Source organism: Tropicibacter oceani, assembly GCF_029958925.1.
Lineage (GTDB): Bacteria > Pseudomonadota > Alphaproteobacteria > Rhodobacterales > Rhodobacteraceae > Pacificoceanicola > Pacificoceanicola oceani.
The window spans coordinates 504,233-561,903 of sequence record NZ_CP124616.1 but is presented as its reverse complement, the minus strand read 5'-3'; the positions used below and the strand labels follow the sequence as shown (position 1 = coordinate 561,903).

Here is a 57,671-nt window from a genome sequence, read left to right as displayed (position 1 = left end):
GGCCGAAGGCCGCACCGAAATGGGTGAAAAGGTCATCATCAACATCAAGACCTTTGCCGATGGTCACCGCCCGCCGGATCAGGTTGTTCCGGCGATGCAGTGATCTGATCTTGTGGCGATGATCCGGGTCCTGACGGTTCTTCTGCTGTTCCAACTGGCCGGAGAAAGCCTGTCGCGGGGCCTTGGGATGTCTGTACCGGGTCCTGTCCTTGGTCTGGCTGGCCTATTCCTGACGCTTGTCATGGTCCCGCGGCTGGCCGAGTACATGCGCGCGACGGTGACCGGCCTGTTGGGGCATTTATCGTTGCTGTTCGTTCCGGCCGGGGTCGGCGTGGTTGCCCATCTGGACACCTTTGGTCGGGACGGCGCCGGGCTGATCGTCGCGCTGATCGCCAGCACGGTTCTGGCGATCCTTGCAGGGGTCGGGGCCTTTTTGCTGGTGGCGCGTCTGACCGGAGGCCGCGATGTCTGAGGCCGTGGCGCTTTGGAGCTATCTCGCGCAAGAGCCGCTGCTGTGGCTGACCCTGACGCTTGCCGCCTATGTCATCGCAGACTGCCTGTCCGAGGCCTTGGGGCGGCATGCCCTGGCCAATCCCGTCCTGATTTCCGTCATCCTTCTGGCCTTGATCCTCAAGGTGACGTCGACGCCCTATGCGGCCTATTTCAACGGTGCCAAGTTCGTGCACTTCATGTTGGGGCCGGCTACGGTCGCGCTGGCCTTGCCGCTCTATTTCAACCTGGGCCGGGTCAGGCAAAGCCTGCTTCCGATGATCGCGGCGCTTTTTGCGGGATCGTTGACCGCGATCCTGTCGGCGCTGGGCATCGCATGGGCGCTGGGGGTGCGGGGCGGGGCGCTGCTGTCGCTGGCCCCCAAATCGGCGACCGCACCCGTGGCGCTGGGTGTTTCCGAGGCCATCGGCGGCCAGCCCAGCCTGACCGCCGTGCTGGTGATCCTGACCGGGATCACAGGGGCCATCGTCGCAACGCCCATGCTCAACCTGCTTGGGATCACGGACTGGCGGGCGCGGGGGTTTGCGGTGGGCGTCGCGGCGCATGGCATCGGCACGGCCCATGCTTTTCGCGTCAATGAAACTGCGGGGGCGTTTTCCGGGATCGGCATGGGGCTGAACGCGGTTCTGACCGCGCTTGTGGCCCCCTTGGTGGTCAGACTGCTTTTTTGAAGGGCGGGCGCCAATGGACGCATGGACACCGGCGGCGTGAAACGGTTTACCGGGCACAGGTCTGTCAGGGGGTTTGAAACATGACTTGTTGTGCGCTGTGCAAAGCCGATGATGCCACGGATGTCGCCGTCACTCCCAGGGATGAAACCGTTGCGCTTTGCGCTGTCTGCGCCGATGGTCTGGCAAACGGCCCGACAGATGGTCCCCACTGGCAATGCCTGAACGACGCGATCTGGAGCACGGTTCCCGCGGAACAAGTCGTCGCATGGCGGCTTTTGAAGCGGCTGGACGCCCTTTGGGCGAATGATCTGCTCGACATCGCCTATCTTGAACCGGAGGTTCTGGACTGGGCGATATCGGGTCTGCCTTCGGGCAACGATCTGGTGCACCGGGATGTGAACGGAACGGTGCTGAGCAATGGCGATACCGTGACCCTGATCAAGGCGCTACCGGTCAAGGGGGCCGGGTTCACCGCAAAGCAGGGCACGGCGGTCCGCAAGATATCGCTTGAGCCGGACAACGCCGAGCATATCTCGGGCCGGGTCGAGGGGCAAAAGATCGTGATCCTGACGAAGTTCGTCAAAAAATCCTGAGACCGGGGGACGGGGCGCGGCCCATCCCGCCATCGGCAACCTTGGTGGTCTGTCTTTGCGGGATGACGGCCTGTCGCCGGTCTGGACAGGCATCTGCCCGGTTGCTGGCGGTTCTGGTTCGGCGCGGACTGGTGGTGCGCGCCGAGGACTGGCCACAATCTTCGCTGCAAAGGGATCTGGACACCGGTTCGATTGCTGCGTTGCAATTTCAACCGGTGCCGGATGGCAGGTATGGAGGGTAGGATGAGTCCAGACCCGTCCTACCTTAACCGTCAGGTATCCTTGTAGCTGATCTCGCGCGCATCGGCGCCAGGACCCACCTTGGACCGGCGGACGATCAGCCGGTTCAGCGCCTGGATATAGGCCAGAACCGAGGCAACCACCGTGTCCGTATCGGCCGATTGCCCGGTTGCGATCACGCCATCTTCCTCCAGCCGGACAGACACGGTTGCCTGCGCATCCGTCCCCGCGGTCACGGCGTTCACCTGGTACAGCTGAAGCCGGGCCTTGTTCGGGTGCAATTCGCGCACCGCCTTGAAGGCCGCATCCACCGGCCCGTCCCCTTCGCATTCCGCGCTCAGGTCCTTGCCGTCGATTTCAAGCTCGATCTCGGCCTTGGCGGGACCGCCGGTGCCGCAAACCACGCGCAGGTTGACCAGTTGGATCGCATCCGCGCTTTCCGTGGTGGCCGAGACAAGCGCAAGGATGTCGTCGTCGAACACCTCTTTCTTGCGGTCGGCCAGGTCCTTGAATCGGACAAAGATGTCCTTGAGCTGGTTGTCCCCCACCTCGACCCCAAGGTCCTTGAGCTTGGCGCGCAAGGCCGCCCGGCCCGAGTGTTTGCCCAACGGCAAAGAAGTTCCGGCAAGGCCGACGTCTTCGGGGCGCATGATTTCAAAGGTTTCGGCGTTCTTCAGCATGCCGTCCTGGTGGATGCCGCTTTCGTGGGCAAAGGCGTTCTTGCCGACGATCGCCTTGTTGAACTGCACGGGAAAGCCCGACACCGTCGAAACCCGGCGCGAGATGTGCATGATCTTTTTCGTGTCGATGCGCGTCGAGAACGGCATGATGTCGCCGCGCACCTTCAGGGCCATCACGACCTCTTCCAGCGCGGTATTGCCGGCGCGTTCGCCAAGGCCATTGATCGTGCATTCGATCTGGCGCGCGCCGCCTTCGACGGCGGCAAGGGCGTTGGCCGTCGCCATGCCAAGGTCGTTGTGACAATGGGTGGCAAACACGACGTCATCGGCCCCCGGCACGGTTTCGATCAACCGGCGGATCAGGTCGGCGCTTTCGCGCGGGGCGGTATAGCCAACGGTGTCGGGAATGTTGATCGTGCTGGCGCCCGCCTTGATGGCGATCTCGATCACCCGGCACAGGTAATCCCATTCGGTCCGCGTCGCATCCATCGGTGACCACTGCACGTTGTCGCACAGGTTGCGGGCGTGGGTCACCGTTTCGTGGATGCGATCGGCCATTTCGTCCATGGTCAGGTTCGGAATGGCGCGGTGCAGCGGCGAGGTGCCGATAAAGGTGTGGATGCGCGGCTGCCTGGCATGTTTGACTGCCTCATAGCAGCGGTCGATGTCGGGCAATTGCGCGCGGGCAAGGCCGCAGATCACGGCATCCTTCGACCGTTCTGCAATCTCTTTCACCGCACGGAAATCGCCCTCTGAGGCGATGGGAAAACCGGCCTCGATGATATCCACGCCCATGTCATCCAGCAGCTCGGCAATCTCGAGCTTTTCGTCATGGGTCATGGTGGCGCCGGGGCTTTGTTCGCCGTCGCGCAGGGTCGTGTCGAAAATCAACACGCGGTCTTTGTTCGCCTTGGGGGATGCGTCTTTTTCAGTCGTGGTCATGTCAGGAACTCTCTTGTCTTCTCCGTTGCACGTGGCGCGATACACAACTCCTCTGAGCGGACGCGCCGTGACGGCACGCTCAGAGGCGTGTTAGGAGAAGAGCCAGGCCAAGCGCAAGCGGCGCGCGAAAAAGCGCAGGTGCGGATATGTGGCCATTCATCATCATGAGCGTCACTATACGGCGCAATTCCTAAAAGAAAACCCGCAATTTTCGGCCTGTTTTCAAGGCGGGGCTTTGCCCGATCCCCGGCTTGCTGCATATTGCGCAAAAGGCAGGAAACAGGGCAAAGATATGTTGCGCAGGATGCTATGGGCGGCAACGCTGGCTTTGATGCCAATGCTGGCCGCCGCTCAGGATGACAGAACCGGCGAGGCAGGCACACGCCTGTATGTCTTTGGAAATTCGCTGGTCAATCACCTCAGCGAACAATCCGATCACACCAACATCGCGCATTGGCTGAACGAAATGGCCAAGGCGGATGGGCGCAGCTTTGCCGTGGATGGGCAGTGGGGGTTTCTGCGCAACTTTGCCGACGGTTTGCCGCCTACGGCGAACTGGTCCTTTCCCGGGGTCAAGGGCGCCTGGTCGCCAGACACTGACTTTGCCGCCGGACGGTTCGATGCGGTGATGATCACCCCGGCCAATTTCATCCAGTACCAGCTGCCCGACGTGCCCTATGACGGCGACAACCCGACCGGCGAAAGCCCCCTGGGGGCGATGCTGCGCCTGACCGACTGGATTGCCGGTCAAAGTCCCGGATCGCGGATTTTCCTTTATGAAGGCTGGGCCGAGATGGCCGGCGTGACCGGTGGTTTCCCCCCGGATGCCGATGCGCTGGACCGCTATCACGCCTTCAATCAGGGCGATTATCACCGCTGGTATCAGGATCTTGTTCAGGGCCTTTCCCAGGCGCGGCCCGACACGACGGTGACGCTGATCCCGGTTGCGGCGATCCTTTCAGGGCTGATGGGCGAAGGGGGTCTTTTGCACGGGCTGCCGGCCCGCGCCTTTTATGTCGATGATGCGCCCCACGGCACCGAGGCGCTGTATCTTCTGGCGGCGATGGTCAGCTATGCCGCCCTGTATGACGCGCCGCCCCCGTCGGACTGGCGCCCGCCCGCACGCTTGCATCCCGAAGTGGTGGCCCAGTATCCGCAGATCGCCGCCGCGATCTGGCAGGCCATGCCGGAAACAAAAGCCCGCGCCGCCGCCCCTCAGCCCGCGCCCGAGGCGGTCGCGCAGGCCGCCGTGGCGGCAGATCTACCCGCCCGTCAGCCCGTCGTGTTGCCGCCTAGCGGCATCAGGCCCGATGGCAACCCCGCCTTGGGTATGGGGCTGAACGGCATTGCCGACTGGTCCACGCAACATCCCTTTGTCGACTTGATGAAAACTGCCCGGGACTGGGTGGGCCATGCCGATGGCACCTGGGGGGCCTTCACCTCCGAAGCGCTGCGGGCCGAAGGGCACATCGGCCCCGACGGATGGCCGCTCAGCCTGCCCGAGGGCGCCGAGGCGCTCGAAGCGGTGCTGTTGACCGATCAGCCCGAACAGGCACAGCACCTGCGCGGCGACTATGTTCTGCTGTACAAGGGCAAAGGCGCGATCAAGCTGACCGGGCGGGCCAAGCGGGTGCGCTATGACGACGGTCAAATCGGCTTTTTCTACGAGCCGGGCGAAGGGCTGGTGGGCATTTCGATCACCCAGATCGACCCGTCCGATCCGATCCGCGACATCCATATCGTGAAACAAGGCAACCTGCCGCTGTTCGAGGCGGGCGTGATCTTCAACCCCGATTGGATCGCCCGGATCGAAGACCTGCGTTCGATCCGCTTCATGGACTGGATGATGACCAACGGGTCGACCATCACGTCATGGCAGGACCGCCCGCAGATGACCGACGCCAGCTGGAGCGTCTGGGGCGTTCCCGCCGAAGTGATGATCCGCCTGGCCAACCAGATCGGCGCCGACCCCTGGTTCACCATGCCCCACATGGCCGACGACGACTACGTCCGCAACTTTGCCGCGTTGGTCAAGGCACAGCTTGACCCGGAATTGAAGGCGCATGTGGAATACTCGAACGAGGTCTGGAACTTCATCTTTCCGCAGGCCGGATGGTCCGCCGCCCAGGCCGAGGCGCTTTGGGGTCCGTCCGAATCCGGCTGGATGCAGTTCTACGGCCTGCGCGCCGCGCAGGTCATGGACATCTGGTCCGATGTCTTTGCGGACGAGGCCGCCGACCGGCTGGTGCGGGTCGTGTCCACGCACACCGGATGGCCAGGGCTTGAGGAAAGCATCCTGATGGCGCCGCTGGCGTTCCTGCAACTGGGCCGCCCGCCGCAGGACAGTTTCGACGCCTACGCCGTGACCGGCTATTTCGGGTATGAAATGGGCGGGCCGGAAATGGCGCAACGCATGAACGAATGGCTCGACGCCTCGGAACAGATCGCCACCAAGGCCGGCGAGGCCCAGGGCCTGCGCCGCGTTGCCCTGCGCGAATTCGTCAAACAGGCCCGGTTCGAGGCGGCGATTGCCCCGGTCACCCTGGCCCTGGAAGAAGGGTCGCTGCGCGAGCTGATCGACGAGGTGTTCCCCTATCACGCCGGTTCGGCGCGCAAGGCCGGGCTGAGGCTGGTCATGTACGAGGGCGGCAGCCACGTCACCGCGCATGGCGACCAGGTGAACGACGACCGCCTGACCGACTTTTTCACCGCGTTCAGCTATACCCCGGAAATGGCCAAGCTGTATGAACTGTTGCTGAGCGGCTGGGTGAATGCCGGCGGCACCCTGTTCAATGCCTTTGTCGACGTGGCGCCGGCCACCAAATGGGGCAGCTGGGGCGCGTTGCGGCACCTTGATGACCAGAACCCGCGCTGGGACATGCTGATGGCCTTCAACGCCTCGGCGCCCAGCGATTGGGACCCGCGCCCGCCTTCGGTCTTTGCCAATGGCATCACGCGGATCGCGGACACCGGCAACCAACGCCTGCAAGGCACCAGCCAGGACGATATCCTGATTGCGGGGCCGGGGGACGATACGCTGGTGGTGTCTGGCGGGGCGGACGTGCTGAACGGTGGAACCGGCCGGGACCGCGCTGTGCTGCCTGGTGCGCGCGGCGATTACCGCTTTGACCGCGCGGGCCGCCAGCTTTTGGCGACGGGGCCTGACGGGGTGATCCGCATGACCGGCATCGAAGAGCTGGTCTTTGAAGATGCGATCACATCGGTCTTTCCCGAGGCAGAGTTCTAACGCTGGATTTCGTCGATCAGGGTTTCGGCGCCCAGGGCAGCGCGAAAGTTTTCTTCGACATGGGCGCGGCCGGTTTCCGACAGGCGCAACAGGGCGTCTGGGTCGGTGGCCAGCCCCCGGATGGTGCGTGCCAATGCGCCTGGGTTCTTGGGCGGCACCAGATAGCCATGCGTGCCGTCCCGGATCAGTTCCGGCACACCGCCCGCATCAGTACCGATGACCGGCACCCCCATCGACATCGCCTCCATATAGGCGACGCCCAGCGGTTCGTGCCAGGATGCCAGCGCAAAGATATGCGCCTCTTTGAGCTTTTCGCGCACCGCCCCAGCGTCGATCGCGCCCAGCAGTTTGACATGATCCTGAAGCCGCAGCTTTTTCAGATGCGCCTCAAGTTCCTGGCGATAGCCTGATCCACCGGCGTCATCCTCTCCGGCGATTTCAAGCCGCACGTCGACGCCCTGATCGATCAACTGGCGCACCGCGCTCATCAGGTCCTGGTGGCCCTTGACGATGTTCAGACGCCCACAGGAAAACAGCCGCACCGGACGGCCCTTTTCCGGTGGGACATAAGGGGTGTCGCGGGACAGCATTTTCGTGTCCACACCCATCGGCCGCACCACCAGCCGTTCGGGAAGCGCGCCTTCCAAGGCCTCCTGCACCTCGTGCAGCAGCTTGTGGGTGATGATGGTCGCGAATTTCGCGCCCGACCATTTGAAACGTTGCCCGGTGCCATAGTCCGACAGCGGCCCGTGCAGGGTGATCGAATAGGGCGGCCCGCCAAGATGATGGGCAAAGGCCGCGACCAATGCGGCGCGGCCACAGGAATGCGCGTGAACGTGATCCAGCTGGTGCTTTTTGGCATAGGCAACAAGGTGCTGCGCAGCGCCCAGCGAAACGGCGGCATCGCGGGCAAATCCCGCGCCTTCCTGCGCGATCCAGCGCGGCAACCCGGCTGAAATCAGCCGGACCAACCCCACGACCGTGGCAACCGGGTCGATCGATCCCAGGTAGGTCGTCCGCAGGATCGCATCATCGGACCAGTCATGCGCGATCAACCCGGACGGAGGCTTGCGCGTGGACAGCACATGCACTTCGTGCCCCATCGCCTCCAGCGCGAGGATCTCGCGCCAGAAGAAGATGTGGGTTTGCCCCGGGAATTGGGGCACCAGATAACCGATACGCAGCTTTTGCGACACCTTGCGTTTGTCCTGTGGTAGGGCAGCGTGGACCGGCTTTCCCCCGAAAGCAGATGCCCTTGACTATTCCAGCCCGGACCATGCTTTGGCCATAGTCAACTGGCAAACAGCTTGGCAGGGGGGCTTGTATTTTTTGCATGTGTGGCCCCAAAGGTACGGGACATGGTTAATGGCATCGCGGCACAGGCGGGACTTGTGTCGATAATTCTTCCCGCAAACAACGAGGCGGCGCTGATCGGCGGCTGCCTTGAATCGATTCTGGCCTCGGTCTGGGACCGCCCGGAAACCGTCGAGGTCGTGCTGGTCGCCAATGGTTGCAGCGATGATACGGCGCAGATCGGCCTGAAGTATGTTCCTGAATTTGAAAGAAAAAGCTGGTGTCTGACGGTGCTGGACCTTGCCGCCGGTGGCAAGCTGGGTGCGCTGAACGCAGGCGATGCCGCGGCCTCGGGGGCCATTCGGATCTATCTGGATGCGGATGTGACCGTCACGCCCGGCCTGCTGTCCGAACTGACGCAGGCGCTGTCAACAGACCAGCCGCGCTATGCCAGCGGCCAGGTCCGGATCACTGCGCAAGGGGGCATCAGCCGGGCCTATGCCCGCATCTGGCAACAGGTGCCTTTCATGGCCGATTGCGTTCCGGGATGTGGCGTCTTTGCGGTCAATGCCGCCGGGCGCGCCCGTTGGGGCGCCTTTCCGGATATCATCTCGGACGACACTTTTGTGCGGCTCAGCTTTGCGCCGGACGAACGGATCGGCGTTCGCGCGCCCTACTGTTGGCCGATCGCCGAGGGGCTGGGCAACCTGGTCCGGGTGCGGCGCCGCCAGGACGTGGGCGTCGACCAGATCGCGGAACAATACCCCGCTCTGTTGGCAAACGATGACAAGCCCGCGTTCCCGCTGTCGCGCAAGCTGGCCATCGCGCTGCGTGATCCCATCGGCTTTGCCATCTATTCCGGGGTGGCCCTGTTCGTCCGCCTGACCAAGCGCCAATCCTCGGGTTGGAGCCGCGGACGATGAGGGGCGCAATCACAAGGCTGCGCGGTGGATCGCTGTCGGCGCGGGTCATGCGCTCGTCGCTTCTGACGGTGGGGGGCTTTGGCTTTAGCCAGGTGATCCGGCTGGTCTCGAACCTGATCCTGACGCGGCTTCTGTTCCCCGAGGCCTTTGGCCTGATGGCGCTGGTCATGGTCTTCCTGATGGGGCTTGGCCAGTTCTCGGACGTCGGCGTGACGCCCGCGATCCTGCAAAGCAAGCGCGGCGATGACCGTGATTTCCTGAACACCGCCTGGACCATCCAGGTGATGCGCGGTTTCGGGCTTTGGGCCGTGGCCTGCGTGGCGGCCTGGCCGATGGCCTGGATTTATCAGGAACCGATCCTGACCCAGCTGTTGCCGGTCGCGGCCCTGACCTTGCTGATTGCCGGATTCAAACCGACCCGCATGGACACCGCCAATCGCCACCTGTTGCTGGGCCGTGTGACCGTGATTGACATGGCCGTGCAACTGGTCGGAATTCTGGTCGCCATCCTGGCGGCGTGGCTAACCGGATCGGTCTGGGCGCTGGTGATTTCTGGCGTGGTTGGCGGCATCGCCGAAGTCACGATCAACAGCCGCTTCCTGCCCGGCGAAAGGAACCGCTTTCGCTGGGAAAAGGCGGCCGCGGACGAATTGATCAACTTTGGCAAATGGGTCTTTCTGGCGACCATAGCCGGGTTCCTGTTTTCCCAGGCCGACAAGATCCTGATCGGCAAATACCTTAGCCTCGACACCTTTGGCGTCTACAATATCGGCTACTTTCTGGCCGCCTTCCCCATGCTGCTGGGCGGGGTCGTGACCCGCAAGATCCTGATCCCGATCTACCGCGAAACACCGCCAACCGAGTCGCCCGAAAACTTTGCCCGGCTGCGCAAGATGCGCTTTGCCGTGACCACGATGCTGATGGCCATGGTGACGGTTCTTGCGGCGGTGGGCGTCTGGCTGGTCGATCTGATGTATGATCCCCGCTATACCATGGCGGGGGCGGTTGTGGTGCTTCTGGCCTGTGCGCAGATGCCGATGCTGATCGTGCAGACCTATGACCAGGCGGCGCTGGCGGCGGGCGATTCCCGGAGATTTTTCGTTCTGGCAGCGGCGCGCGCGGTTCTGATGATCGCCTGCCTGATTGTCGGCCTGGAAACGGCGGGCCTGCTGGGGGCGCTGATCGGGCAGGGGGTGGCCTTTGTCCTTGCCTATCCCGTGGTGGTCTGGCTGGCCCGGCGCATGGGCGCCTGGGACGGGCTGCATGATGCCATTTTTGCCGCGCTCGGGGTGGCCTGCGCCGCCTTTGCGCTATGGGTGAACTGGGCGCAGATCGCTGCCATGGCGGGATCGGGGCTTTGATTGCTATTGGTTCCTATTCGGAAACAAACGCTGTAAACCTTGCCATTGTCGATCAAACCGGCCCGATTTGATGAGAATCCCCTCTCAGCGGGTCGATTCCGGGGCGGATACCTAAAAATCGCCCCATTTTTCGCGCAATCCCCAAGCAGGGTGTCGGCGCAAGTGTGTGGCGGGGTAGTGAATCATGGCGGGTGACGCTGAACAGGTTTATGGCGAAAACGATATCGCCATCGTTGGCATCGCCGCGCATCTTCCCGGTGCGCAGGACATCAACGCCTATTGGCGCAACCTGCGCGATGGCGTCACCTCGATCCGCCGCCTGAGCGAGGACGAGCTGCGCGAGGCAGGCGAAGACCCTGGCCTGATCCGGCACCGCGACTATGTCCCCTTTGCCGCCCCTCTGGACGATTTCGAACAGTTCGACGCCGAGTTTTTCGGGTTCAGCCCCAAAGAGGCGGCGATCATGGACCCCCAGCATCGCCAATTCCTTGAAACCGCCTGGGAGGCGCTGGAAACCGCCGGGCACGTGCCGGAAAACTTCCCCGGTCAGGTGGGGGTTTTCGCGGGGTGCGGCATGGGCAGCTATTTCTATTTCAACGTCTGTTCGAACCCCGATCTGGTGGAAAACACCGGCATGTTCCTGTTGCGCCATACCGGCAACGACAAGGACTTCATGACCACGCGTCTGTCCCATGTGCTGGACCTGCACGGCCCCTCGATCAACCTGCAAACCGCTTGCTCGACCTCGCTGGTCGCCACCCACTACGCCGCGCAGGCGCTGTTGAACGGCGAATGCGACATGGCCATCGCGGGCGGCGTGACGATCGAACTGCCGCAGGGGCGCGGCTATCTTTACAAGGAAAACGAAATCCTGTCGCCGGACGGCCAATGCCACGCCTTTGACCACCGCGCACAGGGCACGGTCTTTGGGTCCGGCGCGGGGGTTGTCGTGCTGCGCCGCATGGCCGATGCCGTGGCCGACGGCGATCACATCTGGGCCGTGATCAAGGGCACCGCCGTCAACAACGACGGGGCGCAAAAGGCCGGCTATCTGGCGCCTTCGGTCGACGGTCAGGCCGAGGCGATCGCCGAGGCGCAGGCGATTTCCGGCGTGACCAGCGACACCATCGACTATGTCGAATGCCACGGCACCGGCACCTATCTGGGTGACCCGATCGAAGTCGCCGCCCTGACGCAGGCCTTTCGCGAAACCTCTGACGCCGTGGGTCATTGCCGCATTGGGTCGGTTAAAACCAACATCGGCCATCTGGACACAGCGGCGGGCGTCGCCAGCCTGATCAAGACCTCGCTGGCCCTGCATCACAAACAGATGCCGCCCTCGTTGGGCTTCGAGGCCCCGAACCCCGCCATCGACTTTGACCATTCGCCTTTTCGGGTGAATGACCGGCTGACCGACTGGCCCAGCCAAGGCCACCCGCGCCGCGCCGGGGTGAATTCGCTGGGCGTCGGTGGCACCAATGCCCATGCGGTTTTGGAAGAGGCCCCGCAGCGCGCCGCCTCCGAGGCCAGCGACTTCCCGTTCCAGATCCTGACGCTGTCGGGGCGCTCCAAATCCGCGCTCGAAGGCAACGCCCAGCGTCTGGCCCAACATCTGCGCAGCCATCCCGAACAATCGCTGGCCGATGTGGCCTGGACGCTGAAGGAAGGCCGCCGCGCCTTTGAAAAGCGTCTGGTCATCGTCGCCGAAACCCATGCCGAGGCCGCGCAACTGCTGACCGAAGGCAACCCGCGCCGCGTTCACCAGCACAGCGCGCTGGACCGCCCCGACACGGTCTTCATGTTCCCCGGCGGCGGTGCGCAATACGCAGGCATGGCGCGTGACCTGTACGAGGTCGAGCCTGTCTTTGCCGAATGGATGGACCGCGGGCTGGATCATCTTGCGACACTGACGGACGTGGACATGCGCGCGCTTTGGTTGCCCGATGGTGATGCAGCCGATGCCGACAAGGCGCTGCAAAAACCCAGCCTGCAATTGCCGCTGATCATGATCGTCGAATACGCGCTGGCCCAGCTGTGGATCAGCTGGGGCGTGACGCCAAAGGCGCTGGTCGGGCATTCGATGGGCGAAAACACCGCCGCCTGCGTGGCAGGCGTCATGTCGTTCGAGGATTGCATCGGATTGGTGCACCTGCGTGGCCGTCTGTTCGACACTGTCCCGGCTGGCGGGATGCTGTCGGTGAACCTGCCCGCCGAAAAACTGCGCCCGATGCTGGGCGACGATCTGGACCTAGGCGCCGAAAACGCGCCGGAATTGTCGGTTGCCTCCGGCCCGCAGGCCGCTTTGGATACGCTCGAGGCCAAACTGAAAGCGCAGGACATCGACTGCCAGCGCATCGGCATCGACATCGCCGCGCACAGCCGGATGCTGGAACCCATTCTGGCCGATTTCCGCGCCTATCTGGCTTCGATCCGGCTGAGCCCGCCGCAAATCCCGCTGACGTCCAACCGCACCGGCCAGATGATGACCGACGAACAGGCGACCAGCCCCGATTACTGGACGGAACACCTGCGCGGCACCGTGCATTTCGCCGATTGCATCGGTACCCTTGCCGAACCCAACCGCATCTTTCTTGAGGTCGGCCCCGGCAAAGCCTTGTCCGCCCTTGCGCGTCAGCATGGCAACGTGAGTGCCAATCAGGTGCTGTCCTCGCTGCGCCATCCCGAAGACCGGATCGCCGACGACAAACACATGTTCGAGGTGCTGGGCCGTCTCTGGGCGCTGGGCGCACAGATTGACTGGGATCAGATCTGGGGCGAGGCGCGGCGCAACCGCGTGCCCCTGCCTACCTATGCCTTTCAACGCGCGCCCTATTTCATCGCCCCCGGCGAGGCGGCTAGCGACGCCGCGCCGCAATACCTGATGCGCAGCGATGACGTGGCCAAGTGGGGCTACAAACCCGTCTGGCGGCCCCGGTCGGCGCAGGTCGAGGTTGATATCGACGACCTGCACGAGGCTGATCCGCAGACCTGGCTGGTCTTTGCGGATGACGCGGGTCTTGCGGCTGGTGCGATTGAAAAACTGCGCCGCGCACGCCACCACGTTGTCGAAGTGCGCGTCGGCGACACCTTTTCGCGCCTGTCGGGCGACCTTTACATCCTGTCGCCGGAACGCGGCCGCGAAGGTTATGACCTGCTATTGCAGGACATGGCGGCGCAGGGCGTGATCCCCACCCGCATCGCGCATTTCTGGTTGGTTACGGCGGATGAAACCCACCGCCCGGGATCGTCCTTCTTCCACCGCGTGCAGGAACAGGGCTTTTATTCGCTGATGTTCCTTGCCCAGGCCCTGGCCGAGGAAGGCACCGCCAAGCCCCACATCACAGTCGTCAGCAACGGCGCGGCCAAGCTGCGCGACGAAGCCCTGCGCTATCCCGGGAAATCCACCATCGCCGGCCCCGCCCGGGTGATCCCGCGCGAATTGCCCGGGGTGACGGTCTCGACCCTGGACATCCAGCTGCCCCAACCGGTTCAGGCCAGCCTTTGGACCCGGGCCAAGGCCGAGGCGGCGCATCAACAGGCGATGAATGCCCTGACCGCCCGCGTTCTCGAAGAACTGACTTCCGAACCGGCCAACCTGATTGCCGCCCTGCGCGGCGACCGGCGTTTTGAATGCGCGATGAAGCCTGTCGCCCTTGCCCCGGAACCGCCCGCAGCCCAAACCGGCGGCACCTACCTGCTGACCGGCGGCTTTGGCGGGATAGGTCTGACGCTGGCGCAGGATTTTGCCGCCAAGGGGGCCAACCTTGTGCTGATCGCGCGCAAGGCCCTGCCGGATCGCGGGCAATGGGCCGACTACCTGAACCGCCACGCGCCAAACGATCGAACCGCGCGTCGCATCCGCGCCGTTCAGGCGCTGGAACAGGCCGGCGCGCAGGTCATGGTCGCCGCCGCCGATGTCTGCAACCTGACCCAGATGACACGGGTGCGGGATCAGGCGCAGGACCGCTTTGGCAAAATCACCGGGGTGATCCACGGCGCGGGCGTCATTGCCGATGCCCCGCTGATGACCAAATCCCCCGCCAGTGTCGAAGACGTCTTTACCCCGAAAATCCACGGAACCGAGGTGCTGGGCCAGCTGTTCCCCGATGGCAGCGTCGACTGGATGGTGCTGTTCAGCTCGTCCTCGACTGTCACGGCCCCCGCCGGGCAGGTTGATTACGTCGCCGCCAATGAATTCCTGAACGCCTTTGCTGCCGCCCGCGCAGGAGGCAAGACCAAGGTCGTCGCCATCAACTGGGGCATCTGGAACGAGGTCGGCATGGCCGCCGAGGCCGTGGCCGCCCGCTCCGGTGATCTGCCCAAGGCCCCGGTCGAACCGGTCGCCCTTCCGCTGCTGGATCAGGCGAGCTTTGACAGCCATGGCAACCGCATCTTCCACGCGGAATACTCCGCCAAGGACTGGTTCATCGACGAACACCGCACCAAGGCGGGTGATGCGCTTTTGCCCGGCACCGGCTATCTGACGCTGGCCGCCCATGCCCTGCGCGCCCACCACGAAGAGGGGGCCTTTGAAATCCGCGATCTGGATTTCCTGCGCCCCCTGCGGGTGGCCGATGGCGCGGCCCGCGACGTGCAGGTCCGCCTGACCCGCAACGACCGTGGCTATGGCTTTGACGTGCTGGCGGATGCCACGCTGAACGGCCGCCACGGCCACGCCCTGACCGCGCAGGGCAGTCTGATCCTGCTGCCGATCAAACGCCCCGAACCGATCGACCTGAAGGCCATCCGCGCCCGTTGCGGCGCGCCTGTCGCCGCCGGGAACGGTCAGAAACTGGCCGCCGCACAAGAGGTCATGCTGGCCTTTGGTCCGCGCTGGAAAGTGCTGGACACCCGCGCGCTGGGCACCGGCGAAGGCATCGCCGATCTGTCCCTGCCTGCCGCTGCGGCGCATGACGATTGCCTGTTGCACCCCGCCTTGATGGACATTGCCACCGGCTGGGCGATGGAGCTGATCGAAGGCTGGCAGCCCACGCATCTTTGGGCCCCGGTCCGCTATGGCCGCGTCCGTGTGCATGGCCCCCTGCCGGATCGCGTGGTGTCCTGGGTGCGCAACGCCGCCGACAACAAGGCCAGCGGCGAAACCGCCAGCTTTGATGTGACCCTCTGCGACGAGGCGGGCCATGTGGTGGTCGAGGTCACCGGCTTTACGATCCGCAAGCTGGACAACCTTGATATTCTGAAAACCGCCCCGCGCCTGACCGCTGCCGAGGTCGAATTCGACGACGCGGGCAGCGCCCAACCCCTGTCCCCGGCCGAGGAACGACTGGCTCACAACCTGTCTCAGGGCATCCTGCCCGCCGAAGGGGTGCGGGCCTTTCACGCCGCTCTGGCGCTGGGTGCGTCGCAGGTGGTCATTTCCTCGATGGATCTGGACGCCCTGACCCGGCAGACCGCCGCCAGCACGTCCGAGGCGGCAAGCGGTCAGAAATTCGACCGACCCCAGCTGGAGGGGGATTACGTTGCCCCCGAGGGCGAGATCGAAAAGACGCTGGCAGGCTTCTGGGAAGACCTGCTTGGCGTGCAGAACGTCGGCGCCGAGGACAGCTTTTTCGATCTTGGCGGCCACAGCCTGATCGCGGTGCGTCTGTTCGCCAAGGTCAAAAAGGCCTTCCGCGTCGATTTCCCGATCTCGGTCCTGTTCGAGGCCCCGACCATCCGCACATGCGCCGCCCTGATCGCGCAGCAGACCGGCCATGTCGACAGCACCACCAGCGACGCGCCCCAGGCCGCCCCCGAACGCCGCTTCAAACACCTTGTCGCCATGCACGACGGTGACGGCGGCCCGCGCCAGCCCTTCTTTCTTGTCGCGGGGATGTTCGGCAACGTGCTGAACCTGCGCCATCTGGCCCACCTGCTGGGGGCCGACCGGCCGTTCTATGGTCTTCAGGCCAAGGGGCTGTACGGTGGTGAGGCCCCGCACGACAGCATTCAGGACGCCGCGCGCGACTACATCGCGGAAATGCGGCAGGTTCAGCCCGAAGGCCCCTATATGCTGGGCGGCTTTTCCGGCGGCGGCATCACCGCCTACGAAATCGCCCACCAGCTGGAGGCGATGGGCGAACAGGTGTCGGTGGTCATCATGCTGGACACGCCGCTGCCCCAACGCCGCCCCTTGTCGCGCAAGGACCGGTTGATCATCCAGTGGCACAAGGCCCGCGAAATGGGGCCCTTGTATCCCTTTGTCTGGGCCAGAAACCGCATCGCCTGGGAATTCGAAAAGCGTCGTCAAAAGGACCAAACCGGCGCCGAACACGCCTTTCACAACGCCGAGATCGAGGCCGCCTTTTATCGCGCCATCGCCAGCTACACGGTCAAGCCATGGACAGGCCGCGTCGTGCTGTATCGCCCGCCCTTGCAGGGCAAATGGACGGTTTCGGGCGGCAAGCTGGTGAATTCGGAACGCAGCTATGTCCTGCACGACAACGACTGGGGTGAAACCCTGCCGCAGATCGAGGTGCACGAGGTCCCCGGTGATCACGACAGCATGGTGCTGGAACCCAACGTGCGCGTTCTGGCCAGCCTGATGCGCGAGGCCATCGAAGGCGCCGAGGCGCAGGCCGCAGGGCATGGCGAAATCGTCCGTTTTCCCACGCAGGCGGCAGAGTAATCCATGCCCAGGCTTCTTGTCGTTTCGCTCAACTACCGCACCGCGCCGATGACACTGCGCTCAGTTCAGGCCGCGCTGCGCGCCATGCAAGGGCTGGATGCCGAACTGCTGATCGTCGACAACGATTCCGGTGACGGATCGTTCGAGGTGCTGCGCGATACCGTCGCCAGTGCCGACTGGGCGCAGGGGCACAACATCCGGGTGATCCAGTCGGGCCACAATGGCGGCTTTGGCGCGGGCAACAACGTCGGGATCCGGGCCGGAATGTCGGACGGCTCGAAACCCGATTACGTCTATATCCTGAACTCCGATGCCTTTCCGGCCCCGGATGCGATCCGCAAACTGTACGATCATCTTGAAACCCACCCCAAGGCGGGCTTTGCCGGAAGCTATATCCATGGCGAAGACGGTAGCCCCCATATGACCGCCTTCCGCTTCCCCTCGGCCCTGTCGGAACTGGAAGGGGCGGCGCGCTTTGGCCCGATCTCGCGTCTTTTGAAGGCCCGTAAAGTCCCGATCGACATGCCGGATCAGACGCAGCGCGTCGATTGGCTGGCCGGGGCGTCGATGATGATGCGGCAATCGGTGTTGGATCAGATCGGGCTGTTTGACGAAACCTTTTTCCTGTATTTCGAGGAAACCGACCTGTGCCTGCGCGCCGCCCGCGCCGGGCATGAAACCCACTACGTCCGCGACAGCGAAGTGATGCACATCGGATCGGTTTCGACGGGCATGAAGGTCTGGACCCGCATTCCCAGCTTCTGGCTGGACAGCCGATGGCACTATTTCACCAAGAACCATGGCCGCGCCTATGCCTTGCTGGCCACGCTGATGCACGCCTTGGGCGGTATCCTCTGGCGCGTCCGGCGTGCGGTTCAACGCAAAACCCCCGCAGATCCGCCGCATTTCCTGCGCGATCTGGTGTTACACGATCTCAGGGCGATGGTCCGGCCCCTGCCGGGCAAACCCCGCGTGCCCCGGCCAGCCATGGCCGCCGCCGCAAGGACAAAAGTGGAGTAAAGCAGATGGCCCGGTTTTCCTGTGTCGTGATCGGCAACGAATCCCTCTTGGTGCAATGCAGCCAGCGGCTTTTGGACCGTGGCAACACCATCCGTGCCGTAATCACCGGCAATGCAGAAATCGCGGATTGGGCCGCCGCGCAGGGGTTGGCCGTGGTCGCCGATGCCCGCGATCTGGCCGGCGCGCTGGCGGGCCAGTCCTTTGACTGGCTTTTGTCCATCGCCAACCTGAAAATCATCCCTTCGGACGTGCTGGCCATGCCGGCGAAGGGGGCGATCAATTTCCACGATGGCCCCTTGCCCAAACACGCCGGTCTGAACGCCCCGGTTTGGGCGATGGTCCAAGGCGAAAAGACCCACGGCATCACCTGGCACCTGATCGAGGGCGGCGTGGACGAAGGTGACATGCTTGTCCAGCGCCCCTTTGACATCACCGACAATGACACCGCCCTGACCCTGAACACCAAGGCCTATGAGGCCGCGATCGACAGCTTTCCGGCGCTGTTGGACCAGCTTGAAAGCGGCACACTGCAACGCCAGAAGCAGGACCTGACCCAGCGCAGCTATCACGCGCTTGCAGATCGCCCCACCGGTCACGGCATGCTGGATTTCAACCGTCCCGCCGCTGACCTGGAACGCCTCGTCCGCGCGCTGGATCACGGCCCCTACTGGAACCCGCTTTGCGCCGCCAAGATCCGTGCCAAGGATGCGCTGTGGCTGATACGTCACGCACGCGTGACAGCGGGGCGCGGCGCACCGGGCACCGTGTTGGAGGTGACCGCCGATCACATGACGGTCGCCTGCGGCACGCAGGCCCTGCTGCTGGACGGCGTGACACGGATTTGCGGCGCTCCGGTGAACCTGTTCCAGCTGGCTGCGGCCGGGGACAGCCTGCCGTTGCCCAGCGTTGACGACCTGGCGCAGATTGATGCCGCCGTGGCGCGGATCGCCCCCCGCGACGGCGTCTGGCGCGTCGCGCTGGCTGATCTGAAACCCGTTCAGGTCCTTGGCGCCTGCGACGGTCAGGGCAGCGTTGAAACCCGCGCTTTGAACATCCCCTCTGGCGAACAGGGTGCGGCCCTGGTGGCCAAATGGGCCGCGCGCCTGGGCGGGCAAGGCACTTTTGATCTGGCCTATTCCGACAGCGCCATTGCCGACATGGCCGCCACTGGCGTCATTTCCCCGTGGACCCCGTTCCGGGTGACGGGCGGGCAGGCCAGAAGTCTTGCCAATGCCGCGCGTGGCAAAAGCTTTGCCAGCGATATCTTTGCCCGCGCGCCGGAACTTAGCTGGCCGGAAACCCCGCAGGTCGGCATCGTTACCAGCGGCGGGCATATCCCCGGCACCGTCCTGACCGTCGAATTGGGCGACACCCCCGGCCTGTCCTATGACACTGGCAAGATCGCCGCGCAGACCGCTGAACTGCTGGCTGCAAGGCTTGAACTTCTGGCCCATGCGCCGGACAAAACCCTGCCCGATGCCGAACGCGATCTGGTTCTGAACCACTGGAACGACACGCCCAGCGACCATGACCGCACCCTGACCATGCACCGCGCGTTTGAGGCGCAGGTGGCGAAAACTCCCGAAGCGACAGCGCTGGTTTTCGAAGGGCAAAGCCTGACCTATGCCCAGTTGAATGCCCGCGCCAACCGCGCCGCGCATGTGCTGCGCGACATGGGTGTTGCGCCGGGGCAGGTGGTGGGCCTGTGCTGCCGCCGCTCGGTTGATCTGATGGTGGGCGCGCTGGCGATCCTCAAGGCGGGGGGCGCCTATCTGCCGATGGACCCGGGCTATCCCGCCGAGCGCCTGGACCATTTCGTGCAGGACAGCCACGCGCAGGTCATCGTCACCCAGGCGGCGCTTGAAAGCGGTCTGCCGAAACACGATGCCCAGCTTTTGGTGATCGACGCCGAGCCGCGTCTGGACACCGCCCCGAATGACAACCTGCCCGATACCGCCACGCCGCAGGATCTGGCCTATCTGATCTATACCAGCGGCAGCACGGGCAAGCCCAAGGGCGTCATGGTCGAACACCGCAACGTGCTGAACTTCTATGCCGGGATGGACGGAGTGGTGCAGGGTCACGGCGGCACCTGGCTGGCTGTCACCTCGCTGTCCTTCGACATTTCGGTGCTTGAACTGTTCTACACCACCGCGCGCGGCTTCAAGGTGGTGCTGTCCTCGGACGAGGATCGCGGGCTGATCTCGAACGGGCCCCTCGGGGCCAGCGGCGCGGGTATGCAGTTTTCGATCTACTACTGGGGCAACGACGACGGCATTGGCCGTGACAAGTACAAGCTGCTGCTTGAGGGCGCGCAATTTGCCGACGAAAACGGCTTTGTCGCGGTCTGGACGCCGGAACGGCATTTCCACGCCTTTGGCGGCCCTTACCCGAACCCATCGGTGACCGGGGCCGCCGTCGCGGCGGTGACCCGCAATATCGGTGTGCGTTCAGGCTCGGTCGTTGCGCCGCTGCACCATCCGGCTCGCATCGCCGAGGAATGGTCAGTGATCGACAACCTGACCAATGGCCGTGCCGCTCTGGCCATCGCAAGCGGCTGGCAGCCCGATGATTTCGTCCTGCGCCCGGAAAACACCCCGCCCAACAACAAACCCGCCATGGTCGAAAACATCGACCAGATCCGGCGTTTGTGGCGCGGTGAGGCGGTCGGTTTTCCCCGTCAGGATGGCACCCTGCACGAGGTTGTGACCCAGCCCCGCCCGGTGTCCAGGGAACTGCCGATCTGGGTTACTACAGCCGGCAACCCCGAAACCTGGAAAGAGGCAGGGCGCCTTGGTTGCAACGTGCTGACCCACCTTTTGGGGCAGTCCGTCGACGAGGTCGGTGGCAAAATCAAGCTGTACCATGCCGCGCTGCGCGAGGCCGGGCATGACCCCAAGGATTTCACCGTCACGCTGATGCTGCACACCTTCCTGTCGGACAGCCGCGACCACGCCGGCGAAATCGCCCGCCAGCCGATGAAGGATTACCTCAATTCCGCCGCCGGTCTGATCAAGCAATACGCCTGGGCCTTCCCGGCCTTCAAACGTCCCGAAGGGGTCAGCAACGCCTTTGATCTGCAGCTTGACGGGCTGGAGCCGGACGAACTGGACGCCATCCTCGATTTCGCCTTTGAACGCTATTTCAACGAAAGCGGACTGTTCGGCACCATCGAGGATGCCATGGCCCGCGCCGAAGAGGTCAAGCAGATCGGCGTCGATGAAATCGCCTGCCTGATCGACTATGGCATCGACCGCGACCTGGTTCTGGAAGGGTTGAAACCCTTGGCGCAGGTGGTCCAGGCCACCAAAGCCGCGCCCGAACCGCAGGCGGATGATTTTTCGATCGCCGCGCAACTGCTGCGCCACAAGGTGACGCACCTGCAATGCACCCCGTCGATGGCGCGCATGTTTGCCCTGAACGACGAGGCGCGGCAGGCCCTGCGCGGGGTCGATCATCTGTATCTTGGCGGCGAACCCTTGCCCGGTGCCCTGGTCAAGGAATTCGGCCAGATCACCGGCGCGACGATCACCAACATGTATGGTCCGACCGAAACGACGATCTGGTCCTCGACCCAAATGGCCAATGCGGGCGATAGCATCGTCAACATCGGCATGCCCTTGGCAAACCAGCAGCTTTACGTGCTGGACGACGATCAAAACCCGCTTGGCATCGGCGAAGAGGGCGAATTGTGGATCGGCGGCGAAGGCGTGACCCGCGGCTATTGGGAACGCCCCGAACTGACCGCCGAACGCTTTGTCGACAACCCCTTTCACCCGGGGCGCATGTACCGCACCGGTGATCTGGTGCGCCGCCGTGCCGATGGCGCCATCGACTTTGTCGGGCGCGTCGACACTCAGGTCAAACTGCGCGGCTACCGGATCGAACTGGGCGAAATCGAAGCGGTTCTTGAAACGCAATCCGGTGTGACCCAAGCGGTCGTCACCGCGCGCGAGGATACACCGGGCGATCTGCGTCTGGTCGGCTATTACACCGGAACCCTGCAGGACGAAGCGCGGCTCAAGACGGCGATGGGCGCGGCTTTGCCCGCCTTCATGGTGCCGGGCCGCTTCATGCGTCTGGACGCCTTTCCGCTGACCCCGAACAAGAAGGTCGATCGCAAGGCGCTGCCCGCGCCTGTGGTGAAACCCAGCCAGGCCCCGGCCCCCGCGCCGGCCGCCCAGGTCAAAGCCCCTGCCAAACCGGGCACAGCCCCCGCCGATGTCGAAGCGGCCATCGCCCTGATCTGGACCCGCTATCTTGGCGTGCCGGGGATTTCCGGGCGCGACAACTTCTTTGACCTTGGCGGCCATTCTCTGCTGGCGGTTCAGGCGCACCGGGCGATCCGCGAAGAACTGGGTGCAACGCGGCTGTCGATCACCGACATCTTCCGCTTTCCGGTGCTGGCCGATCTGGCCGCACGGGTCGGTGACATGGTCGATCTGGCCCCTGCAGCATCCCAGCCCGCACCGACCACCCCGCCAGAACCGGCGGGCAATGACCGCGCCACCAGCCGCGCCGATGCCATGGCACGCCGCCGCGCGATGCGGGCCCGCCGCAGCGCATGATCCCCTAAGCCCTGCGTGGCTTGATGGGCCCGGGTGGTACTGCCGCCCGGGCCTTTCTTGTTTGCGCAACCGGCAGAAACCGGCCCGATTCCCCACGCGATCAAGACGCGGACCTGCCCTATTCCCAACCCTGCGATTTTGAACGGTTCCGGCTGAGTTCCGCTCTTTCTGCCTGACGGGCGTCCAAATCCGCACGAAATCCGGTAAAACCCCTGTAAGTCACGGCAAATATGGCGAAAATGTGTTCGTGATCCCGGATCCGGACACGCATTGTTTCCACATCGTCCCCGGAAAATCATGGCGCAAATAAGGCAGCTTCGCTAGATTGTGACATGAAGATGGCAAGCGCTGCCTCAATTTTGGCGCAAGTCACTTTCGAACGCATTGGGGGCCACTTTGCGGGAGCAGCGACATGAACCAGTTCCAAACCTTTGATGAGGTGTTTTCGGCCCTCAAGCGCCGCGCCTGGCTGATCCTCCTGATCGCTTTCGTCGGCTGCGTCCTGTCGCTGAACTATGCCATCAGCCAAAGCAAGACATTTGAGGCCACCGCTGTCGTCCAGATCGAGGACGCGCGCCTTCCTGACCAACTGGCCGGTGCCTCGGCTGCCGCCGAAGATTCCGCCCGCCGTGTCCGCCTGATCGAACAGCGTCTGATGGCCCGCGACAACCTTGTCCGCATCATGGAAAAGCACGACCTGTTCTCCGACGATCCGGAAATGACGATAAATGAGCGCATCTTCAACATGCGCGAGGCGGCCCGCATCGAACAGATCGTCGATGCCACCCAGGCCTTTGCCCCCGGCGGCAACACGCCTTCGGGCCTGCTGATCACCGTGCGACTGGGCGATCCGCAAAAGGCCGCCGACCTGGCGAACGAGTTGATGTATTCGGTCATCGACCAATCCCGCGACCGGTCCGTTGGCCGTGCCCGCGACACCCTGGATTTCTTTGTCGCCGAAGAATCCCGCGTTGGCCGTGAAATCGACACCATGGAAGAACGGATTGCCGTGTTCAAATCGGCCAACAGCGAACAGCTGCCCGCCGGTGTGTCCGACCTGCGCGACCAGCTTTCCAGCCTGCGCGAAAGCGACCTGGAACTGGACCAGCAGATCCTGACGCTGGAAACCTCGTCCGACCGTCAGCGCGAAGAGGTGAAGGCCGCCAGCGTCGCGCTGTTGAACGAACAAAAGCTGCTGATCGCCGAACGCATTTCCCAGCTTCAGGTGCTGATCGCCGGCGCCCCCGAGGTGGAACGCGAGCTGAGCGCGATGGAACGCCAGCTGACCCAGCTGCAGGAACAGTACAACGTCATCACCCGCCGCAAGGCCGAGGCCGAGATGGGCCAGGCGCTGGAAGATCGTCAGCAGATGGACCGTTTCGAGGTGCTGGAAACCGCGCTTGTGCCGGAATACCCGGTGTCGCGCAGCCGCAAGAAGACCGCCATCATGGGCGCCGTGGCCAGCCTGATTGTCGGCATCGCCGTTGCCTTTGCCGTCGAACTGTTCAACCCGGCCATCCGCAACGCCGCCCAGATGGAACGCATGCTGGGCATCCAGCCCGTCGTCGCCATCCCCCAGGTCCAAAGCCGCAAGGATCGCACCCGCCGTGGTCTTGGCATCTTTGGCTGGATCGCCGGCCTGGCGGCGATGCTTTATGCCGCCTACCGCCTGATTGGAAACGCCATTCCCTGGTCCGAGCTGATGGGGCGCATCCTGCCCCGCCTTGCCCGGACCTGACCGCGCCGCTACAGCGCGTGCGTCAAGGCTGGGTTCAGGTCACGCAGGTGACTGAACGGTGGAACTGCCAAGACGCAAAAAGGAAAGCCCCCGCGCGATGGTTCGCGTCGGGGGCTTTCTGGTTCTTGCGGTCCGGGGTCGGGGCGCTCAGTAGTGGTACTTGTCGATCTGGGTATTCTCGGCCTTGTTCAGGACCATGCCCAGCAGGGGCGTTTCCTCGCCCAGGCGGCGCTCGACTTCCTTGATTTCCTTTTCGGTGGTGATGCCGCCACCGACCACCAAAAGCACGCCGTCGAACATCGGTCGAAAGGCGATGACATCGTCATAGTATAGCGCCGGGGGCAGGTCGAACAGCATCACATCGGGCTCCAGCGCGGTCTCGATCCGGTCCAGGGTCGCTTGGGTGCGCGGGTCTTGAAGCAGCTCCGAGGCATAGGGTTCGATCACCTGGTTAAAGCCAAAGGCGATGTTGCGCCCGGCGTTGATCGTGTTCTTGCCCATCCGTCGCAGATGGTCCTCTGGCGGGATCTTGCCGCGCAGCATGTCGCCCATCGACCCGGGATTGGCCAAGCCCATCACCTTGTGCAGCGTCGGGCGGCGCATGTCGCAATCCAGCAGCAGCGTGCGGCAGTTTTCCTGCCGTGACAGGCTGATGGCCAGGTTGGCCGCGGTGAACGTCTTGCCGCAATCCTTGGTCGGAGAGGTGATCGCAACCCGTTTCCAACCATGTTCCTGCAACGCCTGAAGCAACCGTGTCCGCAGCACGTCAAAGGCGGTATAGGCCGGATCCTCGCGCGTGGCCGTGATGATCCGATTGGCCGCAAGATGGCCCTCGTTGACCGAAAATTCCGCCATGCTGTCCCAGGCGCTTGGGCTTTTTTCGGGCTGGGGTTTCGGTGCGGTGTCGGGAACAGGTTGGGCCACCGGGGCCTTGGCCGCGGCGGCGGGGCGTTTGGGCCGCACCGGAACCACCGGCCGGGTCAGTTCCAGCGGCGCCTGTTCTTCGGCGCGCTTGGCCAGTTCGCTTTGTTCGCGGGCAAGCTGCTCGGCCTGCTCTCGGCCCTTGCGTTCCTTTTCGCGCCGCTGTGCCTCGGCCTCCGCCTTGGCGCGCCGTTCGTCCTCAAGCCGCTGCGCTTCGGCCTGCCGCGCGGCCTCTGCTGCCTCGCGTTCGCGTTTGGCTTCGGCCTCGCGCTGGGCCTGTTCATCCGCCTTGCGCTTGGCCTCGGCCTTGGCGCGCTGGCGTTCCTCATAGGCCTTTCTCTGACGCTCGCGCTCGGCCTCTCGCTGGGCGCGGGCCTCGGCCAGTTGAGCCTCCTGGCGGGCGACTTCCAGCGCTTCGGCCTCCAGCCGCTCCGCTTCCTCGCGGGCCTTTTGGGCGGCCAGATCGGCCTGGCGTTTCAATTCGGCCTTGCGCGCGGCCTCTTGTTCCTCGGCCTGGCGCTTGGCTTCGGCGCGCTTGCGCTCTTCGGCCTCGCGGCGGGCCTTTTCCTCGGCTGCTGCGCGCGCGGCCTCTTCTTCGGCGCGTTTCTCGCGGGCAGCCTGCTGGGCGGCCAGACGGGCGGCTTCGGCCTTGGCGCGCTGGCGGTCCTCTTCGGCTTTGCGCCGGGCCTCGGCCTCCTCGGCGCGGCGCTTTTCTTCGGCCCGCGCTTCGGCATGGCGCTGTGCCTCGACGCGCTGGCGCTCGGCCTCTTGTCTTGCGGCCTCTCGTTCGGCTTCGGCCTGGGCTGCTGCGGCCTGCGCGCGCGCCGCTTCGGCGGCTTGCCGCGCGTCTTCCTCGGCCTTGCGGCGTGCCATCCTGTCGACGCGGCTTTCCAGCGGCGCGACCGGTTCGACGGCATCCTCGGCCCCTGGGGCGTCCTTGCGGAATTTGCGGCGAAATTTGGGGCGGTCGATCATGGTCATGCCTCCGCAGCCTTGGCAGCCAAGCACACACGGGCGCCGACAAGCGCGCCCCAAATCATTACCCTGCCATGGTCAATCTTGGCATTCATATCTGCTCAACTCCGGTGCGTGGCCCCTAGGTGCGGGACGCACTTTGCCTTGATCCGTTTACAACAAAGAAATCTGTCCGGAATAAGACCGATTTGAGGGGATTGTTCACGAAATGGGGCCTTGATCGCCCGTTTCAAAATCCGAAAAGGTTGGCCTGTGTGATCGCCTTCTTGATGAATGTGGTACGGTCACCTTCGGGTTTCCAGCCCAGCAGGCGTTTCGGCTTTTCGTTCACGAAGGGCGAAAAATGCGCCCGGCTTTTCCAGTCGGCAAGGCTGGGGCGGATCACGCCGGGGCGGCGCAGCGCGTATTTCTTCAGCCCGTATTTCACCGCGTCCGAGGCGTAGAAAGCATGCAGGTTGCCCGGGCTGACCCGGATGCGCGCGCCCAGTTCCGCATGAATGGCGTCGAAATAATCGCGCGCCGACAGCATCGGATCGCCAACCAGGTTAAAGCTTTGGCCTTCGACCGGGGCGTCGATCATCCGCACCAGCCCGTCGGCGATATCATCGTTCAGCACAAAGGGCAGGATGTTGCGACCATGGCCCCAGATGCGCACGGCCCCCGCGCCATGCCAGCGGCCGATGCCCCAATGCTGCAAAGGCCCGCCTGCGCCAACGACAATGCCGGGGCGGGCAATGACCAGCGGCAGCCCGCGTTCGCGGTGCAGCTTCATCAGCTGCTTTTCGCACTCGGCCTTGGACCGGGCGTACAGGTTGCGGTCGGTCATATCCTCGGCAAAGCCAGTCTGTTCGGTGATCTGCTTGCCGGGATCGGACATGTCATAGCTGGCGATCGTGCCGGTATAGACCAGCCGTTTGACCCCGGCCTTTTCGCAGGCCATGCCGATGCGCGTCGCGACGCCCACGTCGTTGATCAGACAATCGGCCCAGCTGGTTTCCAGCGCCTTGGCGAGGTTGAAGACAACCTCGATCCCCTCCATCGCCTGTGTCAGACCGTCAAGATCATGCAAGGATGCGCTGACCGTTTCGACATTGTCGGGCAGGTCGGGAAAGGGGCCGCTGCGCCCGCGCGACAGCACGCGCACATCGCGTCCGTCGGCCACAAGGCGGCGGGTCAGGGCGCGACCGATGAAACCGGTGCCCCCGATGACCATCGCGGTTGGCTTGGGCTTGCGCGATTGTACCGATGGCGCGGCGACCTTCAACACATCAGCGGGCAGAAGGTTGATGGCGTCGTCCAGCGCCTGCATCACGGCCACGGCGCTGTCCCCGGAAAAGGACATCGCGACCGACCCACCGCCGATCGCGCCATAGACCGCTGCGTTCATCCCGCGAAAACTGCGGCCATAGGGGTTTTTCGTGTTCAGCGAAGCCAGCTGCACCCCGGCGTTCTTCGCCCCTTCCCACAGGTGTTGGCGCGACAGATCCAGCTGGCGGCGCAGCGGATTGACCACCAGATCGCTGGCATTCTCACGCTCGACGATCAACACGTCCTGCGCAAAATCCAGACGCGCCCGGGCGGAGGACCCGCGCAATGTCACGCTGCGGTCATCCATGGTTTCCACAAGCGAGATGACAAAGGTGATATCCACCCCGCCCGCCCGCGCCAGAATGCGAAAGCCCTGCGGGCGCATGTCGTCACCGGGCAGGGCAATGGGTTTGGACGCCTCGGCATGGATCACCTGAACCGGGCCAAACAGATCATGGGCAAAACCCATCAGATGCGGGCCCAGCTCAAGGATCAGGTTTTTCGGCTGCCGCAACAGCCACAGGCTGAAAGGCCCCGAGCGCAGCGGTGACAGCGGCAAGGCCCAGGAAATCTCGCACCCTGATATGCGGCCATAGGCGCCGCCGGCCATCTGCGCCTTCATCCGCTGATACGACGGAAGTCCCAGGAAATTATGCCCAGCGTGAAAGCATTTGCCCGCCTTTTCAGCCGCTTGCTGTATCGCGCGGGTTTCGTCGGCGGATTCGGCCACAGGCTTTTCCACAAGCACATGCAGCCCGCCTTGCAGGCATTTTATGGCGATTTCCTTATGCAATTGCGGCGGCGTGAGAATATGCACCGCATCGCACAGCCCAGAGGCGATCAGATCATCCACAGAGGTAAAGGGTTTCGCGCCATAGCCCTCGGCCAGCCCTTTGGCGGCGGTTTCCGAGACATCGCAGACCGCGGCAAGGGTCACGCCCGGCGTCGCCTTTAGCGCATCGGCGTGCCAGGTTGCGATATATCCGGCCCCGATCAGGCCAACGCGGGTGGGTTTGGACATTTGAAAACCTTCTTACTTGTATTCGATAAGGCGCATGTCGCGCCCGGTCAGGCGACGCAAGTGAAAGCGTGCCATACCGATGAGATTGGGGAACTTCGACAGGGTCAGCAGCCCCGAATGCCGCCAGGCCTGCGCCTTGGGCAGACCGTCGCGCACCAGCCCCTGCGCCGTGCGGACATAATTCAGGACATAGACCAAAAGGATCAGCAGCGCAGCCCAACCGGCGACCATCAGGCCAAGCAGCATGGCCAACGGCAGCGCGGCGCCATAAATCAGCGTACGCCTGCGTTCGCGCAGGAAATACTCGGGGTGCAGATGACCAACCTGGGCAAAGCCATGCCCGGTGCGCACCGCCCTTTGCCACCATTGGCCAAAACTCAGCATATTAGCGTCATGGCGCGTCATGTCCTGCGCGATGCGCTCCAACCGCCAGCCGGCCTTGCGGAACCGGCAGCAGACCTCGTCATCCTCGGCGGCGATCACCTGCGGGTTCATGCCGCCAACCTCGCGCCACAGCGCGGCGCGCACCATCATGTCGCCGCCGCAGGCGTCGATCTGCCCGGCGGGGCGGTGCCATTCCCAATCGCACAGCTGGTTGTAGATGCTGGCGTCCGGGTGGATTTCGCGCCGCCAGCCGGTGACCATGCCGACCTTGGGGTTGGCTTCAAGAAAGGCGCGCGCCTTGTCGAGGTAACCGGGGACCAGCGCGCAATCACCGTCGATGAACTGCACGATCTGCGGATCGTCCAGCGCGTCGAATCCGGCATTGCGGGCACGGGCGGCGGTAAAGGGAATGGACATATCCAGGCTGACCACCGTGGCACCGCGCGCCTGCGCCTGCGCGACGCTGTCATCGGTCGAGCCTGAATCGACATAGACCACCTGCCGCGCCTGCCCCTGTACGGACTCAAGACAGGCCACCAGCCGCGCGCCTTCATTGCGCCCGATCAGAACCACATCCACCGGGGTCATTGCGGCACCTCGGGGCGTTTCGGCGGCGGTGGGTTGCCTTTGGTGTAAGACACGAACAAGCCCGACAGCCGCGCGGCTTCGATGGCGATGTTGAAATCGGCCCTGACCACCGCTGCGCCGGTTGCACCCATGGCGCGGCGTGGGCGCGCGTCTTTCAGCGCTTCGGCGATGGCTCTGCGCAATGCAACGGTATCGCCGGGCGGGACCAGATGGCCTGTCAGCCCGTCGGCAACCAGTTCCGGCACCCCTGCGATCCGGGTCGTGACCACCGGCACGCCCGAGGCCATCGCCTCCATCAGCACCACGGGCACGCCTTCGGCAAAGCTGGGCAGGACAAAGACATCGGTTTTCGACAGCGCCCCGGCCACCTCGTCCTGTGATTTGTAGCCGACAAAGCTGACCGACAGCGCCTTGGCCTGTTCCTCAAGCGCGGCGCGGTCCGGCCCGTCGCCGATCACCGTCAGGTGCAGGCCCGGGTGATCCAACCCGCGCAGCGCGTCCAGCAGCACCGGCACACCCTTGACCGCCGCCAGCCGCCCGACAAACAACAACTCCGCGCCCTCGTGTGTCGAAGCTGTATAGCGGTCGGGATCGACACCACAGTGGATGATGTGAAAGCGGTCCCAATGCGCCTGATCGGCAAAGCACATCAGTTGCGACCGGGCATAATCGCTGATGCAGGCGACAAACGCCGCCCGCGCCGCCTTTTCGTCGATCCGCCAGTGCTGCGGTTCGAAAAAGATGTCGGGGCCATGGATGGTAAAGCTATAGGGAATGCCCGAAAGTTCGCTGGCCAGCATCGCCACAGTGCAGGATGCCTTGGCGATGTGGTTGTGCAGATGTTGCACGCCGTCTTCGGCCAGTTTGTCGGCCAGCACCCCGGCCTCAAGGAAATAGATCAGGTTGAACAGTCGTCCCTTGATCCCCTTTGGCGCGGTCTTCCAGGCCAAGGCCAGCGCCTTCAGATAGCGCCCCGGCTGGCGCATCCAGCGCAGATGCGCGCGGGCCAGACGCAGAGGCGATTTGCAGGCCTGCAACACCTTGAAGGTGCGGGCGTGTTCCGCGCGTTGTTCCGGCCCGACCAGGTGTTCGGCCCCGGTGGTGCGGATCGAACAGGTCAGAACCTCGTGACCCAGACCGCGCAGCGCCGCGACCTCGCGTTGGATAAAGGTATCCGAGGCGCGCGGATATTCCCCGGTCAGATAGGCCAGCTTGGGCAGGGTCATGCCGCCCCCCTGACGCTGCGGGCCAGCATCGCTTCGAAACTGTCGATATCCTTGCCCCCCAGCGCATGGCGCAGGGCGGTGTTTGGATAGACCAGCGGCATCAGCCGGGCCCTAAGGATGGGTTCAACGAACAAACCGGGTAGGCGCGCGCTGACAGGTTTCAACAGACGGACAAAGCCCAGCCACAGCCCAAAGGGCACCGGCAGAACCAGTTTCGGCCAGCCCGTCAAACGGCGATGCGCCGCCTGGAACCGAGCGCGGCTGGGGCGGTCATCATCCAGGGCGTTCACCGCCTGAATGCCGTCCGGTTCGGCCAAGGCGGCCCGGATCAAAACATCGGCCAGATGGTCGACGTGGATCAACGGCAGCTCGCCGGTCTGGCCGATCTGCACATGCAGTTTCGACGCCCAGAACCCCATCAAGGCATTCCACGTTCGCCCCGGTCCATAGACCGCCCCGGCCCGGATCAGCCAGGCCTCTGGCCTCGCGCTTCGTACCATGTCCTCCTGCCGCAGCTTGGCGGCGGTATAGGCGTCGCGCGCGTGATCGGGGTCTTCCAATGGTGCGCTTTCATCCAGCCTGTCACCGGGCGTCAGCCGCATGGTGTCGTAAACCGCGATCGAACTGACCAGCACTATACGGGCCGTCCCTGGGGCCGCGTCCAGAATCGCCGCCGTGCCGCGCAGGGTGTCGGCCTTATGCGCAGCGGCGTCGCCGCCCAGATGCGCGGCGGCATGGATCACGGCGCCGACCCCCTCCATGGCACTGGCCAACCCCGCAGGGTCCTGCGCCAGATCAACCTTGACCGCCAGGATGCCGGTATCGCCCGCCCATTCGGGCAGGGGCTGTTTGCGATAGGTGGCAACCACCTTAAGACCGCGCGCGCGGGCCGCCCGTACCGCAGCGCTGCCGACAAAGCCCGTGGCTCCGGTGATCATCAGACGTGTCATTTCGCCCATGGCATCGGCTCCATCGGGTCGCAACGGGTGGTCATCGCCTGCGCGCCACTGTGTTCGCCCGCGTTCTGGATCGCCAGCGTCACCTCGGTCATGTGCAGGGCGAAATCGCCGCCCACCCGGCAGGGGCGGCCCTGTTTCAGTGCCTCCAATACCTCGGCCGGGCCCAGCATGAAATTCATTGCCGCCGCGCCCCAGCGTTTCACCTTTGGGTGGGTTGGCCCCGGCAGCCTGACCCGTCTTGGCAGGGGCGATTCCATCAACCGCCGCCGCACTGTCATGCGCCGGGCAAAGCGCACCTTGGCACTGTTGTCCCAGGCCGCATTGCAGCTTAGCACACCCTTGTCGCCAACCACCCGGATCGAATGATCGTGCGGCGCCACGATGGAACAGGTCAGCCGGGTCACCGGCCCATTCTCAAAGAACAGCGTCGCAACGCTCAGATCGGGGGCAAAGGGGCCTTGGCCCGCCTTGTCGGGGATCACTTCAGCGCTGGCGGCAACGACGGTGCGCACGGACCCGAACCAGCCGATCAGCCAGCCCAGGTAATAACCCGCGTGTTCCAGCGTACAGCCGACGCGGAATTCGTCCTGATAGGGCCAGGGCGCGCCACTTTCGCTTAGCCACTTGGTGAAGGCCGCCTGCGGGATGAAGCCATCGTCCAGCTCGGCATAAATAGCGCGGGGCGTGCCAGCCACGCCAGTGCGCAGCGCGTGCCCCAGCGTCTGCGCCGCCTCACCCAGCACCGAACAGGGGGCCGAGGCCAGGATCAGCCCCTGCCTCTCGGCCAGCCCGTGCAATTCCCGGGCATCCTCGACCGTCATCGCCAGCGGTTTTTCCGAATAGACGTGACGCCCCGCCATCAGGCAGGCGCGGGTCGTTTCATAATGCGCATGTGGATTGGTCAGGTTCAACACCAGCGCATCCGGCGCATCATTCAGCAGCGCGTCAAAGGATGGCTTGGCTGGCACCTTCCAGAAATCGCAAAAGGTTTTCAGCCGCGCGGCGTTCAGGTCATGGACCCCGGCAACCTCGATCCCCGGCATTGCCGCAAGCGAGCGCATGTATAGATCGGCGACAAAGCCGCATCCCAGCAGAACCACACGCCCCGTCATCCGCGCCCCTCAATGTCGAAAGGCCCGCCGCAGCAGGATGGATAGAATGTCGTCCAAAGGTTCACTGATCAGCCCACCATTACCGTCAAACATGCTTAACCGGGAATCGTGGCCAGAATTCGACCAATCCCCGAACTTGGGGAATATCCCGTGATTGCCGTGGTTTCGCCACTCTTTTGGCGCGAGTTGTTGCGCATAAGGCACTGCAAAAGGCGGCAAATTGCGCTAACCCGTCAGTATGGAAAAGGCTTACATGAGATTCACGCTGAAAGGTCAGACCGTCGCGGTCAACGTGCCCACCTGGGCCGCGCTCGAAGCCCGCGTGTCCGACCGCCTGTCCCGCAAGGAAGGGTTTGCCCTGGCCACCATCAACCTTGACCACCTGGTCAAGCTGAACGCATCCCCCGCCTTTCGCGCCGCCTATGCCGCGCAGGATTTCGTGGTCGCCGATGGCAATCCGATTGTCTGGATGGCGCGTCTGGCCGGGCGTCCGGTCGAGTTGATCCCCGGGTCCGACGCGATCCTGCCGCTGGCCCGGATCGCCGCGCGCCAAGGGGTCAGCGTGGCGCTTGTCGGATCGACCAAACCGGCGCTGGCCGCCGCCAAGACCAGCCTTCAGGCGCAGGTTCCGGGCCTTGACGTGGCCTGCTGTATCGCGCCGCCCATGGGTTTTGACGCTGGCGGCGCGCAGGGCAGAGAGGTGCTGCAAAGGATCGCGGCCTCGGGGGCGGGGCTGTGTTTCATCGCGCTTGGCGCCCCCAAGCAAGAGCTGTTTGCCGCCGCCGGACGCCGGGTGACGCCGGGCATCGGCTTTGCCTCGATCGGAGCGGGGCTGGATTTTCTGGCCGGAACGCAGCAACGCGCGCCCGCCTGGGCAAGACGTTTCGCGGTGGAATGGCTGTGGCGGATGCTCAGCAGTCCGAAACGGCTGGGCATGCGCTATCTGCGCTGCATGGTGATCCTGCCGGGGCAGGTGCTGCGCGCGCTTGCGCTGCGTCTCAGGGGAAACCGCGCCTGACGGTCACAACTGCCGCGGCCTGCGACGCCGCATCAGGATCAGGTCCTTGATCTTGCCCTTGATTCCCCGGAGCGGCAAAATCTCGCGATCCATCTCGAACACCGCGCCGGTCAGCGCGGGGTCGCGCATCAGGGCCAGTTTCACGCCCCATTTGGCGGCCTGTTCCGGCGCCAGACCGTCGGGTATCCCCATCCCGGTGCGCAGCATCCCCGGCATCCAGTCGCCAATGACGATGCCCGGGAAACGATCGCCCAGATCGGCAATCAGCGCCCGCGTCAGGATACGCGCCGCGCCCTTGGATACCGAATAGGCCCCGGCGCTGGGCAGCGGATTCAGATCGGCAAAGGTGGCGACGTTCAGAATACGCCCGCGCCCGCGCGCGGCCATGTCGCGCAGCGCCGCATGGCTGCAATGGACCACGCCGCCCAGATTGATCGCCACGGTCTGCATAAAGCTTTCCGGGCTTTCCTCCAGAAAATCCCGGTGCGGATAGACAGCCGCATTGTTGATCAGCAGGGCGATGGGACCATGATTTTCCACGATACGGGCAAACCCCTCGGACACGGCGCGCGCATCGGCCACGTCCAGCGGCTCGGCCACGAACCGACCCTTGGTGCACAGCGCCGCCGTCTCTTGCAGCGGTTGCAACTGGCGGCCCGTGCCGACAACGGTAAATCCCTTTTCGCTCAGGCCCACCGCCATGGCCCGGCCCAGCCCGGACCCAGCCCCGGTGACAATCGCAATCCCGTCCTGTGGCGTCAGCTGGGTCATTGGAATGGCTCCTTCACAAGGATGTCAGCCACCCGCAGGGCATTGGCCGCGATGGTCAGCGACGGGTTCACCCCCATCGACGTCGGCATGAAGGATGCATCCGCAACCCACAGGTTTTCCACGTCATGGCTTCGGCAATCGGGCCGCAGGACCGAACGGGCAGGGTCCGAGCCAAAACGCAAGGTTCCGCAGGGGTGGCCATAGTTCAGCTCGGGCGTCAGCCCCAGGAACATCCGCCGATGCCCGCGAAAGGCGCGGCGGATCGCGCGGCGAAACCCCCGGCGGCGGGCCAGCAGTTCGGGCGCGAAGTCATAGACCACCGACAGCCTGTCAGGCTGCGCCGGGTCATAGGTGACACGGTTGCCTTCGTAGGGAAGATCCTCGAGCAGGCCGACGAATATCTGGGCATGGCCGAAGAGCCGCGCCGCCAGCGCGGCGGGCAGGCGGGTCATCTGCCGCGCCCCCGGCACCCGCGCCAAGGCCGAGCGCGCCAGCATCAGGTTCAGATAATGCACGATCTCGCCATAGCTGGCCCGGATTCCCATGGCCTGCACCGTGCCGAAACGGTCCGCACCATGATACAGGTCGCGCAGCGAAATCGCTTTGGTCGCGCCATCGTCACCGCCGCCCTTGGGCCACAGTGCAAACATCTCGTTCAGGTGAAACATCAGGTTGCGCCCGACCAGCCCCGACCGGTTGGCCAGCCCTTCGGGCCATGCCTCGCTGCCCGAGGCCAGCAGCAACCGGGCCGATCCCAATGCACCCCCCGCCAGCACATAGCGCCGCGCGGTGAACCGCTGCGGCACTCCGTCAACGCGGGCCTCGACATGGGTGATCTGGTCGCCCTCTGCCGCCAGACGGGTGACCAACGCCCGGTCGATAAGCGTCGCGTTGCCCGTCGCCAGCGCCGGTTCGACCCCGGCCGAGCGTCCATCCATCTTGCACCGCCTCGGGCATTTCGTGCCAAGGCAGTTCAGGCAATCCGGGGTGCGTTCAATCGCGGTATGGGCGTGATAGGGATGCAGCCCGACCGCCCCAAGGCTATTCATCAACGCGGCCTCGGTCTCGGTCAGGCCGGGCGGATCGCGCAGCGGCAAGGGGGTCTCGGCGGACAGTGGATCAGCCGTGCCATAGACCCGGTACATCGCGGCGGCCCGCGCGTACCAATCGTGCATGGTGTCAAACCCGACAGGCCAGCCGCCCGTAGGATGCGGACGGTCCTGCGTGTCCTCCAGATCGTGGCGTTCGGGGCGTTCCAGCGTCGCCGCGTAAAACGCCGATGACCCGCCGACCCCGGCCCCCAAAGGCGCGTAAAACGCGCTTTCCTGACCGTTCAGCGTGACACGCAAGGGCGTGGGCCACAGCCCGCGTGTCAGCCGCGCCTCGGGGATGAAAATCTCGGACAGGCCGTTGCGCTCGGACCGAAACCCGGCCGCGCCCTGTTCCAGGAACAGAACCTTTTGCCCGGCCTCTGCCAGCGCCCTCCCTATGGTGCCGCCGCCGATGCCGGTTCCGATCACGATCGCATCCCAGACAATATTCGTGGCGGGATGGGTCATTGCCCGCTGCCCTTGGTCAGGGCCGTGCGCTGGCGCAGCCCGTCAAAGACGGGTTGGAAGATGTCGCGCACCCGGATGGCGGCGCTGTTGGTCACGTGGTTGTTGTCGAAATACTGCCCGACCCCGTCCTTGATCGCCCGGCAAGTCGTGGCGTCACAGAACTGCGGCCAGCTGTCGATGAACCCGATCTTCCCGGCCTCGGCCATCGTCAACCAAGGCCCGTCCGCAAACGCGCTGCGCAGGGCCAGCGTATCGCGCGCCACATCGGTTTGGGTGACCGCTTCGGCCGCCAAGGGCCATCCGGCATGGGCTGCCTCGCGGGCGGCCTTGCGGCTGTCGTATTGCGGGATTTCCGGCGGCTGGCGCAGGACATGGATGTTGGGCACCCAGCGCCCCATCGCCTCGATACTTGCCTGCGCGGCCAGGGTCAGACGCCTGGCCTGTTGTTCGCCGACCCGTTCGGGACCATTGGTGGGGTGCAGAGAAATCAGGTTGCCGGCATCCAGTCCGACGCCGGTGCCGCTTGCGTAATAGCTCCAGCGACCGATCAGCAGCAGGCTTTCAAGGCTTTGCATCCGGCCAAAGCTTTGTTCGATCTGCTTGTTGGCCTGGGTGCAGGCGGTGTCCTGCGCCTGCGTCGCGGCGGATTCGACCTTGCGCAGGCCGAACAGCGGCGGACACCCGGCGCGCCACAGGATGATCCCGGGAACCCCGGCCTCGTGGGCGGCCAGGTCCAGCCCTTCCTTGAAGGCGCGCACATGGCTGTCGCCCCAGACCAGAACCCGCGGCGGTCCTTCGGGTCCGATGGGGCAAACCTCGAGCCCGTCCAGCGGCAAGGCGTCGGCGATATGGCAGCGGCTCCAGTCCTGCAGGAAATCGCCTGTGGCGGCGATGTGCACGCGGGCCTCGGGGCCAAAGCGCTGCGGCAGGCCGTCCTGCTTGAACAGCCAGCCACCCAGCCCCAGCAGCACGGCCGAGGCAAGCGCCGCCCCGCCCAGAACCATCCCGCCCGATAGCGCCCGGGCGCGCCGCACCGGGTTTTCCACATAGCGCCAGGACAGCCAGGCCAGGGCGACGCAAAGCGCCATCCAGACAAACGATTCCACAAGGTTCGCGTGGCCATCCCGCAGATAGCTGGACAGGGTAAAGATCGGCCAGTGCCACAGGTATAGCGAATAGGAAATCGCCCCAAAGAACACCGCATGGCGGCTGCACAGCAGGCGGTTCACCGGGTTGCGGTTCAGCCCGTTGGCCAGCACCAGCACCGTGCCCACAACCGGCAATAGCGCAAGCGCCCCGGGGAACAGCGGCCCGGCCGGAACGAACAGGATCGCCACCGCGATCATCGCCATGCCCAGCCAGGACAGAACCGCCCAGCCGCGCCAGGTGCGTCCGGTCTCATAGCCCCAGATCGCCAGCAGAACACCGCTGAGCATTTCCCAGGCGCGAAAGGGGAACAGGTAGAACGTGGCGGTGGAATACTGCGGCGTCAGCACGATGCAGGCGGCCAGCGACGCGGCCCAAATGGCCACTAGCCCCCCCAGCAATCCCCAGCGCCAGCGCGCCAGCAGCAGGATCGTCAGCGGCAGAAAGATATAGAACTGTTCCTCGACCGCCAGCGACCATGTGTGCAGCAGCGGCTTGTCCTCGGACGCGCTGTCGAAATATCCCGCACCGCGATAGAACAGCACGTTCGACAGATAGACGGTCGCGGCAACCAGCGTCTTGCCGTATTCGCGGAATTCAAACGGCAGCAGCAGCGCCCAGCCCAGAAGGGTCGTGACCACGGCCATGACGAAAAACGCGGGCGCAAGGCGGCGAAACCGGCGGACATAGAAGTTGCGCAACCAGATCGTGCCGGTCTGATCGTATTCGCGCCACAAGATGCCGCCGATCAGGAACCCCGAGATGACGAAAAAGATGTCGACGCCGACAAATCCACCCCGCAGCGGCAGGCCAAAGTGGTACAGCACCACCGACAGCACCGCGACGGCGCGCAGCCCGTCGATATCGCTGCGATAGGGCAGCGTCTGGCTATGCGGATCGCTCACCCGGCGACCTGGTTGTTGGGGACGATCGGGGCCGTCATCATGTCTTCCCTCCGGATTCTCCGGTTCGTTGTTCGTCTTGGGCCCCCACCCGAACGGTGGCATTTATAAGCGGGCCATTTGACGGCAAGTCAAGCGCACAGCGCGCCAAAGCGCGGGTAACTGTTGCCATAGGGTCAAGTATAGACCAAATCTGGGCCTGATTTGGGCATTCAGGGGTCAGGGTTTTGAGCGGCACGACGGAACAGCAGGTATCGGCGCAGACCCCGGATTGGAGCCGCGAGCGGATCGGCAAATTCTGGGACCCGGGGCAAAAGCTGATGCGCGCCCTGCGCCGGTACCAGGCGGCGCGCGCGCGCGGCGGCGTGCTGGGCAAGGCGGCGTCGAAATACTGGGCGCTGAACCACCTGTTCTGGTCCACGATCTGCCAATCCGAGATTCACCTGAACACGCAGATCGGCGGCGGTTTGCGCCTGACCCATCCGACGGGGATCATCATTCACCCCGACGCAAGGATCGGCGTAAATTGCATGATCTTTCATCAGGTGACGCTTGCCGGTCCTGTCGTGCTGGGCGGGCACGTGGACATCGGCGCAGGGGCCAAGCTGCTGGGCCCGCTGACCGTGGGCGATCACGCGGTGATCGGGGCGAATGCCGTCGTCACCCGCGACGTGCCGCCCGGTGCCACTGTCGCCGGTATCCCGGCCCGGATCATCAAGCCCTAGGGCGGGGGGCCACGCCGTCTTGTCCGAAAAAGTCGGGCACCGGGGCGGGGCGTCCGGCCAGCACCCAGTCATAGACCCGGGCCACCTGCCGCGCCTTGGCGGACCACAGGAAATGGCTTTGCACGCGGTCGCGGGCTGCCTGTGCCATGGCGGGCAGGGGGCCGGGATCATCCGCCAGCGCGGTCAGCGCCTCGGCAAAGCCTTGCGCGATCTCTTGCCGCGTGCCGCAGGGCACTTTGATCCCCACCTCCGAAGTGACCAGTTCGCCCGGTCCGGCATAGTCCACGATCATCGGGACAACACCCAGCGCCATCGCCTCCAGCACCACGCCGCCGCCGAATTCGCGGATCGACGGAAAGGTCAGCAGATGGCACGAGGCAAGGATATCCTGCACCTCCTGATGCGGTTTCCAGCCGTGAAAGGTGATCCCCTCCAACCCTTGTGCCAGTGCCTTCAGGGCGGGCATCATCGGCCCGTCGCCGATGATCTCAAGTTTCATCCGCCCGGCGCGCAGCAGCGGCGCGGCGGCTTCGATCAGCATGTCGGGGCCTTTGTAGGGCACCAGCCGCCCGACAAAACCGCCGCGCAGCACACCCGTCGGCGCGGCGCACCGGTTGAACCGCGCCGGGTCGATGCCGTTTTCCGGGATATAGACAATCTTGTCCTTTCCGGGTCTGGCGACCTCGGCCGCGGTATGGCGCGACCCGGCCAGCACGGCCGAGGCATGGCGCAGGGTGGCCCCGCGCCCCGGCAGCAGCTTGTAGGCTGACCGGATATAGCTCAGCCATTCCTTTTCGGCGCGCCGCTCGGCCTCGAACCCCTTGGGCCAGGGCACCCCGCCATTCAGCGGCCCCAGCACGAAAGGCACCCCCGCCGCCGCGCATTTGCCCGCCAGCGACGATGAAATCGTCGGCGACAGCGGTGTGATGCGGTGCACCACGTCATACTCACCCGCCGTGATGGCATCGCCAAAGCGCTTCCAGACCAGCCGTTCGAAATGCGGATAACTGATGGCGTTGATCGCCTGAACCATGGTCCAGCCCTTGCCTTCGCCCATGCGCAGCCGTTCGGCCAGCTTCCACATGGGGCGGGCGAACGCCTCGGAATCGATGGCGGTGAAATCGCTGCCTTCGCGCAGACCGGCGCGCAAAAATGCGTCGCGGTTGCGGACCTGAGTGACGATATGCACATCCGCCACGTCGCGCAGCGCCGTGGCCAGCGACCAGCCGACAAGCGGCACGCTGACCCATTCGGGATTTGCGGCCTCGGCAATGGCCAGAACGCGCGGTCTTTTGACGGGGTTCATGGGCTACATCACCGATTGCCAGTTCAGCTTTGACACAAAGACCCGCTGCTTCAACCGCTCGGCCCGCAGCTGTTCGGCATAGCCGGTCAGGGCGCCGGCGATCAGCCAGGTCAAAGGCGTCAGCGTCGCGTTGGGCAGCATGTCAAAGATGTTGATCGCCAGGATCAGCGACATCGGGGCGATAAAGGGTGATACGGCCACCTGCCGCTGCGCCACCGCCTCGCGCCACAGCAGGATCAGCGGCCAGACCAAAAGCCCGAATTCCGCCAGGAACCCGACCCATCCGTAAACCCCGATCACGATGATCCAGCGCCCGTCCGTCACGGTCAGGATATTGCCGCTGACCGGGTCCAGGATGTGGTTGCGCCCCCAGCTGCCCCAGCCGAACACCGGTTTGAGATAGGCGCGGTCCAGCAGCGTCTGTTCGTTGTCGAACCGGAATTCCAGTGACCGCGCGCGCTCGGGCTCGATGCTGGCGATGGCGTTCAGGATGCGGTCCTCGGGGATCAGGTCGACACCTTTCAGCATCGGATAGCTGACCGCCAGAAGGCCGATGACGATGGCCACCCGGATCTGCGTGATCCGCCCCAGGAACAGCACCGCAGGAACCAGCAGGATGACGAACAACAGCGCCCCCAGCGATTTGGCCATGACGATGATCAAGGTCAGGTACAGCGCCGCGCCCAGCAGTTTCACCCGGCTCCATTGCTGGTCCATCCGCCAAAGCGCCCAGGCCGATACCACCGCCGTCATCATGAAAAAGGCGACCCAAAGCCCATGGTACAAGAACACCACAGGACGATAGCCACCAGACCGGATGCTTTGCCCGAACAGGTGCTGGTAATAGCCGTAGACCCACAGGTTCAGCTGCGGCGACAGGCGCATTTCGATCAGCATCAGCACCGAATAGACCAATCCGCCGAACATCAGCGCCACCAGCAATTCGCGCTGGGCACCGCCGTTGGCCAGATGCTGGCGCGCCAGCAAGAAAGGCAGTACCAGAAGGGCCTGCTGGACGATCAGCGCGACGGCATCCTTGATCGCCAGCCCCGGCAGGCCGACCTGGCCAAAGAATACCGGATCATCGTTGGTCAGAACCGTGGCGATCGGCGAAAAGACAAAGGTCAGGATCAGGATGCGGCCGACCCAGGACACCGGCAGCAAGGTCCCGTGATGGCCATAGCGCCAAAGGATCAGCGCAAAGGCCGCCAGCGCCGGGATGTTGTGTTTGTTCATTGGCGGGAACAGCGGCAGGTCAAAGGCCGCGGGGGGTTCCGGCAGGAACAGATAGCCCAGCATCAACGACCAGATCAACGCGCGGTCGCGCGGCAGGCGCATGAACAGCACCGCCGAAACGAATGGCCAGATGGCCAGCGCGAAAAAGGCGATCGGGTTGGGCATCGGGTCCCTGTGGTTGCCAAGGCGCCGCAGCGCCGGATTGCCGGACCATAGCAACGGGGTGGGGCAATGTCGCGTCCACATTGGGCCAAAACCAAGGAAACGCGCGCCGCCAAAGCCCGGACCGCGCCTGGCCGCCAAGCAGGTCAAACTTTCGTCAGATTTGCACGACATTCTGGCACAGGACGAGTCGAGGGGCGCTTTCATGGTCAAGGACAGGCTGCGGATCGCATATCTGTGTGATATGTCTCCGCTGGATCGCAATCTGTATTCCGGTGGGAATGCGCGCATCCATGATGCGCTCAAGACGCATGTCGGCGATGTCACCATCTTGTCGAACTCATGGGGCCTTGCCGAACCGCTGCGCCGGCTGATCCTGAAACTGCCCGACGCGCTGAACCTGCGCCTGCGCTGGCGCATCCACCTTCTGCTGGCGCCGCTGATCGCGCGCAAGGTGCGCGCCGAACTGGCCAGGGGGCAGTATGACGTGTTGTTCTGCGCCTATTCCTTTCAGTCCCTGTGCCGGGTGCGCCCGCCCTATCCGCTGGTTTCGGTCTATACCTCGGACGCGACCCAGACGACCTATCGCGCCTCTGAAATCGGCGCCTATCACAAGACCTACCTGCGCATTGGCCGGCTGATGGATGGCTGGGTTGAACGGTGTGAAAAGCGCACCTTTTCCAACACGGACCTGCTGCTGTGGCCGTCGAAATGGCAAAAGGACCTGGCCGATACGCGCTATGGTCTGACCGCGGATCATTCGATCCTGGTGCCTTGGGGCGCCAACCTGGCCAAACCCGCCCCGCGCATCACCCCGACCGAGATTTCGCGCGACAAACCGGTGCGGTTGCTGCTGATCGGGCGCGACTGGTTCGCCAAGGGCGGGCCGGTTGCCTTTGACACCATGAAGCTGCTGCGCGCCCAGGGCATCGACGCCCGGCTGACCGTCATCGGCTGCCAGCCGCCACCGTTTCACCTGAACGAATTCGTCAAGGTATACAAACAGCTCGACAAGGCGATCCCCGAACAGCTGGCCCAGTTCGAACGCGAACTGGACAATGCGCATTTCCTGGTTCAACCTTCGATGGAAAGCTATGGTTTTGCCTTTTGCGAGGCCTCGGCCCATGGCCTGCCATCGCTGTGCCTGCGCGTCGGCGGTGTCCCGATCCGAGAGGGCATCAACGGCCACGCCCTGCCCATGGGCTCGGGCCCCGATGCCTTTGCCGCCAAGGTGCAGCACTATCTGGATCACCCCGATGCCTATGTCGCGCTGACCCTGACCGCGCGGCAGGAATACCGCGAACGCCTGAACTGGGACACCTGGGGCGAAACCGTCGCCGCGCTGTTGAACCAGACGATTCAGGCCCGCGGTCTGGCGGATCAGCCGACCAGCCGCCCCTGAAGCCAGAGGATCGATGGATAGGCCGCAAGCCAGATCCAGAAAAACCGGTTCAGCCCGAAAAAACAGGCATTGGAAAAGTGAAAGCTGGCGGTCAGCACCAGCGCCCCGGCCAACGCCAGCGGATGCAGCAAGGCCAGCGGAAAGGCCAGCTCCAACCCCATGACGGCCCATCCGGCCAGAAACAGCGCGCGGGGCCTGTCCGCCCAGCCGCGCAGCCCTTCGCTGACCGGGTAGGCGGAAAAGCGAAAGACATCGGCCAGGGCCTCTCCGCTGCGCCAGGCCGGGTTGATGACCTTGATCCAGCCGGAAATGAAATACGACAGCACCAGCTGTACGCCCAGGTAGGCAAAGGCCAGCTCGGCCAGCCGCGGGGACGGGGCCAGGTGCACCAACGCAAGGCAGGTCAGGATCAGCACCGTCATCTTGTCGCTGCCGCCATTGTAGGGCCCCTGGAACCGATGCAGGATCAGCAGCGCCAGCCCCATCAAGGCCCAGATCACCCAGTCGCTGTGAAACCCTGCCAGCAAAAGCAGGCACAGCCCAAGGCGCGGACCATGCAGCCGCCGTTCGTCGGGGTAGCTGACCAGATGTTCCAGGCTTTGCTGGATCATCGCCAGGGCCAGCAGGATTTCGGTCAGGCGCAGGGCCGTGTCGAAGCCCATCACGACGGCCCGACCACGATGGGCGTGCTTTCATATTCGACGAATTTCACGATCTGCGCCCCCTCGCGGCAGACAAAGACCAGCCGGAACTGAAGCCGCGCGCCGGGCTGGGCGCCGGACAGCCGCGCGATGCGCTTGTTCAGCTCGTCCAGGCTGTGCTGCGTCGGTTCGGCCACCAGCCGTTCGGACAGGCTGACTAGGAACAGCTGTTCGTTCCAACGCGGGTTCCAAAGCATCCGCCGCAGCATCCTGCCAAGGCTGACGCTGTCCGGCCGGTGGCGGCATTCCGTCCAGTCGCCGCCGTCCAGCCGGTATTCCACCCGGGGCGATGGCGCGACCGTCTTGAAAAAGCGCCATGACGGGATCAGCGCGGGCAATAGCAAAGAAAGGGTGCGCGGCATCCCGGCTCCTGTAGACTGGGCGGGGAAATCCTAGGGCCGCCGGTTTAAGGCCAGGTTTCCAAGGCCAGCTTTTCTGGCCTTAATCCGATGGCTTGTCTGGCCCTATCCGGGCCTTGGTCCAGCCACTACGGTAATGCCAAACGCCGGCCTAGTTGCCGGCGTCACCGCTTGGGAGAGACCACCATGAAAATGACCACCGAAGAGGCTTTTGTAAAAGTCCTGCAACGCCACGGGATCGAACACGCCTTTGGCATCATCGGATCGGCCTTCATGCCGATTTCCGACCTGTTCCCGCAGGCGGGCATCCAGTTCTGGGACTGCGCGCACGAAGGGTCGGGCGGGATGATGGCCGATGGCTATACCCGCGCCAGCGGCAAGATGAGCATGATGATCGCCCAGAACGGCCCCGGCATCACCAACTTTGTGACGGCTGTCAAAACCGCCTACTGGAACCATACGCCGCTGCTGCTGGTCACGCCGCAGGCCGCCAACAAGACCATCGGTCAGGGCGGTTTCCAGGAGGTCGAACAGATGGCCCTGTTCAAGGACATGGTCGCCTACCAGGAAGAGGTGCGCGACCCGTCCCGCGTGGCCGAGGTGCTGACCCGCGTCATCGCCAAGGCCAAGCAGGCCAGCGGCCCGGCGCAGATCAACATGCCGCGCGACTACTGGACCCAGATCATCGACATCGAGATCCCCGAACTGATCGAATTCGAACGCCCCTCGGGCGGGGAAAACGCCGTGGCCGAGGCCGCGGCCCTGCTGTCCGACGCGAAAAACCCGGTGATCCTGAACGGCGCGGGCGTCGTCCTGTCCAAAGGCGGTATCGCGGCCAGCATGGACCTTGCCGAACGGCTGGATGCGCCGGTTTGCGTCGGCTACCAGCACAACGACGCCTTTCCGGGCGGCCACCCGCTGTTTGCCGGGCCGCTGGGCTATAACGGCAGCAAGGCCGGGATGGAGCTGATCCAGCAGGCCGACGTGGTGCTGTGCCTTGGCACCCGGCTGAACCCGTTCTCGACCCTGCCGGGCTATGGCATGGATTACTGGCCCAAGAACGCCAGGATCATCCAGGTCGACATCAACCCCGACCGCATCGGCCTGACCAAAAAGGTCACGGTCGGCATCGTCGGTGACGCCGCCAAGGTGGCGCGCGGCATCCTGCGGCAGCTGACGGAAACCGCCGGTGACACCGACCGCGACGCCCGCAAGGCGCGGATTGCCGAAACCAAATCGAAATGGGCGCAGCAACTGTCGTCGATGGACCACGAAGACGACGATCCCGGCACCACCTGGAACCAGCGCGCCCGCGACGACAAACCCGACTGGATGAGCCCGCGCATGGCCTGGCGCGCCATCCAAAGCGCCCTGCCGCGCAACGCCATCATCAGCTCCGACATCGGCAACAACTGTGCCATCGGCAACGCCTATCCCACCTTTGACGAGCCGCGCAAATACCTTGCGCCGGGTCTGTTCGGCCCCTGCGGCTATGGTCTGCCCGCCATCATCGGCGCCAAGATCGGCTGCCCGGATGTGCCCGTCGTCGGATTTGCCGGGGACGGCGCATTCGGCATCGCGGTGACGGAACTGACCGCCATCGGCCGCGAAGAATGGCCCGCCATCACCCAGATCGTGTTCCGCAACTACCAGTGGGGCGCGGAAAAGCGCAACTCGACCCTGTGGTACGACGACAACTTTGTCGGCACCGAACTGGACGAAAGCGTGTCTTATGCCGACATCGCCACCGCCTGCGGACTGCAGGGCGTCAAGGCGCGCACCATGGACGAACTGACCGCCGCGCTCGACAAGGCGATCAAGGACCAGATGGAGCACGGCAAGACCACCCTGATCGAGGCGATGATCAACCAGGAACTGGGCGAACCCTTCCGCCGCGACGCGATGAAGAAACCCAACGTGGTCGCTGGCATCGACAAATCCGACATGCGTCCGCAAAAGGTGTAAGGGGCCAGGGGCGCGTGGCCGGTGTCACGCGCCCGGGCCTTGGTGCGGCAGTGGGGTCGTACCCGCAACTGCCGACCAATGAGGACCTGCATGACACGACCGCCCTTTCCCTTTCTCTATCCGGACGAACCGCAGGTGCCGCCGGGCCTTCTGGCCCGTGCCCGTGCCTTGCAAACCCCGCGCGTCGCGCTGGTCAATGCCGGGGCTGAAACGCCGCTTGCCGGACTGCGCGAGGCGGTCGAGGCCGGGCTGGCCGATCCCATCCTGATCGGAGACACCGACAAGATCCGCGAGGCCGCAGGCGCCATTGGCTGGGATATCGGCGGAATACGCCTGATCCACGCGCCCCACGCGCAGGCCGCCCCCGAGGCCGCCCGCCTGGCCCGCAAAGGCGAGGCCGACGCCATCATGAAGGGGCAGGTCCACACCTCGACCTTTCTCAAGGGGCTGCTGCCCAGTGCCGCCGGTCTGCGCGACAAGGCGGCGCGCTGTGGCCATGTCTTTCACATCACCAAAACCGGGTCCGAGCGTCCGTTGCTGTTGACCGATGCGGCGTTGAACGTCGATCCGGATATCGCCACCCGGCAGGCCTGTCTGGCCCACGCGGTCGCCCTGGCCCGGACGTTGGGCGTGGACCGCCCGCGCGCCGCCATTCTGGCCCCGACCGAGGACCCGACCCCTTCGGTCCCCAACACCATCGAAGCCGCCGAAATCGCCGCCTGGGCCAAGACCGCGCTGCCCGGGGCCGACGTGTCCGGCCCGATGGCGCTTGACCTTATCTGGTCGAAAGAGGCGGCGCGGATCAAAGGCTATGACAGCCCGGTCGCGGGCGACGCCGACATCGTCCTGACGCCGAACATCACCACCGGCAACGCCCTGTTCAAACTGATGGTGCTTGGCATGGGCTGCTGTGCGGGCGGAATTGTCATGGGGGCCAAGGTGCCGATCCTGTTGACCAGCCGCTCGCAGCAAAGCGCGGACCGGCTGGCCTCGGCGGCGCTGGGCGTCATCGCGGCGGCCGGAGAACCGGCATGATGCTGGTCGTCAATGCCGGGTCGTCCTCGATCAAGACCCAGCTTTTCGATGCGCAGCTGACGTCGGTTCTGTCGGTGGACGTGACCGGCATTGGTGGCACGGCACAGCTTCGCGTTGGCGCCGACCGCACGCCCGCTGTGGCGCCCGACCACGACAAGGCGCTGCGCCTGATCCTGCGCGCGCTCACCGACCACGGCCACCCGGTCGCGGAAATCACCGCCGCCGGGCACCGTGTCGTGCATGGCGGATCGCTTCTGGTGCGGCCGGTGCGCATCACCCCCGAGGTCATAGGGCAGATCCGCGCCTGCATCCCGCTGGCGCCGCTGCACAACCCGCACAACCTGTCCGCCATCGAGGCGCTGACCCGCATCGCCCCCGACATTGCGCAATACGCCAGCTTTGACACCGCGTTTCACGCCACCAACCCGCCCGAGGCGGCGCTTTATCCCCTGCCGGATGCCCAGCGCGACAAAGGGCTGCGGCGCTACGGGTTTCATGGTCTCAGCTATGCCGCGATGGTCCGCCGCTTTGGCGACGCCCTGCCGCCGCGCCTTCTGGCCTGCCACCTTGGAAACGGCGCCAGTCTTTGCGCGATCAGGGACGGGCGCTCGGTCGCGACGACGATGGGCTATTCGCCGATGGCCGGTCTGCCCATGGGCACCCGCGTCGGTGACATCGACGGCAGCGCCGTGCTGCGCCTTGCCCGCGAGATCGGCATAGACCAGACCGAGTCCTTGCTGAACGGCCAAAGCGGGCTGGTGGCGCTGGCGGGCACCAACGACATGGCCGAGCTTCTGGCCTCGGACCGGCCCGAGGCAGGCTTTGCGGTCAACTATTTCTGTTACTGGGTGGCGCGGCACGCGGGCTCGATGATTGCCGCGATGCAGGGGCTGGACGCCATCGCCTTTACCGGCGGTATCGGCGAAAACGCCGCCCCCGTGCGCGACAAGGTTCTGGCCCACCTCGCCTGGGCAGGCAAGGTGCCGGTTCACGTGGTCCCTGCGGGCGAGGAACGGCAGATCGCGCTTGACGCCCTTGGGCTGGGTGCGCGGATATGACCGTGTCAGCCCAGCGCGATGGTCACCGCGGTGGCCGCGACGATATCGGCAACGCTTGCCCCGCGCGACAGATCGCAGACCGGGCGGCGGAACCCTTGCAGGATCGGCCCCAGCGCCTGCGCGCCCGCCAGTTCCTGCGCCAGCTTGTAGGCGATGTTGCCCGCATCCAGCGACGGAAAGACCAGGACGTTGGCATCGCCCGCGCCCAGCCCCTTTTTCAGCGCGATTGCCGGGTTCAGCGCCGCATCGGCCTGCACTGGCCCGGTGTATCCCGCTGCCTCGGCCACGGCGCGCACCCTGTCGACACTGTCGCCCGCGCCGCTGCTGCCGGTGGAAAACGACAACAGCGCCACCCGCGCTTCGCCCAGCAGCGCCTGCGCGCTGGCCTCCGACGCTCTTGCGATCCCTTCCAGCGCCTCGGCATCCGGCGCGACGTTCACTGCGCAATCCGCCCAGATCATCTCGCGCCCATCCGGGAACACCATCAGGAAAAACGACGACGGCACGCTGACCCCTTCGGCCAGTCCGATCCCGATGCCTGCCGCCTCGATCACCCGGCGCGTCGGGCTGTCAGCGCCGGCCACCATGCACTCGGCCTCGCCCGCTGCGACCATGGCCGCCGCGCGAAACAGCGGCTTGGCCAGCATCCGCCGCGCGATCGCCTCTTTCATCCCGCGCGCCTCGACCAGCGCGCGCAACTGCGCCTCGCTTGGCTCGGCCAATCCCACAGGTTCGCACAACCCTTCGCCCTTCAGGCGCGCGCAGGCCTCGGCCACGCGCGGATCGTCCATTTCCGGAAACACCACCCGCGCGCCCTTTGACCGCGCCGCTGCATAGGCCTGCTCCAAGACTGCCATCGTTTACCCCCTCGATTTCAGGAGACTTTGATGACCGAAGACGTAAAGATCAACAGGGGCCTCAAGGGCATCTACTTTGAACGCTCGGGCGTCAGCCATATCGACGGCGCCAAAGGTGAACTTCTGTATCGCGGCTATACCATCCACGATCTGGCGGAACATTCGACCTTTGAAGAGGTCTGTTACCTGCTGATCCACGGCGAACTGCCGACCGCCGACGCATTGGCCGCCTTCGATGCCCAGCTCAAGGCCGGGCGCACCCTTCCGCCGCAAATCCATGAAATCATCCACGCTACCAGGGACGGCCACCCGATGGACGTGCTGCGCACCTGCGTCAGCGCATTGGCCGCGCTCGAACCGGCCAGCCATGACAAGGGCGAAGACGGGTTCCTGCAAAACGGCCTCCGCCTGACCTCTCAGGTGCCGATGATCATCGCCGCGCATCAGGCGATCCGCAACGGCCGCGATCCTGTCCCCGCCGACCCGACCCTGTCCCACGCCGCCAACTGGCTGTGGATGCTCAAGGGTGAAAAGCCCAGCGCCGATGCCGCCCGCCTTGCCGATGTCGATTTCATTCTGCACGCCGAACACGGGGCCAATGCCTCCAGCTTTGCCGCCCGCGTGACGGTAGGAACCGAGGCTAACCTGCACGGCGCCATGGTCACCGCCCTGTCCACCCTTGCCGGTCCCGCCCACGGCGGCGCCGCCGAGGACGTGATGAAGATGGTGCAGGAGATCGGCAAACCCGAAAACGCCGCCGCCTATGTCAAACAGAAACGAGGCAACCGCGAGGCCGTCACCGGCTTTGGCCACCGCGTATACCGTGCCGAAGACCCGCGCGCGCGCCACATGCGCGACGGCGTGCGCAAGCTGGGGCAGGAAATGGGCGCGCCCGAATGGTACGAAATCCTGCAGGCGGTGGTCGACGCGATGAAGCCCTACGCCCGCCATGGGCTGAACGTGAACGTCGATTTCTATTCCGGCGTGATCTACCAGCTGCACGGCATTCCGATGGACCTCTATGTGCCGATCTTTGCCATCGGGCGCATGCCCGGCTGGCTGGTGCAATGCCTTGAACAACAGCGCAGCAACATCCTGATCCGCCCCCTGACCCTTTACAACGGGCCGGACGCGCGGCCTTATCTTCCCATGGATCAAAGATAACTTTCCCATCGCAGCGTCAGGACTCGGGAAAACAATCCAAAACCTTGCGGATGTGCGGAATTGATATACCAATGATACATGTTGACCGCCAAAGTATCGAACCCAAGGACCAAGAGTGATGGCCCAGCCCCAGCTTGACACCTCGCCCCACGTCTCGGACGAGATCCGCAAGACGACCTGCTACATGTGCGCCTGCCGCTGCGGGATCAACGTGCACATGAAGGACGGCAAGGTCGCCTATATCGAGGGCAACCGCGACCATCCGGTGAACAAGGGTGTGCTGTGCGCCAAGGGGTCGGCGGGCATCATGCAGCACAACGCCCCTTCGCGCCTGCGCGCACCGCTGAAACGCGTCGGCCCGCGTGGATCGGGCGAGTTCGAGGAAATCACCTGGGACGAGGCGCTGGAGATGGCGACGTCATGGCTGCAACCGCTGCGCGACACCGCGCCGGAAAAGCTGGCGTTTTTCACCGGGCGCGACCAGTCGCAATCCTTCACCGGCTTTTGGGCGCAGCAATTCGGCACGCCCAACTTTGCCGCGCATGGCGGGTTTTGCAGCGTCAACATGGCGACGGCGGGCATCTACACCATGGGCGGGGCCTTTTGGGAATTTGGCAGCCCGGATTGGGAACATACAAAGCTGTTCATGATCTTCGGCGTGGCCGAGGATCACGATTCAAACCCGATCAAGATGGGGATCGGACGGCTCAAGGAACGCGGCGCCAAGGTGATTGGCGTCAACCCCATCCGCTCGGGCTATAACGCCGTGGCGGATGAATGGATCGGCATCACGCCGGGCACCGACGGGCTGTTCATCATGTCGCTGATTCACTGCCTGCTGAAGGCGGGCAAGATCGACCTCGATTACCTTGCCCGTTTCACCAACGCCCCCGTCATCCTGAACGGCGATCCCAAATCGCCCGACTACGGGTTGTTCCTGCGCGACGAGAACGGCAAGCCGCAGGTCATCGACCGCACCACCGGCAAACTGACCGCCTTTGACAAACCCGGCGTCAAACCCGACCTGACCGGCCATTTCCGCAAGGCGGGCGTGACCCACGCCGCCGTCATGCACAAGATCGCCGAGCGCTATCTTGATCCGCAATATGCCCCCGAGGTGATCGGCCCCAAAACAGGGATCGAGCCCGCCCGCATCCGCGCCATCGCCGCCGAGATTGCCCACACCGCCTTTGAACAGGCGATCACGATTGATCAGCCCTGGACCGATTTTCGCGGCGATCACCACGAAACCATGGTGGGCCGCCCGGTCAGCTTTCACGCCATGCGCGGCATCAGCGCCCATTCCAACGGCTTTCAGACCTGCCGCGCGCTGCACATCCTGCAAATCCTGCTGGGCGCGGTCGAAACCCCCGGCGGGATGCGTTTCAAGCCGCCCTATCCCAAACCCGCGACAGCCCATCCCAAACCGCATTTCAAAGCCACCCCCGGCGCGCCGCTGGACGGCCCGCACCTTGGCTATCCGCAGGGCCCCGCCGATCTGGCGCTGGACGCTGCGGGCAACCCCATCCGCATCGACAAGGCCTTTACCTGGGAAAACCCCCTGTCGGCGCATGGGCTGATGCATATGGTGATCTCGAACGCCCACGCGGGCGACCCCTACAAGATCGACACGCTGTTCTTGTACATGGCGAACATGGCGTGGAATTCGTCGATGAACACCCGCGCCGTGATGCAGATGCTGACCGACACCGATGCAAACGGCGACTATGTCATTCCGCGCATCATCTATTCCGATGCCTATTCATCGGAAATGGTTGCCTACGCCGACTTGATCCTGCCCGACACCACCTATCTGGAACGGCACGACTGCATTTCCCTGCTGGACCGGCCGATTTCCGAACCGGACGCCGCCGGGGATGCGATCCGCTGGCCCGTTGTCGAACCGGACCGCGACGTGCGCGGGTTCCAGTCCGTGCTGATCGACCTTGCAAACCGCATGCAGCTGCCGGGCTTTACCGATGAACACGGCGCGCCGCTTTACGAGGATTACGCCGATTACATCCAGAACCACCAGCGCAAGCCCGGCATCGGGCCGCTGGCCGGGTGGCGTCTGGGCGAACATGGCCTGACCCATGGCCGGGGCGAACCCAACATCGCGCAAATCGACAGCTATATCGCCAACGGCGGCTTTGCCTCCTTCCACATTCCCGAAGGCGCGCAATACTACAAACCCTGGAACACGGCCTATCAGGACTGGGCCGTGCAGATGGGCCTGTGCGATGCGCCGCAACCCTACCCGTTCCAGCTTTACGTCGAACCGCTGCGCAAATTCCAGGCCGCGGCCGAGGGCAAAGGCCTCCACCAGCCGCCCGACCACCTGCGCGAACGGATCAAGGCGACGATGGACCCGCTGCCGATCTGGTACGCGCCGCTGTCCGACGCCCACGAAGACCCCGCCGAATTCCCCGTGCACGCCCTGACCCAGCGCCCCATGGCGATGTACCATTCCTGGGGCTCGCAGAACGCCTGGCTGCGGCAGATCCACGGCCAGAACCCGCTGTACCTGCCCACCTTCTGGTGGGAAAAACTGGGCCTCACCGATGGCGACTGGGTCCGCGTCACCTCCAGCCACGGCGAAATCACCGTCCCCGCCGCCCATATGGCCGCGCTCAACCGCGACACCGTCTGGACATGGAACGCCATCGGCAAACGCAAAGGCGCCTGGGCGCTTGACCCGGGCGCCCCCGAGGCGACAAAGGGCTTCCTGCTCAACCACCTGATCCACGAACTCCTGCCGCCCAAGGGCGACGGGCTGCGCTGGTCCAACTCTGACCCGATCACCGGCCAGGCCGCCTGGTTCGACCTGCGCGTGCGGCTGGAAAAATCCAAGGCCCCCGGCGAAAGCCTGCCCAGCTTTACCGCGCAGGACAGCCCGGTGCCGAAACCGCCCAACGCCCTGCGCTGGAAGGTGGCACCATGAGCCGCGCAACCAAACTGACGTTGATCGGCATCGCGGTGTTTTTCCTTGCCGTGGTCCTGTCCTTTGTCCTGTTCGTCGTCACATGGAATCCAGAGGCGACGCAATCCCTGACCCACCTTGTGCCCCACAGCAAAGGCAGGCTGACATGACCGACCTTCCCGCATCGACCACCCGCAAACTCGGCCTTGTGATCGACCTTGATACCTGCGTTGGCTGCCACGCCTGCGTGGTGTCCTGCAAAGGCTGGAACACCGAAAACTACGGCGCGCCGCTGTCGGATCAGGACCCTTACGGCGCGGACCCCACCGGCACCTTCCTCAACCGCGTGCACAGCTACGAAGTGCAGCCAGACACAGGCCCCGCGCAACTGGTCCATTTCCCCAAATCCTGCCTGCACTGCGACGACGCGCCTTGCGTCACCGTCTGCCCCACCGGGGCCAGCTACAAACGGGTCGAGGACGGCATCGTTCTGGTTAATGAATCCGATTGCATCGGCTGCGGTCTTTGCGCCTGGGCCTGCCCCTACGGCGCACGCGAACTCGACGCCGCCGAGGGGGTGATGAAGAAATGCACCCTTTGCGTCGACCGAATCTATAACGAAAACCTGCCCGAGGAAGACCGCCAGCCCGCCTGCGTGCGCACCTGCCCCGCAGGCGCGCGCCACTTTGGCGATCTCAGCGATCCCGACAGCGCCGTCAGCCTGCTGGTCAAGGACCGAGGCGGGTTCGATCTGATGCCCGAACAGGGCACCAAGCCCGTCAACAAATACCTGCCGCCCCGACCCAAGGACACATGGGAAGGGCAGGTCGACATTCTGGCCCCCTTCCTGCAACCCGTCGCCGAAGAACCGCGCGGGTTCCTGGGCTGGCTCGACCGGACATTGGACAAACTCTGATGCCCAGCCGCCGCCTCCAGCCCACCCAACACCAATCCACAGGGCGGGGCACTGCCCCGCACCCCTTCGACAAGACAAAGACGACCTGATGCACCCAGCCCCTTCGATCATCGCTTTCACGACCTTCTCGGGCCTTGGCTTTGGCCTGCTGTTCTGGCTGGGCATCGACGCGACACCGCCCACGGGCTTTACCGCCTTTGCCTTTTACCTGATCGGCTATGTGCTGGCGGTGGGCGGCCTTCTGGCCTCGGCGCTGCACCTTGGCCGCCGCGAGCGTGCGCTCAAGGCCTTTACCCAATGGCGCAGCAGCTGGCTCTCGCGCGAGGCATGGGGCGCACTGGCCGCGCTGACGATCACCGGCCTGCACGCGCTGCTGTTGATCTTTGGGCTGCACATCGCGCCGCTTGGCTGGCTTTCGGCGCTGCTGTGCCTTGGCACCGTCTTTGCCACCTCGATGATCTACGCTCAGTTGAAAACTGTACCGCGTTGGCACCACTGGACAACGCCCGCCTTGTTCCTGCTGCTGTCTGTCGCCGGTGGCGCGCTGCTGTCGGGCCGCGTCGCAATCACCGGTGCGGCGCTGGTGCTGGCGGGGCTGGCGCAGCTTTACGTCTGGCTCGACGGCGACAAACGTCTGGCGCGCTCTGGCACTACGCTGGCCACGGCCACCGGGCTGGGCAGCATCGGCACCCCCCGCGCGTTCGAGCCGCCGCATACCGGCAACAACTACCTGCTACGCGAAATGGTCTATACCGTCGCGCGCAAACACGCTTTGAAACTGCGGGTGATCGCCCTGACCCTGATGACGGCCCTGCCCATTCTTTTCCTGGCGCTGCCGTTCAACCACATCCTTGCACTGCTGGCGGTGCTGGCCCACATCGCGGGCGTTCTGACCGCCCGCTGGCTGTTCTTCGCCGAGGCCGAGCATGTGGTCGGCCTGTATTACGGCAAACGCTAGGAGCAGCGGGGCGCCGCCCTACGGGGCCTTTCGCCTAGTCCGGCAGGACACGTTGAGCAATGAATTCTTCCAGACGATCGCGATTGACCAGGCGTTCGTCGTCGATCCGCAGCGCCTGCAGGGCATCCATGTCCAAAAGCGGCGTCAGGTCAGGCACCCGGTTGTCGTTCATCCAAAGGATCGTCACCTTGTCCAGCGCCGCCAGGGCGCTGGCATCCTCGGCCGGAAGGCCGGAAATCGACAGCTGGGTGATCGACGGCAGACCAGCCAGCGGACCAAGGTCAGCCACCTTGCTGTCTGTCAGCCACAGCCGTTCGAGCGCGCGCAGGTTGCGCAGCGGTGACAGATCCGCCAGCGGCGTTTCGCGCAGGTCCAGTTCCTCGAGCATCGGCAGGTGGTCGATCCCCGTCACATCCGCAACCTTGCTGCCGCGCAGGTCGAGAAAGCGCAGGTTCTTGGCGGCCACAAGCGCCGAAACATCCGTCAGCGCGCTGTTCATCGCGCTGACATTATATAGATTTTCGACATGCGGCAGGCTGTCCAGGGACGTGACCTCGGAATGGTTAAGCGTCAGGAACTGCAGGTTGGTGCTGCCCGACAGCATCGACAGATCGTCCAGCCCCGCGCCGCGCATGATAAAGCGCCGCAGGTTCAGCGCCGCCAAAGCGGACAGGTCCGTCGCGCCGGTATTGGCCAGAACAAGGCTGTCCAGATCGGTCAGCCGCTCCAGCCCGTCCAACGATGGCATCGGGGTATCGACCAGCGTGAACCTGACCAGCGGCGGCAGGCTGGCAAGGTCAAGCTCGGGCAGGCCCGGCGTTTCGACAAATCCCAGATCACGCAAGGTTCCGATCTGCGCCAGGGCCGAAAAATCATCTGCGGCAACGTTCTTGAACCGCAGTTCGGTAATCGGCAGGGCGGCAAGGGCGCCGGGATCGGACAGGGTCAGGTTTTCAAGCGTGAGCTCTTGCAGCTCCGGCAGTTCGGTCAGCGCCGCGATGGACACCGTGGGGCGCTGCCCCTCGGGTCCGGTCAGAACCAGCGTTTCGGCCCAATCCAGCACCCCGATCCCGCCCAGATCGGCGCCGTCCTGCGGCAAGGTCAGGCTGACGAAACTGCTGGCCGTTCGATGGCATTTTCCCAGAAAGTCGACACAGTCCTGCTGCGCTGCCAGGGGGGCAGCCAGCAACCAAAGGCCAAGACCCAGAATTCCGAACCGCATGTCAGCCCCCTTATTTCCGCCGGAACAACCCGCGCAGCCGGTTGCCACCCTCATGCACCGAATCCTCTACGCTTTCCAATGCCGGGTCGATGCGGTTTTCGCGGAACCGCACCCAGCGCACCCACAGCGCCCAGAACGTCGCCGCCAGCAGCGTCAGGATGATGATGTTCAGCCAGGGAATGATCCGGATGTTCGGATCGTCGACGGGCCGCAGCGAAATCGCGTTCGGAAAGATCGTCATGAATTCGTTGCGCCAGCCGTAATGCTTGATCACCACCCACTGCGGCGCGGCGGCGGTGGATTTCAGGTCTGCCGCCTCGGCCTGCAGGTTCGAGGTGTCGAACTTGAAATAGGGCGGCCAGCCCCAACCGGTGTCTTCGTTGCGATAGACCATCACGTCGCCATCCGCCTGCGTCGTCGTGATGAAGAACACGTCGCGGTTTGCCAGCGTGCCATCGGTGCCCACGTCCGCCTGCGCCCAGAACCAGCTGTTTTCGCCCGGGTCGATGCGCTTTTCATAGGTGTCGGTGATCCGCGCAATGTCGTGCTGCGGCAGCGTGTAGTGCAGGAAGGCCGCGACCAGCAGCCAGAAGACCGCGATAAACGTCCATTTCACATAGACCATGCCGGCCCCCTCAGTAAAAATTCGTCAGATAGATGATGGTCCCGATCACCACGATCGGCACCACATAGACCCCCAGGATCAGCTTGCGCCGCAGGGATTCGTCATACTCCTGCAGGCCGTCCTGAACAAACGCGTCCTGATCGCCGATGCGTCCTTCGTCGTTCCATTCGTTGATCAGCTTGGCCCGCCGCACGCGGCGCGACCAGATCGACAGGGCCACATAGACCACCGTCAATACCACGAACCCGACGACCAAGAGCTGCAACAGCGCGAACATGAGCCTACCTTTCGCCCTTCACCTGACCGCATGGGGCGGGAAAATCAAGAGGCAGGCGGGATTACCAGACCGTCTCTTTCCAGCGGCGCGGCGCCGTGACCACGACCAACAGCACCAGTGGTGCCCAGATCAGCGCCGCCCGGCCCCCCAGCCAAAGGAAATGCCGCCAGCCCTCGGGCGCGCCGAACACCGCCGCGACCGTCACGCCCCGCCACAGGTACAGCCCCGCGAACAGACCCGCGGCGATCCCCCACATCAACAGCGCCGACACGATCAGCGTCGCCACGATCCCGGCCATGCTTTCGGGCATCAGCGCCTCGACCCCGCGTGTCACAAGGACGGACAGGATCAGCAGGATCACGACAGGAAGGGCAAGACCAAGCAGCATCAGGTATAGTTGTGCGTTGGCCCGACGAGGGTCAACGCTTTGACGCGGTGAATAATCAGAAAGGCGGGTTTGAGCCCAAGTTGACCGATGC

Annotated in this window: 42 protein-coding genes (1 of these 42 cut by a window edge); 22 read left to right on the top strand and 20 right to left on the bottom strand. The window is 64.5% G+C overall.

Annotated elements, in window-relative coordinates:
- From QF118_RS02690 to QF118_RS02675, 4 genes are all read left to right on the top strand, one after another.
- A protein-coding gene (locus QF118_RS02690) for a 2-hydroxyacid dehydrogenase (protein ID WP_282301107.1) crosses the window boundary here: on the top strand, window positions 1–103 show its final stretch. The gene continues 884 nt to the left of window position 1, outside the view; 103 of the gene's 987 nt are visible here — the last part of the coding sequence; the start codon falls outside the window, past its left edge; it ends in the stop codon at window positions 101–103.
- 15 nt (window positions 104–118) lie between these two features.
- Entirely contained in the window at window positions 119–472 is a 354-nt protein-coding gene (locus tag QF118_RS02685; protein WP_282301106.1) for a CidA/LrgA family protein, read from the top strand.
- Entirely contained in the window at window positions 465–1,181 is a 717-nt protein-coding gene (locus QF118_RS02680) for an LrgB family protein (RefSeq protein WP_282301105.1), read from the top strand. Before QF118_RS02685 ends, QF118_RS02680 begins: the two co-directional genes overlap by 8 nt.
- Window positions 1,182–1,261: 80 nt before the next feature.
- Window positions 1,262–1,774, top strand: coding sequence for an alkylphosphonate utilization protein (locus tag QF118_RS02675; RefSeq protein ID WP_282301104.1), 513 nt, complete (start codon window positions 1,262–1,264; stop codon window positions 1,772–1,774).
- Between the two features lie 272 nt (window positions 1,775–2,046).
- Here the strand turns inward: QF118_RS02675 and QF118_RS02670 are convergent, their stop codons facing one another.
- On the bottom strand, window positions 2,047–3,636 hold the full coding sequence (locus QF118_RS02670; RefSeq protein ID WP_282301103.1) for a 2-isopropylmalate synthase: 1,590 nt from the start codon (window positions 3,634–3,636) through the stop codon (window positions 2,047–2,049).
- A gap of 292 nt (window positions 3,637–3,928) precedes the next feature.
- Here QF118_RS02670 and QF118_RS02665 point away from each other — a divergent pair, with 292 nt between their 5' ends.
- Window positions 3,929–6,883 carry a calcium-binding protein gene (locus QF118_RS02665; RefSeq protein WP_282301102.1) on the top strand — a complete coding sequence of 985 codons (2,955 nt, stop codon included), beginning with the start codon at window positions 3,929–3,931 and terminating at the stop codon, window positions 6,881–6,883.
- Here QF118_RS02665 and epsE read toward each other — a convergent pair.
- Entirely contained in the window at window positions 6,880–8,079 is a 1,200-nt protein-coding gene (gene epsE, locus QF118_RS02660; RefSeq protein ID WP_282301101.1) for an exopolysaccharide biosynthesis GT4 family glycosyltransferase EpsE, read from the bottom strand. The two genes, QF118_RS02665 and epsE, sit on opposite strands and share 4 nt — an antisense overlap.
- Window positions 8,080–8,280: 201 nt before the next feature.
- On the opposite strand from epsE, the gene QF118_RS02655 reads away from it, so the two are divergent.
- The 6 genes from QF118_RS02655 to QF118_RS02630 all read left to right on the top strand — a co-directional run bounded on the left by QF118_RS02655 (window position 8,281) and on the right by QF118_RS02630 (window position 24,414).
- Entirely contained in the window at window positions 8,281–9,099 is an 819-nt protein-coding gene (locus tag QF118_RS02655; protein WP_394357081.1) for a glycosyltransferase, read from the top strand.
- Window positions 9,096–10,460 carry an oligosaccharide flippase family protein gene (locus tag QF118_RS02650; RefSeq protein WP_282301099.1) on the top strand — a complete coding sequence of 455 codons (1,365 nt, stop codon included), beginning with the start codon at window positions 9,096–9,098 and terminating at the stop codon, window positions 10,458–10,460. Before QF118_RS02655 ends, QF118_RS02650 begins: the two co-directional genes overlap by 4 nt.
- A gap of 184 nt (window positions 10,461–10,644) precedes the next feature.
- Window positions 10,645–17,088, top strand: a complete 6,444-nt coding sequence (locus QF118_RS02645; RefSeq protein ID WP_282301098.1) for a type I polyketide synthase — start codon at window positions 10,645–10,647, stop codon at window positions 17,086–17,088.
- A gap of 3 nt (window positions 17,089–17,091) precedes the next feature.
- Entirely contained in the window at window positions 17,092–18,108 is a 1,017-nt protein-coding gene (locus tag QF118_RS02640; RefSeq protein WP_282301097.1) for a glycosyltransferase family 2 protein, read from the top strand.
- Between the two features lie 5 nt (window positions 18,109–18,113).
- Window positions 18,114–22,676: a MupA/Atu3671 family FMN-dependent luciferase-like monooxygenase gene (locus QF118_RS02635; protein ID WP_282301096.1), complete on the top strand. Its 4,563-nt coding sequence runs from the start codon at window positions 18,114–18,116 to the stop codon at window positions 22,674–22,676.
- A 412-nt stretch (window positions 22,677–23,088) separates the two neighbouring features.
- Complete coding sequence (locus QF118_RS02630) at window positions 23,089–24,414, top strand: GumC family protein (protein ID WP_282301095.1); 1,326 nt, start codon at window positions 23,089–23,091, stop codon at window positions 24,412–24,414.
- Window positions 24,415–24,561: 147 nt separating this feature from the next.
- Here the strand turns inward: QF118_RS02630 and QF118_RS02625 are convergent, their stop codons facing one another.
- The 6 genes from QF118_RS02625 to QF118_RS02600 all read right to left on the bottom strand — a co-directional run bounded on the left by QF118_RS02625 (window position 24,562) and on the right by QF118_RS02600 (window position 32,908).
- Window positions 24,562–26,310, bottom strand: coding sequence for a nucleotide-binding protein (locus QF118_RS02625; protein ID WP_282301094.1), 1,749 nt, complete (start codon window positions 26,308–26,310; stop codon window positions 24,562–24,564).
- A gap of 229 nt (window positions 26,311–26,539) precedes the next feature.
- Window positions 26,540–28,639 (bottom strand): NAD-dependent epimerase/dehydratase family protein, encoded by a 2,100-nt coding sequence (locus QF118_RS02620; protein ID WP_282301093.1) that lies wholly within the window; start codon window positions 28,637–28,639, stop codon window positions 26,540–26,542.
- Window positions 28,640–28,651: 12 nt separating this feature from the next.
- Window positions 28,652–29,611 (bottom strand): glycosyltransferase family 2 protein, encoded by a 960-nt coding sequence (locus QF118_RS02615; RefSeq protein WP_282301092.1) that lies wholly within the window; start codon window positions 29,609–29,611, stop codon window positions 28,652–28,654.
- Window positions 29,608–30,837 carry a glycosyltransferase gene (locus QF118_RS02610; protein ID WP_282301091.1) on the bottom strand — a complete coding sequence of 410 codons (1,230 nt, stop codon included), beginning with the start codon at window positions 30,835–30,837 and terminating at the stop codon, window positions 29,608–29,610. Before QF118_RS02610 ends, QF118_RS02615 begins: the two co-directional genes overlap by 4 nt.
- Window positions 30,834–31,796: an NAD-dependent epimerase/dehydratase family protein gene (locus tag QF118_RS02605; protein WP_282301090.1), complete on the bottom strand. Its 963-nt coding sequence runs from the start codon at window positions 31,794–31,796 to the stop codon at window positions 30,834–30,836. Before QF118_RS02605 ends, QF118_RS02610 begins: the two co-directional genes overlap by 4 nt.
- The gene (locus QF118_RS02600) at window positions 31,784–32,908 is read right to left on the bottom strand and encodes a Gfo/Idh/MocA family protein (protein ID WP_282301089.1); all 1,125 of its coding nucleotides are present in this window, start codon (window positions 32,906–32,908) and stop codon (window positions 31,784–31,786) included. Before QF118_RS02600 ends, QF118_RS02605 begins: the two co-directional genes overlap by 13 nt.
- Window positions 32,909–33,161: 253 nt before the next feature.
- On the opposite strand from QF118_RS02600, the gene QF118_RS02595 reads away from it, so the two are divergent.
- A complete protein-coding gene (locus QF118_RS02595) occupies window positions 33,162–33,926 on the top strand; it encodes a WecB/TagA/CpsF family glycosyltransferase (RefSeq protein WP_282301088.1) in 765 nt (254 codons plus the stop codon).
- A 3-nt stretch (window positions 33,927–33,929) separates the two neighbouring features.
- On the opposite strand, the gene QF118_RS02590 is transcribed toward QF118_RS02595, so the two are convergent.
- Genes QF118_RS02590 through QF118_RS02580 form a run of 3 tightly spaced genes read right to left on the bottom strand, consistent with a single transcriptional unit; the run spans window position 33,930 to window position 38,307 of the window.
- Window positions 33,930–34,697 (bottom strand): SDR family oxidoreductase, encoded by a 768-nt coding sequence (locus QF118_RS02590; RefSeq protein WP_282301087.1) that lies wholly within the window; start codon window positions 34,695–34,697, stop codon window positions 33,930–33,932.
- Window positions 34,694–36,256, bottom strand: coding sequence for a GMC oxidoreductase (locus QF118_RS02585; RefSeq protein ID WP_282301086.1), 1,563 nt, complete (start codon window positions 36,254–36,256; stop codon window positions 34,694–34,696). The genes QF118_RS02590 and QF118_RS02585 overlap by 4 nt, the downstream gene beginning before the upstream one ends.
- Window positions 36,253–38,307, bottom strand: a complete 2,055-nt coding sequence (locus QF118_RS02580; RefSeq protein WP_282301085.1) for an acyltransferase family protein — start codon at window positions 38,305–38,307, stop codon at window positions 36,253–36,255. Before QF118_RS02580 ends, QF118_RS02585 begins: the two co-directional genes overlap by 4 nt.
- 224 nt (window positions 38,308–38,531) lie before the next feature.
- Between QF118_RS02580 and QF118_RS02575 the strand changes: the two genes are divergently transcribed.
- Complete coding sequence (locus QF118_RS02575; RefSeq protein WP_282301084.1) at window positions 38,532–39,029, top strand: serine O-acetyltransferase; 498 nt, start codon at window positions 38,532–38,534, stop codon at window positions 39,027–39,029.
- Here the strand turns inward: QF118_RS02575 and QF118_RS02570 are convergent.
- Window positions 39,019–40,335, bottom strand: coding sequence for a glycosyltransferase family 4 protein (locus tag QF118_RS02570; protein WP_282301083.1), 1,317 nt, complete (start codon window positions 40,333–40,335; stop codon window positions 39,019–39,021). The genes QF118_RS02575 and QF118_RS02570 overlap by 11 nt on opposite strands.
- Window positions 40,336–40,338: 3 nt before the next feature.
- On the bottom strand, window positions 40,339–41,736 hold the full coding sequence (locus QF118_RS02565; RefSeq protein WP_282301082.1) for a hypothetical protein: 1,398 nt from the start codon (window positions 41,734–41,736) through the stop codon (window positions 40,339–40,341).
- A 202-nt stretch (window positions 41,737–41,938) separates the two neighbouring features.
- On the opposite strand from QF118_RS02565, the gene QF118_RS02560 reads away from it, so the two are divergent.
- On the top strand, window positions 41,939–43,135 hold the full coding sequence (locus QF118_RS02560) for a glycosyltransferase family 4 protein (RefSeq protein ID WP_282301081.1): 1,197 nt from the start codon (window positions 41,939–41,941) through the stop codon (window positions 43,133–43,135).
- Here the strand turns inward: QF118_RS02560 and QF118_RS02555 are convergent.
- Window positions 43,114–43,797: an HTTM domain-containing protein gene (locus QF118_RS02555; RefSeq protein ID WP_282301080.1), complete on the bottom strand. Its 684-nt coding sequence runs from the start codon at window positions 43,795–43,797 to the stop codon at window positions 43,114–43,116. The genes QF118_RS02560 and QF118_RS02555 overlap by 22 nt on opposite strands.
- Complete coding sequence (locus QF118_RS02550) at window positions 43,797–44,198, bottom strand: hypothetical protein (RefSeq protein ID WP_282301079.1); 402 nt, start codon at window positions 44,196–44,198, stop codon at window positions 43,797–43,799. Before QF118_RS02550 ends, QF118_RS02555 begins: the two co-directional genes overlap by 1 nt.
- A 183-nt stretch (window positions 44,199–44,381) precedes the next feature.
- On the opposite strand from QF118_RS02550, the gene xsc reads away from it, so the two are divergent.
- The 3 genes from xsc (at window position 44,382) to QF118_RS02535 (ending at window position 48,253) form a co-directional block, all read left to right on the top strand.
- Entirely contained in the window at window positions 44,382–46,160 is a 1,779-nt protein-coding gene (gene xsc / locus QF118_RS02545; RefSeq protein ID WP_282301078.1) for a sulfoacetaldehyde acetyltransferase, read from the top strand.
- A 90-nt stretch (window positions 46,161–46,250) separates the two neighbouring features.
- Complete coding sequence (locus QF118_RS02540; protein ID WP_282301077.1) at window positions 46,251–47,195, top strand: phosphate acyltransferase; 945 nt, start codon at window positions 46,251–46,253, stop codon at window positions 47,193–47,195.
- The gene (locus QF118_RS02535; protein WP_282301076.1) at window positions 47,192–48,253 is read left to right on the top strand and encodes an acetate/propionate family kinase; all 1,062 of its coding nucleotides are present in this window, start codon (window positions 47,192–47,194) and stop codon (window positions 48,251–48,253) included. Before QF118_RS02540 ends, QF118_RS02535 begins: the two co-directional genes overlap by 4 nt.
- Before the next feature lie 5 nt (window positions 48,254–48,258).
- Here QF118_RS02535 and QF118_RS02530 read toward each other — a convergent pair whose 3' ends face one another.
- Window positions 48,259–49,110 carry a phosphate acyltransferase gene (locus QF118_RS02530; RefSeq protein WP_282301075.1) on the bottom strand — a complete coding sequence of 284 codons (852 nt, stop codon included), beginning with the start codon at window positions 49,108–49,110 and terminating at the stop codon, window positions 48,259–48,261.
- 30 nt (window positions 49,111–49,140) lie between these two features.
- On the opposite strand from QF118_RS02530, the gene QF118_RS02525 reads away from it, so the two are divergent.
- From QF118_RS02525 to QF118_RS02505, 5 genes are all read left to right on the top strand, one after another.
- A complete protein-coding gene (locus tag QF118_RS02525; protein WP_282301074.1) occupies window positions 49,141–50,274 on the top strand; it encodes a citrate/2-methylcitrate synthase in 1,134 nt (377 codons plus the stop codon).
- A gap of 118 nt (window positions 50,275–50,392) precedes the next feature.
- The gene (locus QF118_RS02520) at window positions 50,393–53,215 is read left to right on the top strand and encodes a molybdopterin oxidoreductase family protein (protein WP_282301073.1); all 2,823 of its coding nucleotides are present in this window, start codon (window positions 50,393–50,395) and stop codon (window positions 53,213–53,215) included.
- Window positions 53,212–53,364 (top strand): hypothetical protein, encoded by a 153-nt coding sequence (locus QF118_RS02515; protein ID WP_282301072.1) that lies wholly within the window; start codon window positions 53,212–53,214, stop codon window positions 53,362–53,364. Before QF118_RS02520 ends, QF118_RS02515 begins: the two co-directional genes overlap by 4 nt.
- Window positions 53,361–54,110 carry a 4Fe-4S dicluster domain-containing protein gene (locus QF118_RS02510; protein WP_282301071.1) on the top strand — a complete coding sequence of 250 codons (750 nt, stop codon included), beginning with the start codon at window positions 53,361–53,363 and terminating at the stop codon, window positions 54,108–54,110. The genes QF118_RS02515 and QF118_RS02510 overlap by 4 nt, the downstream gene beginning before the upstream one ends.
- Window positions 54,111–54,198: 88 nt before the next feature.
- The gene (locus QF118_RS02505) at window positions 54,199–55,068 is read left to right on the top strand and encodes a dimethyl sulfoxide reductase anchor subunit family protein (RefSeq protein WP_282301070.1); all 870 of its coding nucleotides are present in this window, start codon (window positions 54,199–54,201) and stop codon (window positions 55,066–55,068) included.
- A gap of 34 nt (window positions 55,069–55,102) precedes the next feature.
- Here the strand turns inward: QF118_RS02505 and QF118_RS02500 are convergent, their stop codons facing one another.
- The 4 genes from QF118_RS02500 to QF118_RS02485 form a co-directional block, all read right to left on the bottom strand.
- On the bottom strand, window positions 55,103–56,290 hold the full coding sequence (locus tag QF118_RS02500; protein ID WP_282301069.1) for a leucine-rich repeat domain-containing protein: 1,188 nt from the start codon (window positions 56,288–56,290) through the stop codon (window positions 55,103–55,105).
- A gap of 10 nt (window positions 56,291–56,300) precedes the next feature.
- The gene (locus QF118_RS02495; RefSeq protein ID WP_282301068.1) at window positions 56,301–56,915 is read right to left on the bottom strand and encodes a DUF1523 family protein; all 615 of its coding nucleotides are present in this window, start codon (window positions 56,913–56,915) and stop codon (window positions 56,301–56,303) included.
- A 10-nt stretch (window positions 56,916–56,925) separates the two neighbouring features.
- Window positions 56,926–57,192 carry a hypothetical protein gene (locus tag QF118_RS02490; RefSeq protein WP_282301067.1) on the bottom strand — a complete coding sequence of 89 codons (267 nt, stop codon included), beginning with the start codon at window positions 57,190–57,192 and terminating at the stop codon, window positions 56,926–56,928.
- Window positions 57,193–57,253: 61 nt separating this feature from the next.
- Window positions 57,254–57,580, bottom strand: coding sequence for a hypothetical protein (locus QF118_RS02485; protein WP_282301066.1), 327 nt, complete (start codon window positions 57,578–57,580; stop codon window positions 57,254–57,256).
- Between the last annotated feature and the right edge of the window lie 91 nt (window positions 57,581–57,671).

What these genes read in the sequence shown, in the direction of transcription:
- QF118_RS02630 (WP_282301095.1), top strand. Translation starts at nt 23,089, where the DNA reads ATGAACCAGTTCCAAACCTTTGATGAGGTGTTTTCGGCCCTCAAGCGC.
- QF118_RS02535 (WP_282301076.1), top strand. Translation starts at nt 47,192, where the DNA reads ATGATGCTGGTCGTCAATGCCGGGTCGTCCTCGATCAAGACCCAGCTT.
- QF118_RS02650 (WP_282301099.1), top strand. Translation starts at nt 9,096, where the DNA reads ATGAGGGGCGCAATCACAAGGCTGCGCGGTGGATCGCTGTCGGCGCGG.
- xsc (WP_282301078.1), top strand. Translation starts at nt 44,382, where the DNA reads ATGAAAATGACCACCGAAGAGGCTTTTGTAAAAGTCCTGCAACGCCAC.
- QF118_RS02520 (WP_282301073.1), top strand. Translation starts at nt 50,393, where the DNA reads ATGGCCCAGCCCCAGCTTGACACCTCGCCCCACGTCTCGGACGAGATC.
- QF118_RS02560 (WP_282301081.1), top strand. Translation starts at nt 41,939, where the DNA reads ATGGTCAAGGACAGGCTGCGGATCGCATATCTGTGTGATATGTCTCCG.
- QF118_RS02525 (WP_282301074.1), top strand. Translation starts at nt 49,141, where the DNA reads ATGACCGAAGACGTAAAGATCAACAGGGGCCTCAAGGGCATCTACTTT.
- QF118_RS02550 (WP_282301079.1), bottom strand. Translation starts at nt 44,198, where the DNA reads ATGCCGCGCACCCTTTCTTTGCTATTGCCCGCGCTGATCCCGTCATGG.
- QF118_RS02585 (WP_282301086.1), bottom strand. Translation starts at nt 36,256, where the DNA reads ATGACCCATCCCGCCACGAATATTGTCTGGGATGCGATCGTGATCGGA.
- QF118_RS02485 (WP_282301066.1), bottom strand. Translation starts at nt 57,580, where the DNA reads ATGCTGCTTGGTCTTGCCCTTCCTGTCGTGATCCTGCTGATCCTGTCC.
- QF118_RS02565 (WP_282301082.1), bottom strand. Translation starts at nt 41,736, where the DNA reads ATGCCCAACCCGATCGCCTTTTTCGCGCTGGCCATCTGGCCATTCGTT.
- QF118_RS02685 (WP_282301106.1), top strand. Translation starts at nt 119, where the DNA reads ATGATCCGGGTCCTGACGGTTCTTCTGCTGTTCCAACTGGCCGGAGAA.
- QF118_RS02615 (WP_282301092.1), bottom strand. Translation starts at nt 29,611, where the DNA reads ATGACCCCGGTGGATGTGGTTCTGATCGGGCGCAATGAAGGCGCGCGG.
- QF118_RS02500 (WP_282301069.1), bottom strand. Translation starts at nt 56,290, where the DNA reads ATGCGGTTCGGAATTCTGGGTCTTGGCCTTTGGTTGCTGGCTGCCCCC.
- QF118_RS02635 (WP_282301096.1), top strand. Translation starts at nt 18,114, where the DNA reads ATGGCCCGGTTTTCCTGTGTCGTGATCGGCAACGAATCCCTCTTGGTG.
- QF118_RS02670 (WP_282301103.1), bottom strand. Translation starts at nt 3,636, where the DNA reads ATGACCACGACTGAAAAAGACGCATCCCCCAAGGCGAACAAAGACCGC.
- QF118_RS02595 (WP_282301088.1), top strand. Translation starts at nt 33,162, where the DNA reads ATGAGATTCACGCTGAAAGGTCAGACCGTCGCGGTCAACGTGCCCACC.
- QF118_RS02680 (WP_282301105.1), top strand. Translation starts at nt 465, where the DNA reads ATGTCTGAGGCCGTGGCGCTTTGGAGCTATCTCGCGCAAGAGCCGCTG.
- QF118_RS02605 (WP_282301090.1), bottom strand. Translation starts at nt 31,796, where the DNA reads ATGGGCGAAATGACACGTCTGATGATCACCGGAGCCACGGGCTTTGTC.
- QF118_RS02675 (WP_282301104.1), top strand. Translation starts at nt 1,262, where the DNA reads ATGACTTGTTGTGCGCTGTGCAAAGCCGATGATGCCACGGATGTCGCC.
- QF118_RS02505 (WP_282301070.1), top strand. Translation starts at nt 54,199, where the DNA reads ATGCACCCAGCCCCTTCGATCATCGCTTTCACGACCTTCTCGGGCCTT.
- QF118_RS02625 (WP_282301094.1), bottom strand. Translation starts at nt 26,310, where the DNA reads ATGATCGACCGCCCCAAATTTCGCCGCAAATTCCGCAAGGACGCCCCA.
- QF118_RS02495 (WP_282301068.1), bottom strand. Translation starts at nt 56,915, where the DNA reads ATGGTCTATGTGAAATGGACGTTTATCGCGGTCTTCTGGCTGCTGGTC.
- QF118_RS02570 (WP_282301083.1), bottom strand. Translation starts at nt 40,335, where the DNA reads ATGAACCCCGTCAAAAGACCGCGCGTTCTGGCCATTGCCGAGGCCGCA.
- QF118_RS02510 (WP_282301071.1), top strand. Translation starts at nt 53,361, where the DNA reads ATGACCGACCTTCCCGCATCGACCACCCGCAAACTCGGCCTTGTGATC.
- QF118_RS02610 (WP_282301091.1), bottom strand. Translation starts at nt 30,837, where the DNA reads ATGACCCTGCCCAAGCTGGCCTATCTGACCGGGGAATATCCGCGCGCC.
- QF118_RS02600 (WP_282301089.1), bottom strand. Translation starts at nt 32,908, where the DNA reads ATGACGGGGCGTGTGGTTCTGCTGGGATGCGGCTTTGTCGCCGATCTA.
- QF118_RS02490 (WP_282301067.1), bottom strand. Translation starts at nt 57,192, where the DNA reads ATGTTCGCGCTGTTGCAGCTCTTGGTCGTCGGGTTCGTGGTATTGACG.
- QF118_RS02555 (WP_282301080.1), bottom strand. Translation starts at nt 43,797, where the DNA reads ATGGGCTTCGACACGGCCCTGCGCCTGACCGAAATCCTGCTGGCCCTG.
- QF118_RS02645 (WP_282301098.1), top strand. Translation starts at nt 10,645, where the DNA reads ATGGCGGGTGACGCTGAACAGGTTTATGGCGAAAACGATATCGCCATC.
- QF118_RS02530 (WP_282301075.1), bottom strand. Translation starts at nt 49,110, where the DNA reads ATGGCAGTCTTGGAGCAGGCCTATGCAGCGGCGCGGTCAAAGGGCGCG.
- QF118_RS02540 (WP_282301077.1), top strand. Translation starts at nt 46,251, where the DNA reads ATGACACGACCGCCCTTTCCCTTTCTCTATCCGGACGAACCGCAGGTG.
- QF118_RS02665 (WP_282301102.1), top strand. Translation starts at nt 3,929, where the DNA reads ATGTTGCGCAGGATGCTATGGGCGGCAACGCTGGCTTTGATGCCAATG.
- QF118_RS02640 (WP_282301097.1), top strand. Translation starts at nt 17,092, where the DNA reads ATGCCCAGGCTTCTTGTCGTTTCGCTCAACTACCGCACCGCGCCGATG.
- QF118_RS02515 (WP_282301072.1), top strand. Translation starts at nt 53,212, where the DNA reads ATGAGCCGCGCAACCAAACTGACGTTGATCGGCATCGCGGTGTTTTTC.
- QF118_RS02590 (WP_282301087.1), bottom strand. Translation starts at nt 34,697, where the DNA reads ATGACCCAGCTGACGCCACAGGACGGGATTGCGATTGTCACCGGGGCT.
- QF118_RS02620 (WP_282301093.1), bottom strand. Translation starts at nt 28,639, where the DNA reads ATGTCCAAACCCACCCGCGTTGGCCTGATCGGGGCCGGATATATCGCA.